The 56369-nt window shown below is 69.2% G+C and carries 52 protein-coding genes, 3 tRNA genes and 1 riboswitch (2 of these 56 running past the window's edge); of the genes, 27 read left to right on the forward strand and 28 right to left on the reverse strand.

From position 1 onward, the window contains the following. The 4 genes from trmFO to uvrA all read right to left on the reverse strand — a co-directional run. Positions 1 to 1078 carry the 5' portion of a methylenetetrahydrofolate--tRNA-(uracil(54)-C(5))-methyltransferase (FADH(2)-oxidizing) TrmFO gene (gene trmFO, locus TSO221_RS04530; protein WP_109117287.1) on the reverse strand. The gene continues 281 nt to the left of window position 1, outside the view, so 1078 of the gene's 1359 nt are visible here — the first part of the coding sequence; the start codon lies at positions 1076 to 1078; its stop codon lies off the left edge, out of view. A gap of 136 nt (positions 1079 to 1214) precedes the next feature. Beyond that, positions 1215 to 1409 carry a hypothetical protein gene (locus TSO221_RS04535; protein ID WP_109117288.1) on the reverse strand — a complete coding sequence of 65 codons (195 nt, stop codon included), beginning with the start codon at positions 1407 to 1409 and terminating at the stop codon, positions 1215 to 1217. 83 nt (positions 1410 to 1492) lie between these two features. Continuing rightward, complete coding sequence (locus tag TSO221_RS04540) at positions 1493 to 1714, reverse strand: hypothetical protein (protein WP_109117289.1); 222 nt, start codon at positions 1712 to 1714, stop codon at positions 1493 to 1495. 62 nt (positions 1715 to 1776) lie between these two features. Continuing rightward, positions 1777 to 4629 (reverse strand): excinuclease ABC subunit UvrA, encoded by a 2853-nt coding sequence (gene uvrA, locus TSO221_RS04545; RefSeq protein ID WP_109117290.1) that lies wholly within the window; start codon positions 4627 to 4629, stop codon positions 1777 to 1779. A gap of 386 nt (positions 4630 to 5015) precedes the next feature. Here uvrA and TSO221_RS04550 point away from each other — a divergent pair, with 386 nt between their 5' ends. Further along, on the forward strand, positions 5016 to 5504 hold the full coding sequence (locus TSO221_RS04550; protein ID WP_109117291.1) for a single-stranded DNA-binding protein: 489 nt from the start codon (positions 5016 to 5018) through the stop codon (positions 5502 to 5504). Between the two features lie 47 nt (positions 5505 to 5551). Here the strand turns inward: TSO221_RS04550 and TSO221_RS04555 are convergent, their stop codons facing one another. Then, complete coding sequence (locus tag TSO221_RS04555) at positions 5552 to 6094, reverse strand: phosphatase PAP2 family protein (protein ID WP_158283988.1); 543 nt, start codon at positions 6092 to 6094, stop codon at positions 5552 to 5554. A gap of 202 nt (positions 6095 to 6296) precedes the next feature. Further along, the gene (locus TSO221_RS04560; RefSeq protein WP_109117293.1) at positions 6297 to 6449 is read right to left on the reverse strand and encodes an entericidin A/B family lipoprotein; all 153 of its coding nucleotides are present in this window, start codon (positions 6447 to 6449) and stop codon (positions 6297 to 6299) included. Positions 6450 to 6606: 157 nt separating this feature from the next. Between TSO221_RS04560 and TSO221_RS04565 the strand changes: the two genes are divergently transcribed. The 5 genes from TSO221_RS04565 (at position 6607) to TSO221_RS04585 (ending at position 13641) form a co-directional block, all read left to right on the forward strand. Then, positions 6607 to 7968, forward strand: a complete 1362-nt coding sequence (locus tag TSO221_RS04565; RefSeq protein ID WP_109117294.1) for an MATE family efflux transporter — start codon at positions 6607 to 6609, stop codon at positions 7966 to 7968. A 147-nt stretch (positions 7969 to 8115) separates the two neighbouring features. Further along, the gene (gene gyrA / locus TSO221_RS04570) at positions 8116 to 10878 is read left to right on the forward strand and encodes a DNA gyrase subunit A (RefSeq protein ID WP_109117295.1); all 2763 of its coding nucleotides are present in this window, start codon (positions 8116 to 8118) and stop codon (positions 10876 to 10878) included. 36 nt (positions 10879 to 10914) lie between these two features. Then, positions 10915 to 11454, forward strand: a complete 540-nt coding sequence (gene coaD, locus TSO221_RS04575; RefSeq protein ID WP_109117296.1) for a pantetheine-phosphate adenylyltransferase — start codon at positions 10915 to 10917, stop codon at positions 11452 to 11454. 106 nt (positions 11455 to 11560) lie between these two features. Then, a tRNA-Lys gene (locus TSO221_RS04580) sits at positions 11561 to 11636 on the forward strand. 79 nt (positions 11637 to 11715) lie between these two features. Next, entirely contained in the window at positions 11716 to 13641 is a 1926-nt protein-coding gene (locus TSO221_RS04585) for a glycosyltransferase family 61 protein (protein WP_158283989.1), read from the forward strand. Between the two features lie 34 nt (positions 13642 to 13675). Here the strand turns inward: TSO221_RS04585 and TSO221_RS04590 are convergent, their stop codons facing one another. Next, a complete protein-coding gene (locus tag TSO221_RS04590; RefSeq protein ID WP_109117298.1) occupies positions 13676 to 13882 on the reverse strand; it encodes a hypothetical protein in 207 nt (68 codons plus the stop codon). A 384-nt stretch (positions 13883 to 14266) separates the two neighbouring features. On the opposite strand from TSO221_RS04590, the gene TSO221_RS04595 reads away from it, so the two are divergent. Then, positions 14267 to 16372 (forward strand): bifunctional diguanylate cyclase/phosphodiesterase, encoded by a 2106-nt coding sequence (locus TSO221_RS04595; protein WP_282187707.1) that lies wholly within the window; start codon positions 14267 to 14269, stop codon positions 16370 to 16372. On the opposite strand, the gene TSO221_RS04600 is transcribed toward TSO221_RS04595, so the two are convergent. Both TSO221_RS04600 and TSO221_RS04605 read right to left on the reverse strand, forming a co-directional pair. Then, positions 16369 to 18198 (reverse strand): potassium/proton antiporter, encoded by a 1830-nt coding sequence (locus TSO221_RS04600; protein WP_109117300.1) that lies wholly within the window; start codon positions 18196 to 18198, stop codon positions 16369 to 16371. The genes TSO221_RS04595 and TSO221_RS04600 overlap by 4 nt on opposite strands. 42 nt (positions 18199 to 18240) lie before the next feature. Then, complete coding sequence (locus TSO221_RS04605; RefSeq protein WP_109117301.1) at positions 18241 to 18723, reverse strand: RT0821/Lpp0805 family surface protein; 483 nt, start codon at positions 18721 to 18723, stop codon at positions 18241 to 18243. 171 nt (positions 18724 to 18894) lie between these two features. Between TSO221_RS04605 and TSO221_RS04610 the strand changes: the two genes are divergently transcribed. Continuing rightward, complete coding sequence (locus TSO221_RS04610; protein WP_109117302.1) at positions 18895 to 19077, forward strand: hypothetical protein; 183 nt, start codon at positions 18895 to 18897, stop codon at positions 19075 to 19077. Between the two features lie 20 nt (positions 19078 to 19097). Here the strand turns inward: TSO221_RS04610 and TSO221_RS04615 are convergent, their stop codons facing one another. Next, positions 19098 to 20069: a patatin-like phospholipase family protein gene (locus tag TSO221_RS04615; protein ID WP_109117303.1), complete on the reverse strand. Its 972-nt coding sequence runs from the start codon at positions 20067 to 20069 to the stop codon at positions 19098 to 19100. Positions 20070 to 20226: 157 nt separating this feature from the next. Between TSO221_RS04615 and TSO221_RS04620 the strand changes: the two genes are divergently transcribed. Next, positions 20227 to 22005, forward strand: coding sequence for an ABC transporter ATP-binding protein (locus TSO221_RS04620; protein WP_348770251.1), 1779 nt, complete (start codon positions 20227 to 20229; stop codon positions 22003 to 22005). Between the two features lie 6 nt (positions 22006 to 22011). Here TSO221_RS04620 and TSO221_RS04625 read toward each other — a convergent pair whose 3' ends face one another. The 10 genes from TSO221_RS04625 to TSO221_RS04670 form a co-directional block, all read right to left on the reverse strand. Further along, positions 22012 to 22734 carry a sulfur transferase domain-containing protein gene (locus tag TSO221_RS04625; RefSeq protein ID WP_247877909.1) on the reverse strand — a complete coding sequence of 241 codons (723 nt, stop codon included), beginning with the start codon at positions 22732 to 22734 and terminating at the stop codon, positions 22012 to 22014. Positions 22735 to 22808: 74 nt separating this feature from the next. After that, positions 22809 to 24317, reverse strand: a complete 1509-nt coding sequence (locus tag TSO221_RS04630; protein WP_109117304.1) for a 5'-nucleotidase C-terminal domain-containing protein — start codon at positions 24315 to 24317, stop codon at positions 22809 to 22811. Positions 24318 to 24406: 89 nt separating this feature from the next. Further along, entirely contained in the window at positions 24407 to 26056 is a 1650-nt protein-coding gene (locus TSO221_RS04635; protein WP_109117305.1) for a molybdopterin-binding/glycosyltransferase family 2 protein, read from the reverse strand. 33 nt (positions 26057 to 26089) lie between these two features. Further along, complete coding sequence (locus TSO221_RS04640; RefSeq protein ID WP_109117306.1) at positions 26090 to 26809, reverse strand: XdhC family protein; 720 nt, start codon at positions 26807 to 26809, stop codon at positions 26090 to 26092. Then, on the reverse strand, positions 26806 to 27120 hold the full coding sequence (locus TSO221_RS04645; RefSeq protein ID WP_109117307.1) for an XdhC family protein: 315 nt from the start codon (positions 27118 to 27120) through the stop codon (positions 26806 to 26808). The genes TSO221_RS04640 and TSO221_RS04645 overlap by 4 nt, the downstream gene beginning before the upstream one ends. Positions 27121 to 27145: 25 nt before the next feature. Beyond that, entirely contained in the window at positions 27146 to 28375 is a 1230-nt protein-coding gene (locus tag TSO221_RS04650) for a VWA domain-containing protein (RefSeq protein ID WP_109117308.1), read from the reverse strand. Continuing rightward, positions 28372 to 29295: a MoxR family ATPase gene (locus TSO221_RS04655; RefSeq protein WP_109117309.1), complete on the reverse strand. Its 924-nt coding sequence runs from the start codon at positions 29293 to 29295 to the stop codon at positions 28372 to 28374. Before TSO221_RS04655 ends, TSO221_RS04650 begins: the two co-directional genes overlap by 4 nt. Before the next feature lie 163 nt (positions 29296 to 29458). Then, positions 29459 to 30253 (reverse strand): xanthine dehydrogenase family protein subunit M, encoded by a 795-nt coding sequence (locus TSO221_RS04660; protein ID WP_109117310.1) that lies wholly within the window; start codon positions 30251 to 30253, stop codon positions 29459 to 29461. Between the two features lie 12 nt (positions 30254 to 30265). Continuing rightward, positions 30266 to 32656, reverse strand: a complete 2391-nt coding sequence (locus TSO221_RS04665) for a xanthine dehydrogenase family protein molybdopterin-binding subunit (RefSeq protein WP_109117311.1) — start codon at positions 32654 to 32656, stop codon at positions 30266 to 30268. A gap of 31 nt (positions 32657 to 32687) precedes the next feature. Then, positions 32688 to 33188, reverse strand: coding sequence for a (2Fe-2S)-binding protein (locus TSO221_RS04670; protein WP_109117312.1), 501 nt, complete (start codon positions 33186 to 33188; stop codon positions 32688 to 32690). A gap of 206 nt (positions 33189 to 33394) precedes the next feature. Between TSO221_RS04670 and TSO221_RS04675 the strand changes: the two genes are divergently transcribed. From TSO221_RS04675 to TSO221_RS04695, 5 genes are all read left to right on the forward strand, one after another. Continuing rightward, positions 33395 to 34336: a TAXI family TRAP transporter solute-binding subunit gene (locus TSO221_RS04675; RefSeq protein ID WP_109117313.1), complete on the forward strand. Its 942-nt coding sequence runs from the start codon at positions 33395 to 33397 to the stop codon at positions 34334 to 34336. A gap of 25 nt (positions 34337 to 34361) precedes the next feature. Continuing rightward, positions 34362 to 36458 carry a TRAP transporter permease gene (locus TSO221_RS04680; RefSeq protein ID WP_109117314.1) on the forward strand — a complete coding sequence of 699 codons (2097 nt, stop codon included), beginning with the start codon at positions 34362 to 34364 and terminating at the stop codon, positions 36456 to 36458. Continuing rightward, positions 36455 to 36832 (forward strand): DUF1850 domain-containing protein, encoded by a 378-nt coding sequence (locus TSO221_RS04685; RefSeq protein ID WP_109117315.1) that lies wholly within the window; start codon positions 36455 to 36457, stop codon positions 36830 to 36832. Before TSO221_RS04680 ends, TSO221_RS04685 begins: the two co-directional genes overlap by 4 nt. A gap of 67 nt (positions 36833 to 36899) precedes the next feature. Continuing rightward, positions 36900 to 38345: a sodium:proton antiporter gene (locus TSO221_RS04690; RefSeq protein ID WP_109117316.1), complete on the forward strand. Its 1446-nt coding sequence runs from the start codon at positions 36900 to 36902 to the stop codon at positions 38343 to 38345. Between the two features lie 94 nt (positions 38346 to 38439). After that, positions 38440 to 38850 carry a helix-hairpin-helix domain-containing protein gene (locus TSO221_RS04695; RefSeq protein WP_109117317.1) on the forward strand — a complete coding sequence of 137 codons (411 nt, stop codon included), beginning with the start codon at positions 38440 to 38442 and terminating at the stop codon, positions 38848 to 38850. A 54-nt stretch (positions 38851 to 38904) separates the two neighbouring features. Here the strand turns inward: TSO221_RS04695 and TSO221_RS04700 are convergent, their stop codons facing one another. The 5 genes from TSO221_RS04700 to TSO221_RS04720 form a co-directional block, all read right to left on the reverse strand. Further along, positions 38905 to 39723, reverse strand: a complete 819-nt coding sequence (locus TSO221_RS04700) for a universal stress protein (RefSeq protein WP_109117430.1) — start codon at positions 39721 to 39723, stop codon at positions 38905 to 38907. A gap of 76 nt (positions 39724 to 39799) precedes the next feature. After that, positions 39800 to 40741, reverse strand: a complete 942-nt coding sequence (locus TSO221_RS04705; RefSeq protein ID WP_109117318.1) for an ABC transporter substrate-binding protein — start codon at positions 40739 to 40741, stop codon at positions 39800 to 39802. A 3-nt stretch (positions 40742 to 40744) separates the two neighbouring features. Then, entirely contained in the window at positions 40745 to 41506 is a 762-nt protein-coding gene (locus TSO221_RS04710) for an ABC transporter permease (RefSeq protein ID WP_109117319.1), read from the reverse strand. 124 nt (positions 41507 to 41630) lie between these two features. Continuing rightward, complete coding sequence (locus TSO221_RS04715) at positions 41631 to 42392, reverse strand: ABC transporter ATP-binding protein (RefSeq protein ID WP_109117320.1); 762 nt, start codon at positions 42390 to 42392, stop codon at positions 41631 to 41633. Then, a riboswitch (TPP riboswitch) is annotated at positions 42385 to 42492 on the reverse strand. It overlaps the preceding gene by 8 nt. A 6-nt stretch (positions 42493 to 42498) precedes the next feature. After that, complete coding sequence (locus tag TSO221_RS04720; protein ID WP_247877910.1) at positions 42499 to 43254, reverse strand: DUF1194 domain-containing protein; 756 nt, start codon at positions 43252 to 43254, stop codon at positions 42499 to 42501. A gap of 96 nt (positions 43255 to 43350) precedes the next feature. Here TSO221_RS04720 and TSO221_RS04725 point away from each other — a divergent pair, with 96 nt between their 5' ends. From TSO221_RS04725 to TSO221_RS04770, 10 genes are all read left to right on the forward strand, one after another. Further along, positions 43351 to 44463, forward strand: coding sequence for an acetoin utilization protein AcuC (locus TSO221_RS04725; protein WP_109117322.1), 1113 nt, complete (start codon positions 43351 to 43353; stop codon positions 44461 to 44463). A 126-nt stretch (positions 44464 to 44589) separates the two neighbouring features. After that, positions 44590 to 45192 (forward strand): hypothetical protein, encoded by a 603-nt coding sequence (locus TSO221_RS04730; protein ID WP_199229384.1) that lies wholly within the window; start codon positions 44590 to 44592, stop codon positions 45190 to 45192. Further along, positions 45189 to 45749: a hypothetical protein gene (locus TSO221_RS04735; protein ID WP_109117323.1), complete on the forward strand. Its 561-nt coding sequence runs from the start codon at positions 45189 to 45191 to the stop codon at positions 45747 to 45749. The genes TSO221_RS04730 and TSO221_RS04735 overlap by 4 nt, the downstream gene beginning before the upstream one ends. Before the next feature lie 87 nt (positions 45750 to 45836). Further along, entirely contained in the window at positions 45837 to 46313 is a 477-nt protein-coding gene (locus tag TSO221_RS04740; RefSeq protein ID WP_109117324.1) for a DUF192 domain-containing protein, read from the forward strand. A 74-nt stretch (positions 46314 to 46387) separates the two neighbouring features. Beyond that, positions 46388 to 48016, forward strand: coding sequence for an efflux RND transporter periplasmic adaptor subunit (locus TSO221_RS04745; RefSeq protein ID WP_109117325.1), 1629 nt, complete (start codon positions 46388 to 46390; stop codon positions 48014 to 48016). Next, positions 48006 to 48734 carry an ABC transporter ATP-binding protein gene (locus TSO221_RS04750; protein WP_247877911.1) on the forward strand — a complete coding sequence of 243 codons (729 nt, stop codon included), beginning with the start codon at positions 48006 to 48008 and terminating at the stop codon, positions 48732 to 48734. The genes TSO221_RS04745 and TSO221_RS04750 overlap by 11 nt, the downstream gene beginning before the upstream one ends. Then, positions 48731 to 49963, forward strand: a complete 1233-nt coding sequence (locus tag TSO221_RS04755) for an ABC transporter permease (RefSeq protein WP_109117327.1) — start codon at positions 48731 to 48733, stop codon at positions 49961 to 49963. Before TSO221_RS04750 ends, TSO221_RS04755 begins: the two co-directional genes overlap by 4 nt. Before the next feature lie 63 nt (positions 49964 to 50026). Beyond that, a tRNA-Pro gene (locus TSO221_RS04760) sits at positions 50027 to 50103 on the forward strand. Positions 50104 to 50153: 50 nt separating this feature from the next. Then, positions 50154 to 50450 carry an ETC complex I subunit gene (locus TSO221_RS04765; RefSeq protein ID WP_109117328.1) on the forward strand — a complete coding sequence of 99 codons (297 nt, stop codon included), beginning with the start codon at positions 50154 to 50156 and terminating at the stop codon, positions 50448 to 50450. Positions 50451 to 50491: 41 nt separating this feature from the next. Then, positions 50492 to 50568, forward strand: a tRNA-Arg gene (locus TSO221_RS04770). A 323-nt stretch (positions 50569 to 50891) separates the two neighbouring features. Here TSO221_RS04770 and TSO221_RS04775 read toward each other — a convergent pair. The 3 genes from TSO221_RS04775 to metC form a co-directional block, all read right to left on the reverse strand. Continuing rightward, the gene (locus TSO221_RS04775) at positions 50892 to 51098 is read right to left on the reverse strand and encodes a hypothetical protein (RefSeq protein WP_109117329.1); all 207 of its coding nucleotides are present in this window, start codon (positions 51096 to 51098) and stop codon (positions 50892 to 50894) included. Positions 51099 to 51760: 662 nt separating this feature from the next. Further along, positions 51761 to 52171 (reverse strand): phosphoribosyl-AMP cyclohydrolase, encoded by a 411-nt coding sequence (hisI, locus tag TSO221_RS04780; protein WP_109117330.1) that lies wholly within the window; start codon positions 52169 to 52171, stop codon positions 51761 to 51763. Positions 52172 to 52182: 11 nt separating this feature from the next. Continuing rightward, positions 52183 to 53367: a cystathionine beta-lyase gene (gene metC, locus TSO221_RS04785; protein ID WP_109117331.1), complete on the reverse strand. Its 1185-nt coding sequence runs from the start codon at positions 53365 to 53367 to the stop codon at positions 52183 to 52185. Between the two features lie 223 nt (positions 53368 to 53590). Here metC and TSO221_RS04790 point away from each other — a divergent pair, with 223 nt between their 5' ends. The 3 genes from TSO221_RS04790 to TSO221_RS04800 form a co-directional block, all read left to right on the forward strand. Further along, positions 53591 to 54613 carry an amino acid ABC transporter substrate-binding protein gene (locus TSO221_RS04790; protein ID WP_109117332.1) on the forward strand — a complete coding sequence of 341 codons (1023 nt, stop codon included), beginning with the start codon at positions 53591 to 53593 and terminating at the stop codon, positions 54611 to 54613. A 93-nt stretch (positions 54614 to 54706) separates the two neighbouring features. Further along, positions 54707 to 55894: an amino acid ABC transporter permease gene (locus TSO221_RS04795; RefSeq protein ID WP_109117333.1), complete on the forward strand. Its 1188-nt coding sequence runs from the start codon at positions 54707 to 54709 to the stop codon at positions 55892 to 55894. Positions 55895 to 55896: 2 nt separating this feature from the next. After that, positions 55897 to 56369: the 5' end (the start) of an amino acid ABC transporter permease gene (locus TSO221_RS04800; protein WP_109117334.1), read on the forward strand. It continues 634 nt past the right edge of the window; only the first 473 of its 1107 coding nucleotides appear in the window; its start codon is at positions 55897 to 55899; its stop codon lies beyond the right edge, outside the window.

Below are 56369 nucleotides of genomic sequence, written 5' to 3' on the forward strand. Positions count from 1 at the left end.
CCACATAGCCCTCGCAACCGGTGACCTGCCCGGCGAAGCGCAGGCGCGGCTGTGCCTTCAGGCGCAGCGTCCTGTCCAGCAGGCGCGGGCTGTTCAGGAAGGTGTTGCGGTGCATGCCGCCGAGGCGGGCGAACTCCGCCTTTCCCAGGCCGGGGATCATGCGGAAGATGCGGACCTGCTCGGCGTGCTTCAGCTTGGTCTGGAAGCCGACGAGGTTGTAGAGCGTGCCCAGCGCGTTGTCCTGGCGCAACTGCACCACGGCGTAGGGGCGGCGCTCCGGCTTGTGCGGGTTGGTCAGGCCGACCGGCTTCATCGGGCCGTAGCGCAGGGTGTCGACGCCGCGCTCCGCCATCACCTCGATGGGCAGGCAGCCCTCGAAGTAGGGCGTGGTCTTCTCCCAGTCCTTGAAGTCGGCCTTCTCGCCGGTCACCAGCGCGTCGATGAAGGCGCGGTACTCGTCCTTCTCGAAGGCGCAGTTGATGTAGTCCTTGCCGGTGCCGCCGGGGCCGGGCTTGTCGTAGCGCGACTGGAACCACGCCTTGGAGAGGTCGATGCTCTCCAGGTAGACGATGGGGGCGATGGCGTCGAAGAAGGCCAGCGACTCCTCGCCGGTGAAGGCGCGCACCGCCTCGGCCAGGGCGGGGGAGGTGAGGGGGCCGGTGGCGACGATCACGCTGTCCCAATCCTCCGGCGGCAGGCCGGCGACCTCCTCGCGCACGATGGTGATGAGGGGGTGGGTAGAGAGCGCCTCGGTCACTGCGCCGGCGAAGCCGTCGCGGTCCATGGCCAGCGCACCGCCGGCCGGCACTTTGTGCGCGTCGGCGCAACGCAGGATCAGCGAGTTGCAGCGCCGCATCTCCTCGTGCAGCAGGCCGACCGCGTTGTACTCCGCGTCGTCCGAGCGAAAGGAGTTGGAACACACCAGTTCGGCGAACCTGTCGGTGTGGTGCGCCTCGGTGGCGCGGACCGGGCGCATCTCGTGCAGGACGACGGGAACGCCGGCCGAGGCGAGCTGCCACGCGGCTTCCGAACCGGCGAGGCCGCCGCCGATGACGTGGACGGGACGGGGAGTGGTCATGGGACTGGGCTCGACTGCGATGGAGCCCTGTCAGTTAGCCTCTTCGCGCCCGGACGACAAGCGTTTGGGGCTCCCGAAACGAAGGCGGCCCCTCCCGCTGGGGAGGGGCCGGCGTCGTGGATCGGTGCCGGGCCGATCAGTATGTCTTGGTCGTCGTGTTGCGCTCGATCGTCGTGCTCGGGGCCGGGGTGACCACGGTGGACGAGCCGGCGCTCGGCGCCGTCGTGGTGGTCGTGGTGGTGGTCGAGCGGGTCGTCTCGTCCGAACCGCAGGCGGCGACGAGCAGGGTGGCGCCAAGCGCCAGAGCGATGCCGGTCAGGGTGCGCTTCATCGTAGCTCCTCCTCACAAACGGAAACAACGGCTGCTCAACAGTGTGAGCAGGGGTTCGTTGCCTTTCGGGGGTGTGCGTCCGGTCAGTAGGTGCGGGTGGTCGTCGTGCTGCGCTCGATGACCGCGCCCGGAGCCGGCGTCACCGTGGTGGTGGAGGAGCCGGCGAGCGGCGCCGTGGTCGTGGTGGTGGTCTGGCTGGTGGCCGGGGCGGGCACGGCCACGGTGGTCGGTTCGCGCTCAACATAGGTGCAGGCGGAGGCGAGCAGGGCGATGCCGGCGGCAAGCGCCAGGGACACGGTCTTCATGGGGTATACCCTCGTTCCGTTGCAGACACTACGAGAACGCGGGATAGCGCCTGTTTGTTTCCTTACGCCCTCTTTCGGGTCTTCGCCCGCTGCTTGAGGTATGGCGCGAGATATTGGCCGGTGTAGCTGCGCTCGACCTGCGCCACCTCCTCCGGCGTACCGGCCGCGACGATCTCGCCGCCGCCAGTGCCGCCCTCGGGGCCGAGGTCGATGATCCAGTCGGCGGTCTTGATGACTTCCAGGTTGTGCTCGATCACCAGCACGGTGTTGCCCTGGTCGACCAGCGCATGCAGCACCTCCAGCAGCTTCTCGACGTCGGCGAAGTGCAGGCCGGTCGTCGGCTCGTCGAGGATGTAGAGGGTGCGGCCGGTGGCGCGGCGGCTCAGCTCCTTCGACAGTTTGACGCGCTGCGCCTCGCCGCCGGACAGCGTCGTCGCCGGCTGGCCGATGTGGATGTAGCCCAAGCCGACGCGCTGCAGCGTGTCCATCTTGTCGCGGATCGACGGCACCGCCTTGAAGAACTCCGCGCCCTCCTCGACCGTCATGTCCAGCACGTCGGCGATGGACTTGTCGCGGTACAGGACCTCCAGCGTTTCGCGGTTGTAGCGCTTGCCGTGGCAGACGTCGCAGGTGACGTAGACGTCCGGCAGGAAGTGCATCTCGATCTTGATGACGCCATCGCCCTGGCAGGCCTCGCAGCGCCCGCCCTTGACGTTGAACGAGAAGCGGCCGGGGCCGTAGCCGCGCGCCTTGGCCTCCGGCAGCCCGGCGAACCAGTCGCGGATCGGCGTGAAGGCGCCGGTGTAGGTGGCGGGGTTGGAGCGCGGCGTGCGGCCGATGGGCGACTGGTCGATGTCGATGACCTTGTCCAGATGCTCCAGTCCGCGCACGTCGTCGTGCTCGGCCGGGTGCTCGCGCGCACCCATCAGACGGCGGGCGACGGCCTTGTACAGCGTCTCGATGACCAGGGTGGACTTGCCGCCGCCGGACACCCCGGTGACGCAGGTGAAGGTGCCCAGCGGGACCTTCGCCGAGACGTCCTGCAGGTTGTTGGCGCGGGCGCCGATCACCTCCAGGAACTGGCCCTTGTGGCCGGGCCGGCGGCGGTCCGGCACGGGGATGGCGCGGGTGCCGTTGAGGTAGGCGGCGGTGATGCTCTCCGGGTTCTTCTGCACTTCGGCCGGCGTGCCGTGGGCGATCACCTGGCCGCCGTGCGAGCCGGCGCCCGGGCCCATGTCCACCAGGTAGTCGGCGGTGCGGATGGCGTCCTCGTCGTGCTCGACGACGATCACCGTGTTGCCGATGTCTCGCAGGCGCTTGAGCGTCCCCAGCAGCCGGTCGTTGTCGCGCTGGTGCAGGCCGATGGAGGGCTCGTCCAGCACGTACAGCACGCCGGTCAGGCCCGAGCCGATCTGCGAGGCGAGGCGGATGCGCTGGCTCTCGCCGCCGGACAGCGAGCCGGAACCGCGGCTCAGGGTCAGGTACTCCAGGCCCACCGCGTTGAGGAAGCCCAGGCGCTCGTTGATCTCCTTGAGGATGCGGACGGCGATCTCGCGGTCCTTGGGGCGCAGGTGCTCGTTCAGGCCGGCGAACCAGCGGCCGGCGTCGGCGATGGACAGCTCGGCGGCCTCGGAGACGTGCTTGCCGGCGACCTTCACCGCCAGCGCCTCGGGCTTCAGGCGGGCTCCCTTGCAGGTGTCGCAGGGCTGGGCGCTCTGGTACTTCGACAGCTCCTCGCGCATCCAGGCGCTGTCGGTCTCCTTGTAGCGGCGCTCCAGGTTGTTGACAATGCCCTCGAACGCCTTGTGCGTCTGGTAGCTGCGCAGGCCGTCGTCGTAGGTCATGGTGATGGCCTGCCCCTTGGAGCCGAACAGGATCAGGTCGCGGACCGTCTCCGGCAGGTCGGACCAGGGCGTCGTCATGCTGACGCCGAAATGCTGGCAGATGCTGAGCAGCGTCTGGTCGTAGTACTTCGACGACGAGCCGGCCCACGGCGCGATGGCGCCCTTGCCCAGGCTGAGGCGCTCGTCCGGCACCACCAGCATCGGGTCGAAGTAGATCTTGGAGCCCAGGCCGTCGCACGCCGGGCAGGCGCCGAACGGGTTGTTGAAGGAGAACAGCCGCGGCTCGATCTCCGGGATGGTGAAGCCGGAGACCGGGCAGGCGAACTTCTGCGAGAACACCGTCTGCTCGTGGGTGTCGGCGTTCTCCACGAACACGATGCCATCGGCGAGGTTCAGCGCCGTCTCCAGCGAATCGGCCAGCCGGCTGCCGAGCCCCTCGCGCACGACGATGCGGTCGACCACCACCTCGATGTCGTGCTTCAGCTTCTTGTTGAGTGCCGGGACCGAGTCGATCTCGTGCATCTCGCCATCGACGCGCACGCGCTGGAAGCCGCGCTTGCGGAGGTCCTGGATCTCCTTCTTGTACTCGCCCTTACGGCCGCGCACGAAGGGGGCAAGCAGCAGCAGGCGGGTGCCTTCCGGCATCTCCAGAATGCGGTCGACCATCTGGCTGACCGTCTGGCTCTCGATGGGCAGGCCGGTGGCGGGCGAGTAGGGGATGCCGACGCGCGCCCACAGCAGGCGCATGTAGTCGTAGATCTCCGTCACCGTGCCGACGGTGGAGCGCGGGTTCTTCGAGGTGGTCTTCTGCTCGATGGAGATGGCCGGCGACAGCCCCTCGATGGACTCGACGTCGGGCTTCTGCATCAACTCCAGAAACTGGCGCGCGTAGGCGGACAGGCTCTCGACGTAGCGGCGCTGGCCCTCGGCGTAGATGGTGTCGAACGCCAGCGACGACTTGCCCGAGCCGGACAGGCCGGTGATCACGACCAGTTGATCGCGCGGCAGATCCACGTCGATGTTCTTCAGGTTGTGCTCGCGGGCGCCGCGGACGCTGATGTATTTGTTCATGGAGTGTTCTTAGCCGAAAGCCGTAGGGAATGCCACCCCGAATGGAGCCGCACAGATATGTGCGGGGGAGGGTGAGATTACCACCCGGAGCGCGGCCGTCGAGTCGGCGCAAGAAGCCATTTCCAAACCCGACCCGCTCTGCTATATTTGTTCCCTGAACGTTCTCTCCGGCAGCGCGGGTGCGTGGCGCGGCCGGGTGGGTGGGGACGAGCCAAGGCGGTGATTGACCGCATGGCTCCGCTCGTGCTTGGTTGGCGCGACGCGGGGCGTGCGGACACACAACATATCCGGCCCTGCGAACAGGAACCCTCGACATCTGGACGCCCCGCCGCCGGGCGGCCGATCGGGCCGGAAGGTGTCGAGCATGCGCGTCGGAGGATCTGGCAATGAATGTGTGGACGTTTACGGGGCGGCTCGGTGCGGATGCGGAACTGCGCACCACGCAGAGCGGCGAGAAGGTGCTGGGCTTCCGCGTCGCCAACGACGTGGGCTTCGGCGAGCGCAAGACGACGCAGTGGGTGGACTGCTCGATCTGGGGCCGCCGCGCGGAGTCGCTGGCCCCGCACCTGACCAAGGGCAAGGGCGTGGTGGTCTCCGGCGAGGTGACCCTGCGCGAGTACGAGAAGCGCGACGGCACCCGCGGCGCGCAGATGTCGGTGCGCGTCGCCGAGATCGACTTCATGGGCGGCGACCGCGGCGCTGAAGGCGGCGGTGGCGGCTACGGCGGCGGTGGCGGCGGGTACGAGTCGCGCGGCGGCAGCGGTGGTGGAGGCGGCTACGGCGGGGGTGGTGGCGGTGGCCGCGGTCCCGGCGGTGGCAGTGGCGGTGGCGCTCCGCCCCGGCACGACGACCTGGACGACGAGATCCCGTTCTAAGGAACGGTGGTTCGTACGGAATGCGGGGCCTCGCGGCCCCGCATTTTTTATGGCCGCCTCACGGTGAGGGGCACTGTCAGCTTGGTGCAGGCATAGCCCAGCAGCAGGCCGGCGACTCCGTCGGACGCCCAATGCCGGTTCACCGCGACGCGGCTCGCGGCGGTGAGCACGGCCAGCAGCATGCCCGTCGCCAGCACCACGTCGCTGTCCGTCGCGGCGGCGAGCGCGGTGGCCGCCGCCGCGACGTTGGCGGTGTGGCCGGACGGCATGGAGCGGTTGTTGGGAGGCCGGCCGGAACGCGGCGGGCGTCGTCGGCGGGCGATCATCTTGACGGCCGTGGTGGCGACCGCCTCGGCCGCCAGGGCCGCCACCACGGCCCGTCCCGCGACGGCCACGTGATGGCGGCCGGACGCATGGCCCAACTGCCACGCGGCGAGCGCCGCCGGCGCCAGCGCATAGCGCGACGTCAGGACGGCAAGCACTCGCGCCGCGGCAACGGTGCCCGGTCCGCAGGCCAGCAGAAGTCGGTCGCGCAGAGCTTCGTCGAACGCGACGATCGCTCTGATTGCGGGAAGTTCGGTTGCCTCCACGGGCTGTTTACGCGGTGAACGGCCGCGGGGTGCCCGGCATCGGATCGCCCTCGGGCGGCGTGATCTCCGGCGGGATTTCCGGATTCGGCGGCACTCGCGGCTCGGGCGACGGCGCGGGGCGGTCGGGTGTCGGCGGGGTTGGGCCACCCGGTGGCGGCACCTCGGGAGTCTGCGGAGTCGGATCGGCCATGGTGGGGCTCCGTCACTCGGCGGCGCGTTCGACGGCGCGGCCGCCGGCTTGCACATCCTGACCCAGCCCTGCGGCGGTGTTGCAGCCGCTGAGCAGCGCGGCCGACGACAGAAGGATGCCCAGCAGGAGGATCTGCGTGAACGGAAGGTGGATGCTGCGCGACATGGTCCCTCACTCTTCCAGGGAAAAGACGGTCCCTGGAGAACGGGCCGGTGGCGCGCTTGGTTCCGCGTTCCGCGCAAGGGTGCCCTGTGCGGCGGCGGTGGCGCTTGACCGGGCTTTCCGCAGCCACAAGATGTGTCCGCCCAACAAATGTGCAGCCATGACCGCCGACGCCATCGAGAGACCCGCCACCCTGACCGGACGCCTGCGCGGCCACACCGCGGAGCTGCTGCGCCTTGCCGGGCCGGTGATCGTCTCGCGCGCCGGGCTGATGGTGATGATGGCCGTGGACACCGCCATCGTCGGCCGCTTCAGCGCCGAGCAGCTGGCGTTCTTCGGGCTCGCCCACCTGCCCAGCAACATGATGATCGGCGTCGGCGTCGGCCTGCTGATGGGCACCGTGGCGATGGTGGCGCACGCGCTCGGCGCCGACCGGCAGGAGGAGTGCGGGCTGGTCTGGCGCCGCTCGGTGCCGTACGCGCTGCTGATGGGCGGGTTGATGGCGCTGGCGGCGGCGCTGCTCGGCGGGCCGCTGTTCCGCATGACCGGGCAGGAGCCGCACGTCGCCGAGGGCGGCGCCCGGGTGCTGGCCGTGCTCGGCCTCGGCATGCCGGGGATGATGCTCTACACCACGACCGGCTTCTTCCTGGAGGGACTGAAGCGGCCGGTGCCGGTGATGCTCGCCATGGTGGCCGGCAACCTGGTGAACCTCGGGCTGGCCTACGGGCTGGTGTGGGGGGCCTGGGGGCTGCCGTCGCTGGGGGCGCTCGGCTCGGCGTGGGCGACGACGCTGATCCGCTGGGCCATGGGCCTGGGGCTGGTCGCCTATGTCTGGTGGATGCGCGACCACGCCCGCTGGGGCGTGCGCGGCGGCTGGGCCGGCTGGTGGAGCGGCGCGGTCAGGCAGCGCGCCCTGGGCTACGCCGCCGGCCTGAGCATCGGCGTGGAGAGCGCGTCCTTCGCCGCGCTCGGGCTGCTGGCCGGACTGATCTCGCCGCTGGCGCTCGGCGCCTACACGGTGGCGCTGAACCTGATCGCGCTGCCCTTCATGGCGGCGGTCGGGCTGGCTTCGGCCACAGCGGTGCGCGTCGCCGTGGCGCTCGGGCGCGGCGACCGGCTGGACATGGCGCTGGCCGGCTGGAGCGGGTTGGCCGTCACCTCGGTGTTCCTGACGCTGGTCGGTGTGGTGTACGCGGTGATCCCGGGGCCGGTGGCGGGCATCTACAGCAACGACCCGGCCCTGCTGGAGCGCGTCGTGCCGCTGATCGCCTTCAGCGCCTGGATCCTGGTGGCGGATGGCGGGCAGGTGGTGATGGCCAACGCGCTGCGCGGCAGGCACGACGCGTGGGTGCCCACCATGCTGCACTTCGTGTCCTATGCCGTGGTGATGCTGCCGGCCGCCGCGCTGTCGGCGTTCGCGCTGGGACGGGAGGAACAGGGGCTGTTCGACGGCATCCTGATCGCCAGCGTGGTGTCGGTGTCGATCCTGTCCTTGCGCTTCGCGAATCTCAGCCGCCGCTGACCCGTTTTCGGGTGGGGTACGGTTGTGTGCACGTGCGAAACCTGCTAGGAAATACCATATATATGGTCCGGTCCGCCGGGCGTTTTGCCTAGGCCGTCCGGCGCGTGTTATGCACGCGTTTCCCAGACCCCGAGTCATGAGTTCCGCTTGAGCACGACCCCGCTTCCCCCCGCCTCCGACATCGCGCCGATCAATCTCGAAGACGAGATGCGCCGCTCGTACCTCGATTACGCGATGAGCGTGATCGTGAGCCGCGCGCTGCCCGACGTGCGCGACGGGCTGAAGCCCGTGCACCGCCGCATCCTCTACGCGATGAAGGAAGGCGGCTACGATTCGAGCAAGCCCTACAAGAAGTCGGCGCGCATCGTCGGCGACGTGATGGGTAAGTATCACCCGCACGGCGATTCGGCGATCTACGACGCCATGGTCCGCATGGCGCAGGATTTCTCCATGCGCCTGCCGCTGATCGACGGGCAGGGCAACTTCGGTTCGATGGACGGCGACCCGCCGGCGGCCATGCGCTACACCGAGGCGCGGCTGGCCAAGGCGGCCGAATCGCTGCTCGACGACATCGACAAGGACACCGTCGACTTCGGGCCGAACTACGACGATTCCGGCCGCGAGCCGCTGGTGGTGCCGGCGCGCTTCCCGAACCTGCTGGTGAACGGCGCCGGCGGCATCGCCGTGGGCATGGCGACCAACATCCCGACCCACAATCTGGGCGAGGTGATCGACGCCTGCTGCGCCTACATCGACAACAACGAGATCACGCTCGACGAACTGATGGAGTTCGTCCCCGGTCCGGACTTCCCGACGGGCGGCGTCATCCTCGGCCGTTCGGGCAGCCGTTCGGCGCTGCAGACCGGCCGCGGCTCGATCATCCTGCGCGCCAAGACCGAGATCGAGGAGATCCGCAAGGACCGCCTCGCCATCGTCGCCACCGAGATCCCGTACCAGGTCAACAAGTCCAAGCTGATGGAGCGCATCGGCGAGGTGGTCAACGACAAGACCATCGAGGGCATCTCTGACCTGCGCGACGAGTCCGACCGCGACGGTGTGCGCGTGGTGGTCGAGCTGAAGCGCGACGCCGTGCCCGACGTGGTGCTGGCCCAGCTGTTCCGCCACACCCAACTGCAGACCTCGTTCGGCGTGAACATGCTGGCGCTGAATGGCGGCCGGCCGGAGTTGCTGAACCTCAAGAAGGTCATCGAGGCGTTCGTCGCCTTCCGCGAGCAGGTCATCACCCGGCGCACCGAGTTCCTGCTGGGCAAGGCGCGCGAGCGCGCCCACACCTTGGTGGGCCTGGCGGTCGCCGTGGCGAACCTGGACGAGATGATCGCGCTGATCCGCCGCGCCCCCGACCCGGCCTCGGCCCGCGAGGAGATGGTGGCCCGCGAGTGGCCGGCGCTGGACGTCGCCCCGCTGATCGAACTGATCGACGAGCCGGGCCGCGGCGTGTCGGAGGCCGGCACCTACCGCCTTTCCGAGGATCAGGCCAAGGCCATCCTGGAACTGCGCCTGCACCGGCTGACCGGCCTGGAACGCGATAAAATCGGCGGTGAGCTGAAGGAGGTCACCGACCAGATCGCCGACTACCTGGAGACGCTGGCCAACCGCGGGAAGCTGCTGGGCATCCTGCGCGACGAACTGGTGGAGATGAAGGTGCGGTTCGGCACGCCGCGCCGCACCGAGATGCTGGACCTGGAGTTCGAGTCCGACATCGAGGACCTGATCCAGCGCGAGGACATGGTCGTCACCGTCAGCCAGTCCGGCTACGTCAAGCGCACGCCGCTCAGCACCTACCGCGCGCAGAAGCGCGGCGGCAAGGGCCGCTCGGGCATGAGCACGAAGGCGGAGGACGCGGTCGCCGACCTGTTCGTGCTCAACACGCACACGCCGCTGCTGCTGTTCTCTACCAAGGGGGTGGTCTACAAGCTGAAGGTCTACCGCCTGCCGCTCGGCAACCCGCAGAGCCGCGGCAAGGCGTTCGTCAACCTGCTGCCGCTGGAGGACGGGGAGACCATCTCCACCGTCATGCCGATGCCGGAGGACGAGGCGACCTGGAGCGAACTGCACGTGATGTTCGCCACCTCGAAGGGCAACGTGCGCCGCAACAAGCTGTCGGACTTCCAGAACATCCGCTCCAACGGCCTGATCGCCATGAAGCTGGAGGAGGAGGGCGAGCGGCTGATCGCCGTGCGCACCTGCTCGGAGGACGACGACGTCCTGCTGGCGACGCAGGGCGGCAAGTGCATCCGCTTCGCCATGTCGGACGTGCGCGTCTTCGCCGGCCGCACCTCGACCGGCGTGCGCGGCATTCGGCTGGCCGACGGCGACGAGGTCATCTCGATGTCGATCCTGCGCCACGTCGAGGCGAGCCCCGAGGATCGCGCCGCCTACCTCAAGCGCAAGCGCGAGGAGGGGCTCGACATGGAGGGCGAGGCGGCGCCGGAGGCGGAGGACGTGCCGGCCGAGGCGGTCACGCTGACCCAGGAGCGCTACGAGGAGCTGAAGCGGCTGGAGCAGTACGTGCTCACCGTGTCGGAGCGCGGCTTCGGCAAGCGCACCTCGTCGTACGAGTACCGCATCACCAACCGCGGCGGCCAGGGCATCTGGAACATGGAGATGGCGGAGCGCAACGGCGCCGTCGTCGCCGCGTTCCCGGTGGAGGAGTCGCACCAGGTGATGATGGTCACCAACGGCGGCCAGGTCATCCGCATGCCGATCCACGACGTGCGCGTCGCCGGCCGCAAGACGCTGGGTGTCACGCTGTTCCGCGTCGGCGCGGACGAGCGGGTGGTGTCGGTGGCCTCGATCGCGGAGGAGGAGAACGGCAACGGCGGGGACAACGCCGGCACGGCAAGTGACGAGGGTGGGGAGGACAACGGCCCGGAAGCCACGACGGACTGAGTGTGGCGGACTGACCCAGGCTAGAGGAATCATCCCATGTCCAAGCGGCGCATCGGCGTCTACCCCGGCACTTTCGACCCGATCACCAACGGGCACCTGGACATCATCCAGCGTGCCTCGCGGATGCTCGATACGCTGGTCGTGGGCGTCGCCCGCAACGCCGGCAAGGGCCCGCTGTTCTCCACCGACGAACGGCTGCAGATGGTCCGCGAGGAGGTGGCGGCGCTGGACAAGAACGGCTGCACCGTCGAGGTGCGGGCGTTCGACACGCTGCTGATGCACTTCGCCATCGAGAACAACGCCTCGGTCATCATCCGCGGTCTGCGGGCGGTATCCGACTTCGAGTACGAGTTCCAGATGGCGGGCATGAACGCCCGCCTGAACCCGAAGATCGAGACGATGTTCCTGATGGCGTCGGAGCGGCACCAGTTCATCTCCTCGCGTTTCGTGAAGGAGATCGGCCGGCTGGGCGGCGACATCACGCAGTTCGTCAGCCCGCGGGTGAACAAGCATCTGGCCGAACGCTTCGCGCTGGACGACGACACCTCGACTCGGGTGCAGACGCTGAAACAGTGAGGCCGCGGACCTGGGAACGCGTCGGGGCGGTTGACCGGACCGCCCCGTCCCCCTATGGTGCCGCCCGCCCCGCCGCCCCATCTCATCAAGAGGCGGCCACAGAGCTGATCCGGTAGCTCAGTCGGTAGAGCACGTGACTTTTAATCATGTGGTCGTGGGTTCGAGTCCCACCCGGATCACCATTTTCCGCCGCACCTTTGCATGGCACCGATCGGTGTGTGCGTGTAGAGATTCGCTCTCCTTGCAGTGGGGAGAAAATCCTTGGCCGACTTCCTCAAGTCACTGATTGACCAGACCTTCGCCCGGGCGCTGGCCTACTACAAGGCAGGTGACGCGGCTACCGCAGAAGGGGTGTTCCGTACGGTTCTGGACATCGCCCCCGACCATGCCGAAGCCGCGGAATGGCTGCTGCTCACCCGGCTCGACCAGGGAGACCTGGAGGCAGGGAAGGACTATCGGGCTTGGTTGGCGACCAACCCGAGCGACAGCGCCGGCCCTTACCTTCTGCTGGGCTACGTCGCGGAGATGACGGCGCAGACTGGGCTCGCCCGATTTGACTACCGTCGGGCCGCCGTGCTGGAGCCGTACAACGCGGTGGTGTGGCTGCGCGCCGGGCGCGCCGCCGCCGCCGACAACGCCGTGCCTGAGGGCGTCGCCCTGATGATCCGGGCCACGCTCATCGATCCCACCGACGCGGCAGCATGGCGTGCGCTCGGGGACGTTCACATGAAGCCGGGTGCCGAGGAGGCTGCGCTGCACTACTTCCTCCAGGCGCTCGCCCTTGCGGATACTGCCGACCTCCGGGCCTGCGCGGGCCGGGCGCTGCTGACACTTGGCGACATGGCCGGCGCGCTGCATCACTTCGAGGTGGCGATCCGCCAGGACCCCGACCGGCGCGACGGTTGGCTGGGCAGCGTCCAAGCGCTGGTTGCGCTGGAGCGCGCCGACGAGGCGGCCGAACGCCTTGCCGGTGCGGCCGCGCGCTTCCAGGGGCGCGGCGAAGACCTCAGGGAGATCGCCTTCCGTTTCCTCGACATCGGCCGCCGGGACGAGGCCGCTCGCGCCTACGCGGCGGCGATGGCGGGCGACCCGAACCGGCCGAAAGGCGCGGAGCCGCGCATCCTGCGCCGCCGCCGCGCTGCGGACCTGTGCGCCGAACGGGGCTGGCCTTACACGGAGGTGCAGCCGGAGCGTGCGGTCACCTGTGTCGACGACACCGGCCGACGCCACGACGTTGTGTTCCCGGAAGTCTTCCTTGCGCGCGTGGATGGTGCACGCATTGTCACCGCGACCTGGGCGGTGACATGCGGCGATACGGTTCTGCTGGACGGCCTGCTGCATTACGATCCGGACAGCCTCGGTGGCCCGGAATTCCCGAAGCAGAGCCGGAGCGGCGACGTCCTTTCGGACTTGCCGCCGCCGGCCGCCCGGATCGAGGGGGAGGCGATCCTGATCGGCGGCGTCGCCAACTGGTCGCATCTGGTGCAGGAGTGGCTGTCGCGCCTCACCGTGCTGGAACGCTTCCCCGAACTCGACCGGCTGCCGTTGCTGGTCACGCCGCACATGATGCGGTCGGTGCGGGACCTGATGGCACTCTTGGGCGTCGATCCGGCGCGTATCGTCACCCTGCCGGACGTCCCGGTAATCGAGGCCGACCGGCTGTGGATTCCGTCGCTGACCCATCGGCACAAGTTCGCGTCGCCGCTGCACATCGACTTCCTGCGCCGCCGTCTCGCGCCCCGCATCGCCGAGGGCATGCGGCGTTCGCGTCGGCGTCTCTTCATGCTGCGGCGTTCGGCCAACTACCGGACGCTGGTTAACGAGCAGGAGCTGCTCGACGCCCTCGCCCCGCTGGGCGTGGAGGCGGTGGCCCCCGAGGACTATTCCATGGCTGAGCAGATCGCCCTCTTTGCCTCGGCCGAATTGGTGGTGGGGGCGCTTGGCGGCGGAACGGCAGCGATCCTGTTCTGCCCGCCCGGCGCGGCGTTCGTCGAGCTGACGCACCGACAGTTCACCATCGCGCAATACGGCGTGCTGACAGCGACTCTGCATCAGCGCTATCGCCGCGTGGTCGGTCCGACACTGGAGAACCGCGGCAGCACTACCTACGATTTCGACTTCTCCGTCCGGCCCGAGGAGGTGGTCGCCGCTTGCCGCTCGGTGCTGGGCATGGACGCCGGCTCGTGAGCATTTGCGATGCTGGGCCGGTCCCCGCCGTGCGTCACGCCCCCGTCGGGCGGTTGTGGTCGCGCGTGCGATCCTCGATCGCGCGGGCGGAATCCTCGGCCATTGCCTGGACCTTGGCGGCGATCAGCTCCTCGAAGACGCGGCGCACCATCTCCGGATAGGGCACAAGGCCGGACAGCGCCTGCTCCAACGTATGGCGGGCGGCGTCGAGGCGGGTGGTGGTGGGATCGGGCGTTGGCATGGCTCTCTCCTTGTCGCCTGCATATGGGATGGATGCGCACGGCAAACAGGTTCGGTCCCCCCTGACATACACGTCCGGCGATCCGAGGTGCGGCATTTTTGATCGTACGCATTGGAATTGGTTGCCCCGCCGCGGCACCCTCCTTATACCGGAGAGCATACTCCGTTCGTGCGAGCCTCAGCGGTGCGCGTGCGGGCGAGCCAGCATCATTCTTTCGTGTGCGAGCATCGAAACCAGCAGCCGCAACCGTCGAGTTGTTGGAAATCGATGCGGGAACCGTCATAATTGCCGCCCGGCTTCTGGCCGGGCTCGCCTTTCTGGGAAGCAGGTACGGTCTTGTCAGTTGGCTCCACGGCTGAACTCAAGGAACTGGACGGCCCTGCGGTGGCCGGGCTTCCGCGTGGAACCGAGTTCCTGGCCTCGTTGGCGGCGAGCCTGCTTGATCATTCGGCGTTCCCCCTGGTCTATGTCGGTGCCGATGGGAGCTGTTATCATGTGGCTCCCGGATTCGCCGCCCTTCTTGATGCAACGCCGAAGGCCCTGATCGGCCGCCACTTGAGCGAATTCGATCATCCGGTCGCCCGCAGCGTCGCCGTGGCGCTGGCCGGCGTGGCCGCGACGGGCGTGGCGGCGCCGGTGGATTGCGTCGCCACGCGCGGCGACGGGCGGCGCCTCATGCTCACCGGCTGCGTCATCCCGCACCAGGGGCCGGACGGCGGGGCGCCGGGATTCCTCGGCGTGCTGCACGACATCGCCGACGAGGAGCGCATCGCCGACTTCGTGATGCGCCGCGACCCGTTCGTAGCGACCCTGCTCGACGCGGCGGTGGACGGCATCGTCATCACCGATCGGCGGGGCGCCATCCGCTCGATCAACCGCGCCTGTTGCCAGCAGTTCGGCTACGAGGAGGCGGAACTGCTGGGCCAGAACGTGACGGCGTTGATGCCGCCGCCGTTCTCGCGCGACCACGACCGCTTCATCCAGACCTACCTGCAGACCGATCGCGCCAAGATCATCGGCATCGGCCGCGAGTCGCTGGGCAGGCGCAAGGACGGCACCGTCTTCCCTATCCACCTAAGCGTCGGTCAGGCGCGGTTGGGCGAGGAGATCACCTTCGTCGCCATGATCCGCGACATTTCCGACCGGCTGGCGGCGGAGCAGCGCGCCTCCTATCTGGCGCGGCACGATGCGCTGACCGGCGTGCTGACCCGCACCGCCTTCCTGGAGGAATGCGAGGCGGTGCTGGCGCGCGGCAGCGTTGACGGCGGCGGGGATACCACCCCGTGCTTCGCGCTCTACTCGCTCGACGTCGACCAGTTCAGCGACATCAACGAGGCGTTCGGCTTCCACGTCGGCGACGCGGCGCTGAAGGCATTGGTCAGCCGCGTCATCGAGGTTCTGCCGAAGGAGACCTACATCTGCCGCATCGCCGCCGACGAGTTCGCGGCGCTGTCGCGGGTGGACGACCTGGACCAGGCGCGCACGCTGGCCGACGTGCTGCACGACCGGCTGACCGCCTCCATCTACGCCGACCGGCACTGGGTGCGGCTGCGCGTCTCCATCGGCGCCGCGGTGTTCGACCCGTCGGTGCAGCGCGTGGAGGAGTTGAACGCCAAGGCTAAACTGGCGCTGCAATCGGTCCAGCACAACGGCGGCAACGCGGTGTGCTTCTACACGCCGGAGATGGCGGCGGCGGCGACGCGGCGCATGCTGTTGACCATGCACCTCGCCCACGCCATCGAGCGCAACGAGCTGCACCTCGTCTACCAGCCGATCGTCGAGGCGAAGACCGGCGAGGTGACCAGCGCCGAGGCGCTGCTGCGCTGGACGCACCACACGCTTGGCGCCATCTCGCCGGGCGAGTTCATCCCGGTGGCCGAGGAGAGCGGGCTGATCGTCCCGATCACTGACTGGGTGCTGGCCACCGTGGTGCGGCAGATGGCCGAGTGGGACAGCCGGGGCGTGCTGCCGAAGCGGGTGTTTCTGAACATCTCCGGCCAGCAGTTCCTGCGAGGCAACCTGACCCACCGTCTGGTCGAGCTGCTGGAGGACCAGCCGCACCTGCGCGGCCACCTCGGCCTGGAAATCACCGAACAGGCGGCGGTGCGCGACCTCAAGGTCGCGGTGCGGACGCTGAGCGATCTGGCAGACATCGGCGTGCAGGTGGCGATCGACGACTTCGGCTCGGGCTATTCCAGCTTGAGCTACGTGCAGCAGCTGCCGGTGGCGAAGCTGAAGATCGACCGCGCCTTCATCGTCGACGTGCCGGAGAACAGCCGCAACGCCGCGCTGGTGCGCGCCGCGGTCGGCATGGCGCACGGCCTCGGCCTCGTCACCGTCGCCGAAGGCGTGGAGACGGTGGAGCAGCAGGAGTTCCTGGCCTCCACCGGCTGCGACCAACTCCAGGGCTACCTGTTCGGCCGGCCGATGATGCCCGACGCGCTGGCGGAGATGGTCCGCGAGCAGCGCGCGGCCAAGGCGGCCCGCTAACTCCGGCCGCGCCGCTGCCGTTCCTGCCAGCGGCGGAACGCTGTGCGGCCCCACCACGTCTCGATGCGCTCGCGGATCTGGCCGGGGCGCAGCAGCAGCGGCAGCCGGGTCTGGTTCGGCGTCGGCGGATCAAGGTCGAGGCCGACCGAGGTGATCTCGCCGTCCTCGTCCAGGTCGCGCACGATCAGTTCCACGCTGCCCATGCGGACGCGGTCGCCCAGCTCGAACCCCTTCGGAAACTCGTGATGGAACAGCGCGCGCAGCGTGCGGCTGGCGTTCTGCAGGGCGAGCGGCAGGCCGTACATCTCGGCGATCTGCTCCACGGTGGCGTCGGGACTGAGCACGAGGTCGCCGTAGAACTCACGGTCGCTCTGGTCGAGTGGGCGGGTGCCGCCCATCAGCTTGTCGAGGAGCGGCAGGCGGCTCGGCGCCATGAACATATAGACGCGGTCGCCGGAGCGGATCGGCCGCGCCTTGTGCAGCGGCACCACCCGTTCGTCGCGCACCACCAGCGACGGTCGGGCCCAGCGCGGCAGCGGCTGGCCGCGGGCGACGGCGCTCTTGGGGTGGACGGTGTAGGCGACCAGTTCGTGCCCGATGTCGCCGGGCAGTTCCAGCTCGACGCGCTCAACCGGGCCGGTGCGCGGCGGCACGATCAGGCGCAGCCAGCGCGCCATCGGCCCGATCGTCCAGCCCTGCACCAGCAGCGAGACGATCACCACGATGAACGCGGTGTTGAAGATGATCTGCCCGTTAGGCAGCTCGCCCAGGATCGGCACCAGCGCCAGCAGCATCGACACGGCGCCGCGCAGCCCCACCCAGCCGACGAAGGTCGTCTCGTTGGCGGTGAAGCGGAAGGGCAGCAGGCACAACCACACCGCCAGCGGCCGCGCCACCAGGATCAGCAGGAAGGCCAGCGTCCCTGCCGGGATGGCGATGGCGCGGAAGTCGCTGGGCGTGGCGAGCAGGCCCAGCATCACGAACATCACGATCTGGCTGAGCCACGTCAGGCCGCTGTGGAAACGCCGCAGGTTCTGCGAACCCTGGAGGTGCACGTTGCCGGCCACCAGACCGGCGACGTAGGCGGCCAGGAAGCCGCTGCCGCCCAGCGCGGCGGTGCCGGCGAAGACGAACAGCGCGATCGCCAGCGAGACGACCAGGTTCAGCCCGGATTCGAGCTTGGCGCCGTTGATCAGCGTCACCAGCAGCACACCGCCGACCAGCCCGCCGAGGATGCCGCCGCCCATCTCCCAGAGGAATTCCAGCGCCGCGTGCGCCGGGTCGAAGTGGCCCATGTGCGCGGCTTCGACCAGCACGATGGTCAGCAGGATCGCCATCGGGTCGTTGCTGCCCGATTCGATCTCCAGCGTCGAGCGGACGCGGTCACGGATGGTGATGCCGCCGACGCGCAGCAGCAGGAACACGGCCGCCGCGTCGGTCGAGCTGACCACCGCGCCGATCAGCAGCGCCTCGATCCACGGCAGCGCCAGCAGGACGTGTGCCGCCACGCCGATGACGCCCGTGGTGATCGCCACGCCGAACGTCGCCAGCGTCAGCGCCGGCCACGCGGCGGTGCGGTAGCTCTGGATTCGGGTGTCGAACCCGCTCTCGAACAGGATGACGGCCAGCGCCACCGAACCGATCAGAAAGGTGCCCGGCGCGTCGTTGAACCAGATGCCGCCGATGCCGTCCTGCCCCGCCGCCAGCCCGACGCCGAGGAAGATCAGCAGCAGCGGCGTGCCGAAGCGCAGCGCCACGACGCTGGTCAGGATGCTGGCGATCAGCAGGGACGAACCGATCAGGATGATGGTGCTGGTTTCTTCCATGGCGCCGATCCTGCCGGTTCGGCGCCATGGGCGCAACCGGCGTCAGCTCACCAGTTTCCAGGTCCCGTCCGGCTGGCGGCAGGCGGTGCCGTGCGCCTGCTCCGCCTTGCCGCCGACGTAGATGGTGTGGGTGTACTCGCGGCAGGTCTGGCCGGCCGGGCTCTGGTAGGTGCGTTGCGGCACGATCTCGCCGCGGTTGCCGGTCTCCGGGTTGTTCCAGGTGATCGGCGCATTGCTGGCCATTGCGCGCTCCTCCGCGTCGGCGGCGCGGCGGCTGTCGTTGCCGGTGATGTAGCGGGCCGCCTCGCGGCCGGCGAGCGCGCCCAGCACCGTACCGACGCCGATGGTCGCCACCTTGCCGGCGCCGCCGCCAAAGCGCGAGCCGATCAGCGCGCCGCCCAGGGCGCCGCCGACGGTGCCGACGGTCTCGCCGGTGTTCATGTCCTCGAACCCGCCGCCCGGCGGCTGGCAGGCGGCCAGCGACAGCGCCAGCGCGGCGCAGGTCAGAGTCTTGCGGATGGTCATGCTGCCTCTCCCTTGTGCTGCCCGGAAAACCCTGGGCTGCGGGGTTGGTTCCCGGTGCGAACCGGCAAGTCATGTTGCCGGTTCGGCACCTTTCTCGAAAGGGCTGTGGAAGCAAAACTGCGCCTCGCGCGTTAGTCCAGCATGACGTTGTTTGACAGGAGGGTTTTCGTGATGAAACGGATGCGCCTGATTGCGGCGGCGCTTGCCATGACGACGCTGCTGGCGGCCTGCAACACGGGCACTGTGCTTGGCGGCGGCGCCGGGGCGGCGGGCGGTTACGCGCTCGGCGGCAAGCGCGGCGCCATCATCGGCGGCCTGGGCGGCGCGGCTGTCGGCACGGCGCTCGGCAACTGACGACGGACGGCGGTGTGGGGTCAGACCCGCGCCGCCTCCCGCGCGCTGGCGCTGAACACGGCCAGCGCGTCGTGCAGTTCCGGTAGCACGCGTTCGACCGCTAGTTCGCCCTCGCGGATGCAGTCGTCGGCGCGGTCGAACTCCAACAGGCCGATCTGGCCGAGGCGGGGCGCCACGTGCACGTCCGGCGGCTCGCCGGCGAGGCGCGAGCGCGTGATGCGGTCGGTGATGATGCCGAGCGAGGAGACCATCACGCCGAACACGCTCGGCCCCTCGTAGTCGCGGCGGAAGATGCGGCGCGCCAGCGCGCCGATGGAGGACAGGCGCGGCGCCTCTGCCTTGTTCTCCTCGATCAGCCCCAGCAGGTCGAAGCCGGCGGCGGTGGGGATCGCGGCGCCCGGCTTGCGCGCCTTGCCCAGGATGTCGGCCGACAGGTTGACGGCGATGATCATCTGCGCGCCGAGCGCCCGGCAGCACGACACCGGCACCGGGTTGACCAGAGCCCCGTCCACTAGCCAGCGCCCGTCCATCGGCACGGGCGGGAAGACGCCGGGCAGCGAGAAGGAGGCGCGCAGCGCGTCCACCAGTTCGCCCTTCTGCAGCCAGACCTCGTGTCCGGTGACGAGATCCGTTGCCGTGGCCGTGAAGGGGACGGGCAGATCCTCGATGCGGGCGGAGCCGAGGTGCCGGCGCATCTCCGCCACCAGCTTGTCGCCGCCGATCAGACCGCCGCCCTGGCGCAATCTCAGGTCCAGGTAGCCGGCGATCTTCAGCCGGGTGAGGCCGCGCGCCCAGTCCTCCAGCGCGTCCAGCTTGCCGGCCAGCGCCACGCCGCCGACCAGCGCCCCCACCGACGAGCCGCAGACGACGTCCGGCTCGATCCCGTAGCGCTTCAGCGCGCGCAGCACGCCGATGTGCGCCCATCCCCGCGCCACGCCGCCGCCCAGGGCCAAGCCGATGCGGGGTTTCGTCCGTACGACGCCGCCGTCCATGGGCCACCTCCATAGGGGTAATCCTAAAGGAGTGTCGCATGTCCGACTCTAATGAGTGGTTAAGGCACGCCGGTGGACAGGGCGGGCGGTTGTCCGGTATGGCATCCGCGTATTGCATGTATGGCGTTTTGCCATACGGACAGCGAAGGATCCTGCGGTGAGCGGCAAGAACACCATCGGCCTCGACGGCGGCACGCAGGCGCTGATGTGGCGCGTCTGGCGGGAGTGGGTGCGGCCCTACCGGGGGCGCCTGATGGTCGCGTTCGCGCTGATGGCCGTGCTGGCGGCGGCGACCGGCGCGTACCCGCTGCTGATCGACCGCTCCTACGCCATGTTCGAGGCGCAGGACCGCACGCAGATGGTGCTGGTGCCGCTGGCGATCATCGTGGTGTCGCTGGTCAAGGCGGCGTCCATGTACGCGCAGACCGTGGTGACGACGGACATCGTGCAGCGCATCCTCACCGACGTGCGCATGGCCATGTTCGGCCACCTGCTGGCCGCCGACATGGCGAGCCTGCACGCAGCCCCCACCGGCAGCCTGACCTCGCGCTTCATCAACGACGTGGACGTGGTGCGCAACGCGCTGTCGCGCACGGTCACCAATCTGGTGCGCGACATCCTGACGGTGATCGCGCTGGTCGGCTCCATGTTCTATCTGGACTGGGTGCTGTCGCTGATCACCTTCCTGGTCTACCCGCTGGCCGCCATGCCGATCGTCAACATCGGCAAGCGCCTGCGCCGCCTGTCGCGCCAGACCCAGGCGCAGATGGGCGACATGACCGCGCTGCTGACCGAGAGCCTGTCCGGCGCGCGTATGGTCAAGACCTACAACCTCGAAGACTACGAGCGGCGTCGGGCCGGCGCGGCGTTCGAGGACAACTACCGCCTGACCATGAAGGCGACGCAGCAGCGCTCCGCCGTCGACCCGATGATGGAGGTGCTGGGCGGCGTCGCGGTGGCCGGGGTGATCGGCTTCGCCGGCTGGCGCATCGCCGGCGGCAGCGGCACGGTGGGCGAGTTCACCGGCTTCATCGGCGCGCTGCTGATCGCCGCGCCGTCGGTGCGGGCGCTCGGCACGCTGAACACCGCGGTGCAGGAGGGCCTCGCCGCCGCGCAGCGCATCTTCGAGCTGATCGACCAGCGCCCGACCATCGTCGAGAAGCCCGGCGCCAAGCCGCTGACCGTGGCCAAGGGCGCCGTCCGGCTGGAGGACGTGCGCTTCGCCTACGAGGCGGAAGGCAGCACGCTGAAGACCCTGGACATCGACGTGGCGCCGGGCACCACGGTGGCGCTGGTCGGACGCAGCGGGGCCGGCAAGTCCACCGTGTTCAACCTGATCCCGCGGCTCTACGACGTCACCGGCGGCCGGGTGCTGATCGACGGGCAGGACGTGCGCAACGTGACGCTGACCAGCTTGCGCGGCGCGGTGGCGCTGGTCAGCCAGGACGCCGTGCTGTTCAACGACACGGTGCGCGCCAACATCGCCTTCGGCCGGCCGGGCGCCTCGCTGGACGACATCGTCGCTGCGGCGAAGGCGGCGGCGGCGCATGCCTTCATCGAGAAGCTGCCGGACGGCTACGACACGGTGATCGGCGACCGCGGCACCAAGCTGTCCGGCGGCGAGCGCCAGCGCGTGGCGCTGGCCCGCGCTTTCCTGAAGGACGCGCCGATCCTGCTGCTGGACGAGGCGACCAGCGCGCTCGATTCCGAATCCGAACGGCTGGTGCAGGAGGCGCTGGAGCGCCTGACCGAGGGGCGCACCACGCTGGTCATCGCCCACCGTCTGGCGACGGTGCGCACCGCGCACCTGATCTGCGTGATGGAGGACGGCCGCGTGGTCGAGCGCGGCACGCACGAGGAGCTTCTGGCCGCCGGCGGCACCTACGCGCGGCTGTGCGCCCTGCAGTTCGGCGAGGACGCGCCGGCGTCGGCGTGAGCTGAGCTACTCCCGCGCCAGCAGCTTGTCGACCACCGTGTTCGCCCACTCCTTGGTGCGGAAGCTCTCCTTGGCGGCGATCGGGTCGTACACGCTGTCCACCCATTCCCAAAAATCGATGGGGTGGCGCTCGTCGTAGGCGCGGTACAGCTCGAAGAAGTAGTCGAGGATGCCGGTCTTCGCCTGCTTGAAGTGGCCGTACTTCCAGTGCAGCTGCTGCACCGCCTCGTCCAGCGGCGCCTTCTCGTGCACGAACATGTAGAAGGCGGACATGAAGCCGGCGCGGTCGGCACCCGACTTGCAGTGCATCAGCGCCGGGTACTCGATGCTCTCGAACATGCGCCGGGCGGCGTGCAGCCGGTCCTTGCGCGGCATATCGCGGGAGTTGATCGGGAAGTCCACCAGCGCGATGCCGGCCTCGCGGCAGGCCTCGGCCTCCAGGATGTAGGAGGCGCAGTCGCGCGAGCCGCGCAGGTTGACGATGGTCTTCACGCCCTCCGCCGCCCAGCGCCGGATGTGCGAGGGCGAGGGCTGCGCCGCGCGCTGCATGTTGCGCGACATGTGGTAGCGGTTCGCGTAGATCAGGCGGAAGCAGGCGTGGTCGATGAACACGCTCTCGACATGGCCGAGCGTACGCTGCCACGGCGTCTGCATCGTCGCACGACTGCGCTTGATCTGGTCGGCCAGACCGGCGGCGTACCGGCGCAACAGCCACTTCTTCGCCAACACACACCTCACACCTGCAAGGCCGCCAACATAGGGAGCCGGCGGCCCGCGTCAAGACTTCCGACGTCGCAGGGCGGTCACGGTTTCGCGACGATGCGCCCCTCCACCTTCGGATCCACCGCGCCCCTGGCCGCCACGTACTCCATGGTGATGGTGGCGATCAGCACCGCGCCGGAGGGATCGATGACCACCTTCGCCCGGGTGAAGGCCTGATAGCCGTCGCCGCCGCGCAGCATGTAGTCGTTGGTGGCGACCCTGTACGTCGCCCCGGGGTCGAGCGGCCTGCCGCCCACCTGCGCCTCGACGACGCGGGTGCCGGACGGCAGCTTCGGATCGTAGGTGAAGCGGACGCCGGAGACCTGGGCGAAGCGCCCGGCCTTGTCCTCGACCTTGGAGACGCCGTTCTCCAGCACCGACAGCAGGTCGGCGCCGCTCATCTCCACCAGCACGCCGACGTTGCCGAAGGGGTTCTCGGCGAAGAAGTCGCGGCGGCGCAGGTCCGAGCCGGCGGGGTACAGCGCGTCGCCGCGCAGGCCGCCGCCGTTGGTGATCGCCACGTCCGCCTTCAGCGTCTCGCGGAGCGCATCGGTGATCAGGTTGCCCATGGTCGCCTCGCGGGTGCGCACGGATTCCTTGCGGCTGTCGAGGTCGGTCAGCGTCTTGCCGATGACGACGTTGAGGTCGTTGTCCAAGCGGGAGGTGTAGCCCCTCACCCGGGCCGCGACCTCCGCGTCCGGCGCCACGCCGGCGGTGGTGACGAGGCGCCACTCCGTCGGCTCGACCGTGGTGGCCGGGCCCTTGTCGGTCGTCCGGGTGGAGACCTTCAGGTCGGCCACGCCCAGGAAATGGGCGTCGTATCCGGCCTTGAGGATCAGCGTGTGGCCTTCGTAGAAGCTGATCGGGTCGTGGTCGTGGCCGCCGAGGATCAGGTCGATGCCCTTCACGTCGTAGGCCAGCTGCCGGTCCTCGGCGATGTCCAGGTGGGTGAGGGCGACGATGACGTGCGCCCCCTCCGCCTTGAGCTGCTTGATGGCCGCCTCGGCGGCGGGCTTCACGTCGGTGAAGGCGACACTGTCGCCGGGGCTGGACAGCTTGGCGGTCAGCGGCGTCAGCACGCCGAAGAAGCCGACCTTCAGCTCGCCTGCCTGCCTGGTCCAGGTGGCGACCGAGCCGCCGAACGGCTTGCCGTCGGTTCCCAGCACGTTGGTGCCGAGCCAGACGAAGCGGGACTCGCCGATGCGCTCGCGCGCCACCTCGGCGCCGAAGTCGAACTCGTGGTTGCCGAACACCGCCGCGTCGGTGCCGATGGCGTTGAACATATCGACCATCTGCGCGCCCTTGGTCGTGCCCGACATCAGCGACGGCGACAGGAAATCGCCGCCCAGCGTGGTGATGGCCGCCGGGTTGCGGGCGCGCTCGCGCTTCAGCAGGGTCATCAGCTCGGCCATGCCGCCACGGCCCTTCACCGGGGCGATCTCGTACACGTCGTTGACGTGCAGGAACGTCAGCGTGCCGTTCTGCGCCCACGCCAGGGCGGGCAGCAGGGCGGTGACGGCGGCGAGGGCGTGGACGAGGGGGCGGAGCATGCGGGCGGTGTCCTCGGTTGACGGTCGCGCCGGACGGCGGGCCGGCGGGCCATCATGCGCAACCCCGTGCCGCTGCACAACCTCAGCGGTCAGGCTCCAGTTTTCGGCGTGGGCCCGGCTGACCGGCTGCTTTCCATGAGACGCGCCAGCCCGTCCGGCGTGTCGACGTCGGCCAGTACGCCGTCGCCCTCCACCTGGATTTCGCAGACCTGTTCCGCGTTCTCGCCGATCAGGTGCCTGGCGCCCGTGTCGCCGCTGACGCGGGCCATGTCGGCGAAGAAGCGGCGGTCCCACAGCACCGGGTTGCCGCGCCGGCCGTGCGCGACCGGTACGCAGATCGCGCGCCCCTCGGTCGGGTTGTACGCGGCGATCAACCGGTCGAGCACGCCGGAGGCCACCGCCGGCATGTCGCCCAGGCAGACCAGCACGCCGTCCACGTCGGCCGGCAGCGCCGCCAGACCGACGCGCAGCGAGGTGCTGAGCCCCTCGGCGAAGTCTGGGTTGTGCACGACCGTCACCGGCCGGCCGCCGAGCGCGGCGCGCACCGCGTCGGCCTGATGCCCGGTGACCACCACCACCGGCCGCGCCGCGGAGGCAAGCACGGCGTCCACCGTGCGGGCGAGCAGCGGCGTGCCGTGCACGTCGGCGAGCAGCTTGTTGGGGCCGCCCATGCGGCTGGAGCGTCCGGCCGCCAGCACCACCGCGGCGATGCGGGGTGCCCGCGGCGCCTCCGGCACGCCGGCGCGGGGCAGGCCGCGGCTGGGGATCTCCGCCAGCAGGCCGCCGACGCCCATGCGCATGACGTCCTCCCGCGAGACCGGCACGCCGGCCGCCAGCCGTTGCAGCACCCAGTCGAAGCCGTTCAGCTTCGGCGAGCGCGCGCAGCCCGGCAGGCCGAGCACGGGAATGCCGTCCAGATTCGCCAGCAGCAGCAGGTTGCCCGGGTCCACCGGCATGCCGAAATGCTCCACCACGCCACCGGCCCTTTCAATGGCGCCGGGCAGCACGTCGCGGCGGTCGGTGATGGCCGAGGCGCCGGCGATCAGCAGCAGGTCGAGGCCAAGCGGTCGCGCTGCCTCGATCAGTGCGGCCAGAGCGGCTTCATCGTGCGGGCAGCGCGCCTCGTGCATCAGGGTGCCGCCCAGGGACTCCAGGCGCTCGCGGGTGACCGCCACCGTCTTGTCGAGCATCGGCCCCTTGGTGCCGGCCAGCTCGGTCTGCAGCAGCCCGGCGCGCATGGGGCGATAGGGGGCGACGCGCAGCGCTGCACCGCCTTCGGCCAACGCGGCCTCGCCCCGCTCGACCGCGGCGCGCGGGGCGGCGAAGGGGATGATCTTGACGGTCGCCACCATCTGGCCCGGCACGACCTGAGCGAAGGCGGGGAGGGTGGCGATGGTGACGGATTCGTCGGCGAGGTTCACCGCCTCCAGCCGCGCGCGGTCCAGCACCACGAGGCCGGCGGCCTCGGCGAACAGGTTGACGCGGCCGGTGAAGGCGGCGGCGACGCTCAGGTTTCCGCCGCGCAGCGCCGCGGCGACGCGGGTGGCGGCCTCGTCCTCACCGACGTCGGAAGCGTCCGGGCGGGCGACGGTGACGGTGGCGAAGCCCGCAGCCTCCAGCGCCGCAACGTCCTCGGCGCTCAGCACCCGGCCCTTTTTCAGGATCAGGCAGCTCTTGCGCACCGAGTGCACGAGGATCGTGCCGGCCGCTTCAGCGACCGGGACCGGGCCGAAATACATGCGCTCCCTCCCGAAACGGCGCTCCCCTGATATTTAGAGCGCGTTGCGGCGGGCCGCCACCACCTGGGCGATGATGGAGACCGCGATCTCGGCCGGCGTCTCGGCGCCGATATCGAGGCCGACGGGGGCGTGGATGCGCTTCAGCTCCGTCTCGCTCAGGCCCTGTTCGCACAGGCGGTCGAGGCGCTTGGCGTGGGTGCGGTTGCTGCCCAGCGAGCCGACGTAGAAGGCGGGCGAGCGCAGTGCCACCATCAGCGCGGGATCGTCCAGCTTCGCGTCGTGGGTCAGCGTCACCACCGCCGTACGCGCGTCGATGACAAGCGCGTCCAACGCCTCGTCGGGCCAGGAATGAACCAGTTCCACGCCGGGGAAGCGCGCCTCGCTGGCAAAGGCGGCGCGCGGATCGACCACGGTCACCGCGTAGCCGGCGAGATCGGCCATGCGCGTCAGCAACTGCGCGATGTGGACGGCGCCGACGACGATCAGGCGCAGCGGCGGGTTGTGGGCATGCACGAACAGGCGCGGCCCCTCGTCCTCGTAGCCCTCGACGTCGGGAAACTCAACCAGCCCGCTGTGGTCCTGGCGCAAGCGGGCGCGGATCTCGGCGAGGTGGTGGTCCTCCAGGCCGAAGCCGCCGTGCACCGCGTCATGGAAGACGAGGCTCTGCATGCCGGAGGACAGGTCGGTGACCAGCGCCACCGGCACCTTGTCAGTGCGCGCCTTCAGCAGGCGCTCCAGGATATCGCGCTTCATTCCACCGCCTCGACGTAGACCTGCACCTTGCCGCCGCAGGCCAGCCCGACCTCCCACGCCATCTCGTCGGTGACGCCGAAGGAGAGCAGGCGGGGTTCGCTGTCCTCCATGGTCTTCTGCGCCTCGTGGACGACGGCGCCCTCGATGCAGCCGCCGGACACCGAGCCGGCCATCGCGCCGGCCTCGTCCACCGCCATCGTGCTGCCCACCGGCCGCGGCGATGAGCCCCAGGTCGCCACCACCGTGGCCAGCGCCACCCGGCGCCCTTCGCCGCGCCAGCGCGCCGCCTGTTCGAGGATGTCGTCGCTCATGCCCGTTTCCTCAGCCCACTCTTTCTCAGGTCATTCCCTTCAACCACGCCCGCATGCCCTCGTGCCGGCGCGGGCCGGTGTGCTCCAGCGCTCCGGCGAGGTCCGCTAGGCTGTTCAGGTTGTGCACCGGGCGGAAATCGTCGACGTGCGGCAACAGCGCCCGCACGCCGGAGGACTTCGGCGCGAAGCCTTCCCAGCGCAGCAGCGGGTTCAGCCAGATCAGGCGGCGGCAGCTCTTGTGCAGCCGCTCCGCCTCCCGGCCCAGCCCCTCGCCGGCGTCGCGGTCGAGCCCGTCGGTGATCAGCAGCACCACCGCCCCCTGGCCGAGCACGCGGCGCGCCCAGACGCGGTTGAACTCGTGCAGCGTGGCGCCGATCCGGGTTCCGCCGGACCAATCCTGGACGGCTCCCGCCACGGCGTCCAATGCCACGTCCACATCCCTGTGCCGCAGGTGGCGCGTGACGTGGGTGAGGCGCGTGCCGAAGACGAAGCTGTAGACCCGGTCGCGGTCGTTGGACAGTGCGTGCAGGAAGTGCAGCAGCATACGCGAATAGCGGCTCATCGAGCCGGAGATGTCGCACAGCACCACCAGCGGCGGCGGCCGGGTGCGGCGGCGGGAGCGGACCAAGTCGGCCACGTCGCCGCCCTGGCGCAGCATGCGACGCAGCGTGGCGCGCGGGTCGATGCGCGGGCCGGTGGGGTCCAGGCTGTAGCGGCGGGTCGCCGCCTCGGCGACGGGCAGCGCGATGCGGACCATCAGGCGCTTGGCCTCGGCCAGCTCGTCGGCCGACATCTTCTCGAAGTCCTTAGCCTGCAACAGCTCGCGGTCGGAGACGGTGAAGGCGGCGTCGACCTGGATCTCGGTCTTTTCGGGTTCTGGTTCCTTTTCCGGGCCGCCGGGGCCGCGCAGGGCGTCGGCGACGCGGCGCGACAGCTCCTTCTGGTCGGGGGAGGGTGGTGCCCGCATGCCCGGCAGCATCATGCCGATCATGCGCTTCAGCAGGTCGGGGTTGCGCCAGAAGACGTGGAAGGCCTGATCGAACACCGGCCGCTGGTCGCGCCGGTTCACGAACACCGAATGCAGCGCCCAGTAGAAGTCCCGCCGGTTGCCGAGGCCCACCGCCTCGACCGCTTCCAGGGCTTGCAGCACCTTGCCCGGTCCGACCGGCAGGCCGGCGGCGCGCAGCGCGCGGGCGAAGTGCATGAGGTTGGCGGCGAGCCGCGCGTCGCCGACCGGGGAGGTGGGGAAGGTCATGGCGCGCGGGTGGCGGCCAGCTCGGTCTTCACCTGGGCGAGCAGCCGGGCCGCCTCGCTGCCCTGGATGCGGGCGATGTCGTCCTGGTACTTCAGCAGCGTGCCGAGCGTGTCGTTGATGACCGAGGGTTCCAGCTCCAGCTGGTTCAGCTCCACCAGCGCCTGCGCCCAGTCCAGCGTCTCGGCCACGCCCGGCGCCTTGTAGAGGTCCATGGCGCGCAGGCGTTGGACAAAACCGACGACCTGCGCCGCCAGCCGCGCGTCGGCGTTGGGCGCCTTGACGCGCAGGATCTCCCGCTCGCGCTCGGCCGAAGGGTAGTCGACCCAGTGGTAGAAGCAGCGCCGCTTCAACGCGTCGTGGATCTCGCGCGTGCGGTTGGAGGTGAGGATGACAATGGGCGGCTCCGGCGCCCTGATGGTGCCGAACTCCGGGATCGTCACCTGGAAATCGGAGAGCACCTCCAGCAGGTACGCCTCGAACGGCTCGTCGGTGCGGTCCAGCTCGTCGATCAGCAGGACGGGAGGGCCGGCGAGATCGGGCTCCAGCGCCTGGAGCAGTGGGCGCTTGACGAGGAACGCGTCGGAGAACAGGTCGGAGGCCAGCGCGTCGCGGTCCCGGTCGCCGGCGGCTTCGGCCAGCCGGATCTCCATCATCTGGCGGGCGTAGTTCCACTCGTAGACGGCGGACGCCACGTCCAGCCCCTCGTAGCATTGCAGCCGCACCAGACGGCGGCCGAGGGTGCGGGAGAGCACCTTGGCGATCTCGGTCTTGCCGGTGCCGGCCTCGCCCTCCAGGAACAGCGGGCGCCGGAGCTTGAGCGCGAGGTACAGCGCCGTGGACAGCGCCCGGTCGGCGACGTAGTCGCCGCGGCCCAGCAGATCGAGGGTGGCGTCGACGGAGGCGGGGAGGGGAGTCGGCATAGGGGGAAGGTAACCGGTGGCGTGAGGAAAACAACCCTCTCCCGCCCCGGGAGAGGGTGGCCGCGCAGCGGCCGGGTGAGGGTACGGTCAAGGATCCTCGGACGCACCCTCACCCTCCCGCTCTACGAGCGGGCCCCTCCCTCTCCCGGGGCGGGAGAGGGAATTAGGCGCACGCCTCCACCGCGCGCTTCGCCATCACGGTGACGAGGTGCGCGCGGTACTCCGGGCTAGCGTGGATGTCGCCGTTGAGGCCGTTGGCGCTCACCGCCACGCCGCTCAGCGCGTCGGCGCGGAAGTCCTTGGCGAGCGCGGCTTCCATGTCCGTCACGCAGAAGACGCTCGGCCCGGCCCCGGTCACCGCGACGCGAACCTCGTTCCCGAACCGCGCCACGAAGACGCCGACGATGGCGTAGCGGCTGGCCGGGTTGCGGAACTTGGCGTACGCCGCCTTGTCCGGCGCCTGGAAGCGCACGCCGGTGATCACCTCGCCGGGGTTCAGCGCCGTCTCGAACATGCCAGTGAAGAAGTCGTCGCCGGCGATCTCGCGCAGGTCGGTCTTCACCGTGCCCTTCAGCGCCACCACCGCGGCAGGGTAGTCGGCCGCCGGGTCGGCGTTGGCGATGGAGCCGCCGAGCGTGCCCAGCGCCCGCACCTGCCGGTCTCCGATGTGCACGGCGAGGTCGGCGAGCGCCGGGATGCGGCGCTTCACCAGATCGCTGGCCCCCACCTCGGCGTGGCAAGCGAAGGCGCCGATGACCAGGGCGCCGCCATCCTCGCGGATGCCCTTCAGCTCCGGCACCTTGGACAGGTCGATCAGCTCGGTCGGTCGGGCGAGGCGCTGCTTGAGCGTCGGCAGCAGCGTCTGTCCGCCGGCAAGGATCTTGCCCTCCTCGGCTTGGCTCAGCAGGGACACCGCTTCCGCCAGCGAGGCCGGGCGGCGGTATTCGAAGGCGTACATGGTTTCTCCTCCTTATTCCGCCGCCATGGCCGGGCGGGACTGGTTGAGCGCGCGCCAGACCTTCTCGGGCGTGGCCGGCATGTCGAGGTGGGTGACGCCGTGCTCGGCCAGCGCGTCGATGACGGCGTTCATCACCGCCGCCGCGGCGCCGATGGTGCCAGCCTCGCCGCAGCCCTTCACGCCCAGCGGGTTGTGCGTGCAGGGCTGGTCCTCGTGCCAGCTCACCGCGAACGACGGCACGTCGTGGGCGCGCGGCATGCAGTAGTCCATGTAGGAGCCGGTGATCAGCTGCCCGGTGTCCTCGTCGTAGACGCAGTTCTCGAACAGTGCCTGACCGATGCCCTGGACGATGCCGCCGTGCACCTGCCCCTCGACGATCAGCGGGTTGATGACCCGGCCGAAGTCGTCCACCGCGCTGAAGCTCTCCACGCTCACCACGCCGGTGTCGGGGTCGATCTCCACCTCGCAGACGTGGCAGCCGTTGGGGTAGGTGAAGTTCTTCGGGTCGTAGAACGCCTGCTCGTCCAGCCCCGGCTCCAGCTCGTCGAGCGGGAAGTTGTGCGGGACGTAGGCAGCCAGCGCGATGTCGCCGATGCCGACGCTCTTGTCGGTGCCGGCGACGGTGAAGCGGCCGTCCTTCACCTCGATGTCGGTCTCGGCGGCCTCCATCAGGTGCGCGGCGATCTTGCGGGCCTTGCGCTCGACCTTGTCCATCGCCTTGACCAGCGCCGAGCCGCCCACCGCCAGCGAACGCGAGCCGTAGGTGCCCATGCCGAACGGCACCTTGGCGGTGTCGCCGTGCACGATCTCGACGTTCTCGATGGGGATGCCGAAGCGCTCGGCGACGATCTGCGCGAAGGTCGTCTCGTGGCCCTGGCCGTGGCTGTGCGAGCCAGTGAACACCGTCACCGACCCGGTGGGGTGGAAGCGCACTTCCGCGGATTCGTACAGGCCCGCGCGGGCTCCCAGAGCGCCCGCCACGTTGGAGGGCGCGATGCCGCAGGCCTCGATGTAGGTGGCGAAGCCGATGCCGCGCAGCCTGCCGCGTTTGGCGGCCTCGGCCTTACGCTGGGCGAAGCCGGCGTAGTCCACCGCCGGCAGCGCCATATCGAGGTTCTTGGCGAAGTCACCGGTGTCGTACTGCAGCGCCACCGGCGTCTGGTAGGGCATGGCCTCGGCCGGCACGAAGTTGCGGCGGCGTATCTCCGTCTTGTCGATGCCCATCTCGCGCGCCGCGATCTCGACCAGACGCTCGATCAGGTAGCACGCCTCGGGACGCCCGGCGCCGCGGTAGGCATCGACGGGGGCGGTGTTGGTGAACAGCGCCTTCACCTCGGCGTAGATCGCCGGGGTCTTGTACTGGCCGGCCAGCAGCGTGGCGTACAGGTAGGTCGGGATCGAGGTCGAGAAGGTGGAGAGGTACGCCCCCATGTTCGCCAGGGTCGAGACCTTCAGCGCCAGGAAGTTCCCGTCCTTATCCAGCGCCAGCTCGGCATGGGTGAGGTGGTCGCGCCCGTGCGCGTCGGACAGGAAGCTCTCCGAGCGCTCGGCGGTCCACTTCACCGGGCGGCCGACCTTCTTCGCCGCCCAGGTGACGATGGCCTCTTCGCCGTAGTGGAAGATCTTCGATCCGAAGCCGCCGCCGACGTCCGGCGCGACGACGCGCAGCTTGTGCTCGGGGATGCCCAGCACGAAGGCGCCCATCAGCAGGCGGATGACGTGCGGGTTCTGCGAGGTGGTAGTCAGTGTGTGCTCGCCGGTCGCCGGGTCGTACTCGCCGAGTGCCGCGCGCGGCTCCATGGCGTTGGGGACGAGGCGGTTGTTGACGAGGTCCAGCTTGGTGACGTGCGCGGCTCCCGCGAACGCGGCGTCCACCGCCGCGGCGTCGCCCAGGTGCCAGTCGTAGCAGAGATTGCCCGCCACCTCGTCGTGCACCTGTGCGGCGCTTCCGTCGACGGCCTGCCGCAGCGAGACGACGGCCGGCAGGTCCTCGTAACCGACGTCGATCAGTTCGGCGGCGTCCTTGGCCTGCTCGCGGGTCTCGGCGATGACGACCGCGACGATGTCGCCGACGTAGCGCGCCTTGTCGCGGGCGATGGGGAAGTGCGGCGGCTCCTTCATCGGCGAGCCGTCCTTGGAATGGATCAGCCAGCCGCAGGGCAGGGAGTTCACGTTGTCGGCGGCCATATCGGCGCCGGTGAACACGGCCACCACGCCCGGCGCCTTCAGCGCATCCGCCGCGTTGACGCCGCGGATGCGGGCGTGCGCATAGGGCGAGCGCAGCATGTGGACGTGGGTCTGGTTCGGCCGCTTGATGTCCTCGGTGTAGGTGCCGCGCCCGGTCAGGAAGCGCTGGTCCTCGCGGCGGCGCACGGACGCGCCGATCCCGGTGGGGTTCGCCATCGCACAAGTCCTCCCATGAAGCCGTTTGTCGTTATTCGGCCGCGGCCGCCGCGGGTTCGCCGGCGCGCATCGCCTCGGCCCCCGCCAGCACCGCCTTGACGATGTTGTGGTAGCCGGTGCAGCGGCAGATGTTGCCTTCCAGCCCTTCGCGGACCTCCGACTCGGTCGGGGTGGGGTTGTCCTTCACCAGGTCCACGGCGCTCATCACCATGCCGGGCGTACAGAAGCCGCATTGCAGGCCGTGGTGCTCGCGGAAGGCCGCCTGCATCGGGTGCAGCGTGCCGTCGGCCGCCGCCAGCCCCTCGATGGTGGTGACGCTGGCACCCTCGGCCTGGACCGCCAGCATGGTGCAGGACTTGACCGACCGCCCGTCGACGTGGACGACGCAGGCGCCGCACTGGCTGGTGTCGCAGCCGACGTGTGTGCCGGTGAGGGCGAGGTGTTCGCGCAGGAAGTGGACGAGCAGGGTGCGCTCCTCGACCTCGCGCGTGACCGCCTTGCCGTTGACGGTCATGGTGACGGTGCAGGACATGCGTGGACTCCCTCCCTTGTGCCTTCTGGCCTTTGTGCAAGGATAGGGTGCCGGCCCCGATCAAGGTCAAGCCACCGTACGGAATATACCGTCCCCCCGACTTGTGGTCTTCCCCACTGGCGGAGCGCGTTCGGGCGGGGTACATTCGGGTCCGAACAATCACCGTCGCGAACGACGCGTGCAAAAAATCGGAGGGAGATACCGCGATGAAGCGTTTCGCTGCCGCGCTCGGAGCCTGTCTGGCCGTCGCCGCCCCGGCGCACGCCGATGAGTTCATCACCGTCCTGACCGGCGGCACCAGCGGCGTCTACTACCCTCTGGGCGTGGCCTTGAACGGCATCTATTCCAAGGCGATCCCGAGCGCCAAGGTCACCGTGCAGGCGACCAAGGCGTCGGTGGAGAACCTGAACCTGCTGCAGGCCGGCCGCGGCGAGATCGCGTTCACGCTGGGCGACTCGCTGTCCGACGCGTGGAAGGGCAACGAGGAGGCCGGGTTCAAGAGCAAGCTCGGCAAGCTGCGCAACGTCGCCGGCATCTACCCGAACTACATCCAGATCGTGGCGACCAAGGAATCCGGCATCAAGACGCTGGCCGACCTGAAGGGCAAGAGCGTGTCGGTCGGCGCGCCGAAGTCCGGCACCGAGCTGAACGCGCGCGCCATCTTCGGCGCCGCCGGGCTGAGCTACAAGGACTTCGCAAAGACCGAGTACCTGCCCTTCGCCGAGTCCGTCGACCTGATGAAGAACCGCCAACTCGACGCGACGCTGATTTCCGCCGGTCTCGGCGTGGCGGCGGTGAAGGACCTGTCCACCTCGCAGGACATCACCGTGGTCGCCGTGCCGGTCGACATCGTGCAGAAGGTCGGCGACCCCGCCTATGTGGCGGAAACGGTGCCGGCCAACACCTACACCGGCCAGACCGAGGCGGTGCCGACCGCGGCGGTGCGCAACTTCCTCGTCACCCATTCGGGCGTGCCGGACGCCGCCGTCTACGCCATGACCAAGGCGATGTACGAGAACCTCGACCAGCTCACCGCCGCGCACGTCGCCGCCAAGCAGATCAAGCTGGACGCCGACGCCGTCGCCTCGCCGGTGCCGCTGCATCCGGGTGCCGAGAAATTCTACAAGGAAAAGGGGTTGCTGAAGTAGGCGCGCCGGGTACGGGGCCTGAGACATGACCGAGACGCACGGCGAACCGGACGCCAAACTCCGCCAGATCCTCGACCGCGAGAATCCCTCCACCGTCGTCGCCTTCGAGGGCGGCACCGGCAAGGTGGTGTTCGCCATCGCGGTGCTGTTCTCGATCTTCCAGATCTGGACGGCGGCCTTCAACCCGCTGTCCAGCCTCGTGGTCCGTTCGATCCATGTCGGCTTCCTGCTGCTGATGACCTACGCGCTGTTCGGTTTCCGGCAGGAGGAGCGGCGCACCGTTCCCTGGTACGACTGGGCGCTGGGCCTGACGGGCTTCGTGCTGGGCCTGTATCATTGGTGGTTCGAGGTCGACCTGATCCAGCGCGCCGGCGATCCGAGCACGCTCGACCTCGCGGTCGGCGCGATCAAGGTTGCGCTGGTCGTAGAGGCGTCGCGGCGCATCATGGGGCTGACGCTGCCCATCATGTGCGTGGTGTTCATCCCCTACGCGCTGTACGGCCGCTACCTGCCGTTCGGCCTGGGGCACCGCGGCTACGACATCGACCAGGTGATCGACAACCTGTTCCTGTCCACCGAGGGCATCTACGGCACGCCGACCTTCGTGTCGGCCACCTACATCTTCCTGTTCATCCTGTTCGGCTCGTTCCTGGAGCGGGCCGGCATGGTGCAACTGTTCAACGACGTCTCGCTCGGCCTCGTCGGCCACAGCAAGGGCGGGCCGGCCAAGGTGGCGGTGATCTCCTCCGGCTTCATGGGGATGATCAACGGTTCGGGCATCGCCAACGTGCTGACGACGGGGCAGTTCACCATCCCGCTGATGATGCGCTTCGGCTACCGCCCGGCCTTTGCCGGCGCCGTCGAGGCGACGGCCAGCATGGGCGGTCAGATCATGCCGCCGGTGATGGGTGCGGCCGCCTTCATCATGGCCGAGACCATCGGCGTGCCCTACAGCGAGATCGCCCTGGCCGCCGCCATCCCGGCGGTCCTGTACTTCGCCAGCGCCTTCTGGATGGTCCATCTGGAAGCCGGCATGTACAACCTCGTCGGCATGCCGCGCGCGCAGCTGCCGAACGTCTGGCGCGCGCTGGTCGAGGGCTGGTACCTGATCCTGCCGTTGGCGGCGCTGGTCTATCTGCTGTTCGCCGGCTTCACGCCGCTGTTCGCCGGCGTCATCGGCATTGCCGCAACGACCGCCCTGATCCTCGGCATGCGGCTGGTCGGGCCGATGCGCTCCATGGCGCTGCGTGTGCTGTTCTGGGTGGTGGTCGGGCTGGTGGCGGCCGGGCTGTGGAACCTCGGCTGGCGGACCGAGCACATGGCGTTCGCCGTGGTGGCACTGATGGCCGTCGGGTGTCTGACCTTCCGCAGCGGGCGCGAGACGCTGGCCCTGCTGGTGCAGAGCATGGCCGACGGCGCCAAGAACGCCATCGGCGTCGGCATCGCCTGCGCGCTGGTCGGCGTGATGATCGGCATGCTCCAACTCACCGGACTGGCGTCCAGCGTCGCCGGCGCGGTGGTGGAGATGTCGCAGGGCAGCCTGCTGCTGGCGCTGGTGCTGACCATGATCGCCTGCATCGTGCTGGGCACCGGCTTGCCGACCACCGCGACGTACATCGTCATGGCGGCGATCACCGCGCCGGGCCTGAAGCTGATGGGCGTGCCGCTGATCGTTTCGCACATGTTCGTCTTCTACTTCGGCATCATGGCCGATCTGACGCCGCCGGTGGCGCTGGCGGCGCTGGCAGCCTCGTCGATCTGCCGGGCCGACCACATGGAGATCGGCTGGATCGCGACGCGCATCGCCATCGCCGGCTACGTCGTGCCGTTCATGGCGGTGTACGATCCGGCGCTGATGCTGCAGACCGACAGCGTGCTGGCGGTGATCTACATCGTCGTCAAGGCGTGCCTTGCCATCGGGCTGTGGGGCGGGGCGACCATCGGCTTCTTCCTGACTCCGCTCAACTGGGGGGAACGGACGACCGCGGCGCTCGCCGCCTTCCTGTTCGTCATCGCCGCGCCCTGGACCGACGAGGCAGCCTTCGTCATCACGGTTGCCTTCATCGTCTGGCAGCGCTGGCGGCAAAGGGCGGCGGGACCGGCCACACACCCGGCACAATGACCAGTCTGTGTCTGGCGCTGGCCGGGGCCGCGACGGTCCTGGCCAGCGTTCCGGCCGATCGCTTCACCCTGTCCTGGACCCATTCGGTCGAGCGGACGGAGTGGCGCGAGGAGTGGCGGATCGCCGATGGCGGGCTGGTTTTAGAAACGGCGTGGGTGAAGGGGGGCGGCGCCGGAGTCGAACCTCCACCGGATGCTCGCGTCGAGGACGGCTGGATCGTTTGGCATCCGGCGGTGCCGCCACAGCCGCGGGTGGTCCTCGCCGCCTCTCCGCACACCGCCGACCACGGGTTGTGCATTGCCGGCCGATGTCGGGCGCTGCACGCGTGGACCGGCGCCGCCGACGGGCCGATCGAAATGCGGCCGTGCCCGTAGTTTCCGGCTTGGCGCGCGCTATCCCGGGTTCCATACTCGCACACCAACGGATTACCCCGATTTCCCAATGACCGCCGCCCTCCGACGCCGCGCCGTTCGTCCCCGCCTGCTGCCGGGACTCGCCTTCCTCGCCACGCTCGCCCTTCCGGCACTGGCTCTTGCAGCCGAGGTTCCGCACCTCGACGGCCGCGAACTGGGCCCGTTGTGGGTGGTGCCGTTCGTCGGCGTGCTGCTGTCCATCGCCGTCCTTCCGCTGGCGGCGCCGGTCATCTGGCACCACCATTTCGGCAAGATCACCGCCGGCTGGACGCTCGCCTTCCTGATCCCGTTCGCCATGCGCTACGGCCTCGACATGACGGCGGGCGAGGTTCTGCACACGGCGCTGCTGGAGTACATCCCGTTCATCATCCTGCTGACGGCGCTGTTCACGGTGGCCGGCGGCGTGCGGCTCAAGGGCGCGCTGGTCGGCACACCGCTCGCCAACACGGTTGGGCTGGCGCTGGGCACGGCGCTGGCGAGCGTCATGGGCACCACAGGCGCCTCGATGCTGCTGATCCGGCCGCTGCTGCGCGCCAACGACCAGCGGCGCTACAAGGTGCACACCGTCGTCTTCTTCATCTTCCTGGTCGCCAACATCGGCGGCTCGCTGACGCCGCTCGGTGACCCGCCGCTGTTCCTGGGCTTCCTGAAGGGCGTCAGCTTCTTCTGGCCGACCACGCACCTGATCGGGCCGGCAGCGTTCGCCGCTGCGATCCTGCTGGTGGTCTACTTCGTCACCGATTGGGTCCTCTACGCCCGCGAGGGCGGCAAGGAGCCGCTGACCGAGGAGTTCAAGGAGCCCCTGGCCATCGAGGGCAAGGTGAACTTCCTGCTGCTCGGCGCCATCGTCGGCGCGGTGCTGCTCAGCGGCGTCTGGCACCCGGGCGGCGGGCTCAACGTGATGGGCGTCGTGCTGCCGTGGGAGAGCATCGCCAGCCAAGCGTTGCTGCTGCTCATCACCGGCCTGTCGCTGCACCTGACCGAGGCCGAGAGCCGGCGGATGAACGCCTTCACCTGGGGGCCGATGCTCGAGGTGGCGAAGCTGTTCGCCGGCATCTTCCTGACGATGATTCCGGCGCTCGCCATCCTGCGTGCCGGCACCGAGGGCTCGCTGGGCGCCATCATCGCCGCAGTAAACCATGACGGCCAGCCGGTACCGGCAGCGTATTTTTGGGCTTCCGGCATCCTGTCGAGCTTCCTCGACAACGCGCCGACCTACCTGGTGTTCTTCAACACCGCGGGTGGCGATGCCGCGCACCTGATGGGCGAGTGGGCGCTGACGCTGACCGCCATCTCGGCCGGGTCGGTGTTCATGGGCGCCAACAGCTACATCGGCAACGCACCCAACTTCATGGTCAAGGCCATCGCCGAGGAGCGCGGCGTCAAGATGCCCAGCTTCTTCGGCTACATGGCGTGGTCGTGCGGCATTCTGGTGCCGTTGTTCGGGCTGATCACCGTGGTGTTCTTCCGGTAGAGCGCAACCGCCTGAAGGGATCCTTGAGAGGAGGCGCCGCGTTCAGAGAAACGGCGGAAACCGTCCGTCTCGATCGATTTTGAGGAGGTCTGCGATGCGCGTGCTACGCTATGCAGCCGTTGCGGCGTTGGGAGTGGTCCTGGCGCTCCCCGTCCTGGCCCAGTCGCCCTCGACCAGCCCGCCGCCCGGCAAGGGTACGACCACAACGGCGCCCCCACCCGGCAACCCGCCCGCCGCAAAGTCGGGAAGCACCGCTGGCGGCGGCGCTGGAAGTGCTGCAACCGGCAGTTCGGCAAGCACGACCAGGAGTTCGCTCGTCGACTTGAATTTGGCCTCCAAGGATGAGTTGGACACGCTGCCGGGCGTCGGCGAGGCGCGCGCGGATGCCATCATCAAGAACCGGCCCTACAAGAACAAGGACGAGCTTCTTAGCAAGAAGGTCGTTCCCCAGAACGTCTACAACGACATCAAGGACAAGGTGGTCGCGTCGCAGATGAAGAAATGACGACCACCGTCCCGGTGACGCCTACGCACTGAGCCCGCCGGACAGGCGGCGGGCTCAGTGCGCCATCAGCGCCGGCACGTGCATGTGCTGGAGCACCGTGCGTGTGGCGCCGCCCAGCACCATCTCGCGGAAGCGGGAGTGTCCATAGGCACCCATCACCAGCAGGTCGGCGCCGACGTCCTGCACGCAGGTCAGGACCACTTCGCCGACGTCGCCGCTGGCGATGTTGGACTGGTGCCACGTGCGCACGCCGTGCCGTTCCAGGTACACCATCACGTCGCGCGCGGTGTCGGTGGTGTGGTGCGGCGGGTCCACCGTCAGCACCGTCACCTTTTCGGCGGCCTGCAGGAACGGCATTGATTCGCGCACCGCGCGGACCGCCTCGCGGGTGTTCTTCCAGGCTAGCATGACGTGGCGACCGAAGGTCTCCGGCATGCCGTCGTAGGGCAGCACCAGGGTGGGGCAGGCGGCCTCCAGCGGAAGGCGGTCCGGGACGTGCAGCAGCACGCGGTCTTCGATGTGCGCCGGGTGCGACTGGGTGACGATGGCGAGGTCGGCGTAGGCGGCGCGCCTGGCCAGCAGTTCGACGTGGTCGCCCTCGTCCACTGCCCAGGAATAGGAGCAGTCCTTGAGCGCCTGCCGCACCTCGTGCTCGACCTCGCCGGCCTTCTCCTGTGCGATCGCCGTCGATTCGGCGATGAAGCCGTAAGAGGCGACGCGTCCGGTGGCCGCTGCCGGCATCGTCACCGGCGTGGCGATGTACAGCACCTCCACGAAGGCGTCGAAACGCTTGGCCAGCGAGACCGCCGCTTGCAGACGGGCGGAGTGGCGGTCGTCGTTCGCCATGTGCAACAGGATGGTCTTGATCGGCATGGTCTCGCTCGCGATGGACGGCCCCGGCGGGGCCACCACACGGTAACGCCCGCCGGAGCACCTTGGCAACGGAGCCCTACTTCAGCGTGACGGCGTAGGCGTCCACCGGCAGCGCCTCCTTGATCAGGCCGCGAGCCTTCAGGAAGGTGGCGAAACGCGCGTAGCGCGCGGCGTCCAGCGCCGCCGGGCTGTGCGAGAAGCGCGGCAGCGTGTCGGCCCAGGCGCGGCGGTTCAACTCGTCGTTCAGCTCGGGCCGGCCCTTGGTGAAGGCGGCGTGCGCCTCCTCCGGGTGGTTGAGGATGTAGAGGACGGCGCGCTCGACCGCCGCCAGGAACTTCGGCAGGCGCGGGTCGTTGGTCTGCGCCTTGTTGGCGACCAGGATCAACTCGTCATAGGCCGGCACGCCCTCTTCCTCGGGATAGAAGGCGCGGCCCGGGTGCTTCTCGATGGCCATCTGGTTGAGCTCGAAGTTGCGGAAGGCGCCGATCACCGCGTCCACCTGCCCGGACAGGATCGACGGCGACAGCGAGAAGTTGACGTTGACCAGCGTCACGTCCTTCAGGCTCAGGCCCGCCTTCTCCAGCATGGCGCCGAGCAGCGCGTCCTCGAAGCCGCCAACCGAGAATCCGACCTTGCGGCCCTTCAGGTCCTTCACTGACTTCACCGGCCCGTCGGCCAGCACCACCAGCGAGTTGAGCGGCGTCGACACCAGCGTGCCGACGCGCACCAGCGGCAGCCCCTCGCCGACCTGCACCTGGAGTTGCGGCTGGTAGGACACCGCTAACTCCGCCTTGCCGGCGGCGACCAGCTTCGGCGGGTCGTTGGGGTCGGCGGGGGCGACCAGCTCGACGTCGAGGCCGGCGTCCTTGAAGAAGCCCATTTCCTTCGCCACCACCAACGGCGCGTGGTCGGGGTTGACGAACCAGTCGAGCAGAACGGTCAGCTTGTCCTGCGCGCACGCGGGCAGGGCGGTCAGCAGCCCGGCAGCGAGCGCCGCGGCGGCGAACGGGAACTTCATCGGTCAATCCTTCTCATCGAACGCATGGGAATCGGGAAGCCACGGCAGCGCGCGCCGCAGCAGCGCGTCCGTGGCGGCATAGAGCGCCACCGCGAACGCGCCGAGCACGAACAGGGCGGCGAAGAGCAGGTCCACCTGCATGCGCGCGTTGGCGTGCAGCATCAGGTAGCCGAGGCCGGAGGAGGAGCCCACCCACTCGCCGATCACCGCGCCGATCGGCGCCACCGCGGCGGCGACGCGGATGCCGGAGGCGAGCGCGGGCAGGGCGGCCGGCAACCGGATGTGCCACAGCGTCGAGGCGCCGGATGCCCCCATGGTGCGGGCGAGGTCGAGCCAGCCCGGCTCGGTGCGGCGCAATCCGTCGAACAGCGCTGTGGTGACCGGGAAGTAGATGACCAGCGTCGCCATGGCGATCTTCGACGCCATGCCGTAGCCGAGCCACAGCACCAGCAGTGGCGCCAGCGCGAACACCGGGATCGCCTGGCTGACCACCAGCAGTGGCATCAGCCAGCGCCGCGCACCGCGAACGCTGGCAAGCAGGATGGCGCTTGCCGTGCCGAGGAGGACGCCGAGCGCCAAGCCGACCAGGATCTCGGACAGCGTGGTGGCGGCGTGCTGCGCCAGCAGGCCGGCGTTGCGTTGCAAGGCATCGGCGACCGCCAGCGGGCCGGGCAGGATGAAGCGGGGCAGGCCGGTGGCCCAGACCAGCGCGTGCCACGCCGTCAGGAGCACGGCAAGGGTGACGAGAGCGCGCATCAGGCGCATCGCATTGCCCCCACCCTACCCCTCCCCCGCTGCGCAGGGGAGGGAACTCCGCCGTCAGCCCTGAAAGCCCTCCCCTGCGAAACGGGAGAGGGTTGGGTGGGGGCAAGTGTCGCCATGCCGAGTCTCATCCCGCCAGCCTCCGCAGCAGCTCGCCCTGCATGGCCAGCACGGCCGCGTCGTCCGGCGCGCGGGGCGGCACGCCGGGCGGCTCCAGCGCCGCCCCCACCACCGCCGGCCCCCCGCTCATCACATGCACGAAGTGGCCGATGCGCAGCGCCTCCAGCGGATCGTGGGTGACCAGCAGCACCGTCCGCCCGGCAAGCAGTTCCGCCGCCAACTCTTGCAGGCGCAGCCGGGTGATCGCGTCGAGCGCCGAGAACGGCTCGTCCATCAGCACCACCGGCCGCCGTTCCACCAGCGTGCGGGCGAGGGCCACGCGCTGGCGCTGCCCGCCGGACAACGCGGCGGGACGATCGCCGGCGCGGCCGGGCAACCCGACGCGCTCCAGCAGGCCGTGCGCCTCATCCACAAGGGCCGGCGAACGCCGCTCGCCGCGCAGCTTGGCGCCGAGCAGCACGTTGTCCAGCACGCTCAGCCACGGCAGCAGCAGGTCCTGCTGCGCCATGTAGGCGACGCGCCCGGCCAACGGCAGCCCGTCGCCCGCGGTCACGGTGGTCGGCGGCTCCAGGTCGGTGAGCCCGGCGATCAGGCGCAGCAGGGTGGTCTTGCCCACGCCGCTCGGGCCGAGCAGGCAAGTCACCGCCGCCGGCTCCAGGCGCAGGCTGAGATCCTCGAACAGCGGCGCGCCGCCGTAGGTCAGACGGGCGGAGGCGATGGTGACGGAAACCGGTGCCGGCACCCCGGCCGGCAGAACGCGCGCGTGCATGGCTCACTGGTCCCTACGCCGGTACGAACCGGATCAGGTTCCAGGGGTCGTCCCGCTCATGGGACCTCTCAGCCGACCGCCGGCTCCCCCCAGTGACAGGCAGGGACTATGGCAACTCGGAACAGCGCGGGCAAGCGGCGTGGTCGCTCGACGGCGGCAGGTTGGAGATTTCCAGCAGCAGCTTGGTCAGGATCGCCTGTGCAAAGGCATCGAATCCATCGGCCACCACCAGGAAGGCGCCGGGCCCGCCGATCACGTTGGTACGGTAGTAGCCGTCAAGGTCGCGCGGCGGCTCGCCGCCCCAGGGGTTGGGACGGTCGTTGACGATGGGCAGGCCGTTGATGGTGATGCCCTTCTCCACCACCGCGTCGCGGATGAAGGTTACCGGCGGGCCGCTGTTGTTGGGGCCGTCGCCGGACACGTCGATGACCTTCCGCGTGCCTTCGAAACCGTTGTTCTCGAACAGCGCGGCGGCGTAGGCGAGGGCGGCGCTGATCGAGGTCCAGCGCTCGCGCCCGATGCCGCTCTCCCCCAGCCGGTCGGCGAAGGCGGTGATCGCCTCGCGGCGGTCGAGCAGGGTCCAGCCGATGACCGTCTGCTGGTAATGGTCGCCCGCCCATTCCACGTAGGTCACCGCGATGCGGCCGTAGGGCCCGGAGCGGATGGCGTTGATGACCTTGGGGTTGAGGAAGGCCTGGACGTAGCCGCGGCGCTGCAGTTCCGCTTCGTCCGCGTCGATGCTGCCGGACACGTCGATGGCCAGCACCAGTTCGAGGTCCACCGGCACCCGGCCGCCGGCCGCATGGCCCGGTCCCGTCAGGGCCAGCAGGATCGGCAGCGCGGCGATGAGGCGGATCGGCATCGGCATCCCCCATCAAGAAAGGGCGCACCGGCGTTACGGCAAGGCCCCCGGTGCGTCGTTGACGGAGCACCGGCGCCGGCCCACCTTGACGGGGTCATGGCACGCCGTCCGCTCTTCCTGGGCAGCGAAGTGTACCGCGGGTCGAGCTACGGCCCCAAACACCCGCTCGCCATCCCGCGCGTCTCCACCACCATCGACCTCTGCCGGGCGATGGGCTGGCTGGACGATAGTGTTTACATCGACACACCCGCGGCGACGGTGGACGAGATCGCGCGCTTCCACCACCGCGACTACATCGTGGCGCTCGCCCGTGCCGAAGCCGAGCAGCGCGTCGATGCTGCGACCGCGGTGCGCTACAACCTCGGCAAGCTGGAGAACCCGGTGTTTCCGGAGATGTACCGGCGCCCGGCGATCAGCGCCGGGGCGGGCATCCAGGCGGCGCGTCTGCTGCTGGAGGAGCCGGGCATCGTCTACAGCCCGGCCAGCGGCACCCACCACGCCCGGCCGAGCCGCGCCAGCGGCTTCTGCTACCTCAACGCGCCGGTGCTGGCGATCCTGGAGCTGCTCGACACCGGGGTGGAGCGCGTCTACTACGTCGACCTCGACGCCCACCACGGCGACGGCGTGGAGGAGGCGTTCGCCGTCGACGACCGGGTGCTGACGCTGTCGGTGCATGAGGACGGCCGTTGGCCCTTCACCGGCACGGCGGAGACGCGCGCCGGCCGCATGGTGCGGAATCTGCCGGTTCCGCCGGGCTTCAACGACAGCGAGATGGACCACCTCGTCGAGGCGGTGATCCTGCCGCTCGGCCACTGGTTCGCGCCGGATGTCGTGGTGATGCAGACCGGCGCCGACGCGCTGGCCGAAGATCCCCTGAGCAAGCTGGAACTGTCGAATGGCGCGCTGTGGCGGGCGGTGGCGGCGCTGGTCGATCTGGCGCCGCGGGTGCTGGTGGTCGGTGGCGGTGGCTACAACCCGTGGTCCGTCGGGCGCTGCTGGGCCGGCGTCTGGGCGACGCTGAACGGGTTCGACCTCGTTCGCGGGCCGACGCACGCCGCTGAGGCGGTGCTGCGCGGGCTGACCTGGAGCCGCAGCGCCGGACGCAACCCGCCGGAGCATTGGTTCACCACGCTGGCCGACGCGCCACGTCCGGGGCCGGTGAGCGAGGCGGTGCGGCGAGTGGCGGCGCTGGCCCTGGAGGGGCTGTAACGGAAGTTGCTGTCTCCGATCCGCAACAGTTCATGATGCCGCGGTGCAACGCGTTGACGCGCAATAAAAAATCGGCGACTGTCCACAGGTTGCGCGTGCGCACGGAAGGAACGCGAAGTCCGGGACATGTCGAACACGACTCTGCTTCTGATCGCCATCGGCGCGATCATGCTGGCGGCGCTCCCGGTGGCCGCGCTGATGAAGGATTTCCTGCCCGGGTTCCTGGAGCGGTCGGCCGGCCTGGACCAGCTCGAGAACCGCATCTACGTGCTCCACTCGGAAGCGCAGGACCTACAGGACCGCGTCAACGGCGCGGTATCGCGCCGCAACCAGCAGAGTTCCGAAAAGCACCGGCTGGAAAGCGACATCCGCAGGATGGAGAAGGCCATCGCCGATCTTGCCGAACAGCCGCCGCTGTTCGTGCACGAGGTCGGCGAGCCCTCGGCGGGCACCAGCAAGTACACGGTGAACGTCAGCCGCGAGGCGGCGGCGGCGGCGGCGCGCGCCAACGGCGAGCGGGCGCAAGCCAACCCGATCTGGCGCTACACCAACATCGCCGAGGTGTGGGCGGGCAGCTTCGAGGATGCCAAGCAGCAGGTCGAGACGGCGTTCCCGTTCAAGCTGGGCTATCAGAAGAGCTTCCAGAAGGCCGGCGGCACCGCGGCCGAGAAGATGGTTGCCGAGGCGCAGGCGCGCGCGCTCGCGGAAGCCAAGGCGGCCATGCAATGACGCTCAACTTCCTCATCATCCTGGTGATCATTGCGCTGGCGGCGTGGCTCGGCAACGTGCTGCTGTCGCTGGAGGCGATCGTCGGCCAGTCGCGCACCCGGGTGAAGGCGGCGCGGGAGTCCGTCGCGAAGCTGGAAGCGAGTATGAAGCGCTTCCAGCGCGACGAGGAGAGCGCCAACAAGGAAACCGACGACCTGCTGAACGAGATGATCGCGCTGCGCAAGAAGCAGGCCGAGGTGCAGCAGAAGCTGGCCGAGGAGCAGGCCAAGCGCAAGCCGCGCCTGCTGATCCTCAGCGACCGCCGCAACCCCTCGGACAAGGAGTGGCTGGTCATCGTCGCCAACACGCAGATCGGCGAGGTCGATGCCAGCCACCCGCTGGCCCAGGAATGGGCGCGCGGGCGCGAATATCTGGTGTGGGCGGAGACCGACCGCGACGCGGCGGAGCGCGCGGTGCGGCGCTTCAGCGCCCGGCCGGGCTACACGGTGCGCAGCGTGCAGCCGGTGAAGGAGGACCTCTACCCCAGCGGCCGGCCCGCGGCGGCCCTTAAGCCCTGATGGCCAAGACCTCCTGACGCTGGACAGCGGGGCGGCGTGCGGGCAAGGTCCGCGGACGACTGGACTTCCCGCGGATGGTTTCCAACGATGATCGGACGCATTTTGAGCCGCTTCGTCCTGTGCTTTTCGGTGTTCCTGGCCGCTGCGCCCGGCGCGGTGTCGGCGTTGGAGCAGTTCCAGCGCTCCTCGCTGACGGTCGAGACGGCGGCCGGCCAGCGCTTCCGCTTCAACATCGAGGTGGCGCTGTCCCCGGCGCAGCAGGCGCAGGGCCTGATGTTCCGCGAGAAGATGGAGGCCGACGCCGGCATGCTGTTCGTCTATGATCAGGTGCAGCCGGCGGCGTTCTGGATGAAGAACACGCTGATCCCCCTGGACATGCTGTTCGTCGCCGCCGACGGCCGCATCGTGAACATCCACGAGCGCGCGGTGCCGCACTCCACCGACTCCATCCGCTCGGCGGCGCCGGTGAAGGCGATCCTGGAGATCAACGGCGGCATGAGCGCGCGCCTGGGCATCCGCGCCGGCGACCGGGTTGTGCACCCGCTGATCGCTGGGGCGAAGTAACGGCGGGGCGTCGCCGCCGGTTTGCCGCAATGCCGGCCTAAACCGTTGCGGTGGCTGGATATGTGTGGGTGCTGATGAGACGGCGGTTCGTTACGGTTCTGGCGCTCCTGGTTCTGGTGCCGGCGGGAACGGCGGCCTACGCGTGGTTCGGCGCGGCCGAGCCGCCGCCGGCCTACCGTTTCGCCAAGGTGGAGCGCGGGCTGCTGATCAGCGCCATCACCGCCACCGGCAAGATGAGCGCGGTGGTGACCGTGGAGGTCAGCTCGCAGCTGTCCGGCCAGATCGCCGAGCTGAACGCCGACTTCAACAGCAAGGTCGTCACCGGCCAACTCCTCGCCCAACTGAACACCGCACAGTTGGTGGCGCGGCTGAAGTCGGCGCAGGCCGACCTGGACGCTGCGGCGGCGACGCTGAGCGTCAGCCGCGCCCAGCGCGACAAGGCGCAGGCCGACACCGCCAACGCCCGCGCCGCCCTGGCCAGCGCGGCCGCGCAGATCGCGCGCGCCGAGTTGGCGGTGCTGGACGCCGACCGCGACCTCGTCCGCCGCGAGGAGCTGCGCAGCCGCGGCGTCGCCACCACCGCCGACTTCGAGAAGGCGCAGACCGCCGCCCGTTCGGCGCGCGCCGCGCTCACCTCCGCCGTGGCGCAGCGCCAGCAGGCCGAGGCCGGCGTGCAGTCCGCCGAGGCGTCGCACGCCGTCGCCGCCGCCCAGGTGCAGGTGGCCGAGGCCAACGTGGCGCAGCGGCAGGCGGCCTTGCAACTGGTGCAGGTGGACATCGACCGCTCGGAGATCCGCTCGCCCATCGACGGCGTGGTGGTCGACCGCAAGGTGAACGTCGGGCAGACCGTGGCGGCCAGCCTCTCCGCGCCGACGCTGTTCACCATCGCCCAGGACCTGCGGCACATGCAGGTGCTCGCCAACATCGACGAGGCCGACATCGGCCGGGTGCGCGAGGGGCTGCCGGTCACCTTCACGCTGAACACCTTCCCGGGCGAGACCTTCCACGGCACGGTCAGCCAGGTACGGCTGGCGCCGGCCGAGGAGCAGAACGTCGTCAGCTACATCGTCGCCATCACGGTTCAGAACCAGGACATGCGGCTGCTGCCCGGCCTGACCGCCAACCTGCGCATCGTCGTGGAGGAGCGCGGCAATACGGTGAAGGTGCCCAACGCCGCGCTGCGCTTCCGTCCGGCGGACGCCTCCCGCACCGATGCCGCGCCGACGCCGACGACTGGCGGCCCCTCCGGCGGGCGGGGCGCCGCGGCGCTGGAGGAGATGGCGGGCAGGCTGGTCGCCGACCTTGGCCTCGACGCCAAGCAACGTGCCGCGCTCGACGCGGTGGTTGTGGAGGCGCGTGACCGCTTCGCCGCCCTCGGCGGACCGGGCGATCCGGAACGGCAGCGTAGCGAGGCACGCGCCATCCGCCAGCGCGCCGATGAGCAGATCGCCGCCCTGCTGACGCCGGAGCAGCGCGAGAAGTTCGAGGACCTGCGGGCCGGCAGCGGCCGGGATGGGACGGCGCGCAGCGTGTGGGTGGCCGGCGTCGCGGGCACGCCGGTGGCGGTACCGGTGCGCGTCGGCATCACCGACGGCAGCTTCACCGAGGTGACCGGCGGTGGCCTGGAAGCCGGGCAGGAGGTCATCACCGGCATCCTGCCGCCGGAGCAGAACGCCAAGAGAGGGCCCCGCCTTGCCTTCTGATGCCGGACCTTCCGACGGGCCGCTCATCAAGGTGCAGGACCTGCGGCGGACCTATCTCATGGGGGCCGAGCGGGTGGCGGCGCTGGGCGGCGTCAGCATGTCGGTGCAGCGGGGCGAGTTCATTGCCGTGATGGGGCCGTCCGGCTCCGGCAAGTCCACCTTCATGAACATGCTCGGTTGCCTCGACCAGCCCGATTCCGGCAGCTACTGCCTGGAGGGGGAGGAGGTCAGCCGGCTCGGCTCGGATGAGCTGGCGGCGATCCGCAACCGGCTCATCGGCTTCGTCTTCCAGTCATTCAACCTGCTGCCGCGCCTCGACGCCGTCGCTAACGTGGCGCTGCCGATGATCTACGCCGGTGTCGACCGTGCCACCCGCATGAGCCGCGCCACCGAAGCGCTTGCGCAGATCGGGTTGGCCGGACGCACGCACCACCGCCCCTCACAACTGTCGGGCGGCCAGCAGCAGCGCGTCGCCATCGCCCGCGCACTGGTCAACCGGCCGTCGCTGCTGCTCGCCGACGAGCCGACCGGCGCGCTCGACACTCGCACGACCGCCGAGATCATGGGGCTGTTTCAGCAACTCAACCGGCAGGGCATCACCGTGGTGCTGGTAACGCACGAGCCGGACGTCGCGGCTTACGCCGGCCGGGTGCTGACCTTCCGCGACGGGCACCTGATCGACGACCACCGGCAGCGGCCGCTGGAGGCGGTGGCATGAACACCTTCGACGCCGTCCGCTCGGCGCTGGAGACGTTGCGCGCCAGCCCGCTGCGCAGCGCGCTGACCATGCTGGGAATCGTCATCGGCGTGGCGGCGGTGATCGCCATGGTGGCGGTGGGCTCCGGCGCCCGCGACCAGGTGCTGCGGCAGATCGCCAGCCTGGGCACCAACCTGGTGCTGGTCGGGCAGGGCAGCATCCAGCGCGGCGGCGTGCGCCTCGGTGCCGGCACCGCGGCCTCGATGACCGAGGACGACGCCGTCGCCATCGTCCGTGAGATCCCGGAGGCCCGCATCGCCGCGCCCTATGTCCGCTGGGGCCTGCAGGTGGTGGCCGGGAATCAGAACTGGCAGACCACGTTGTACGGCATCACGCCGGATTTCGTTGAGGCGCGAGACTGGAACATCCCCGCCGGCCGCTCCCTGTCGGATGAAGACGTGGCGCAGGCCAACAAGGTGATCCTGCTCGGCCAGACGGTGGTCAACAGCCTGTTCGGCGGCGGCGACCCGGTGGGCGAGACGGTGCGCATCGGCAGCAGCCCCTTCACGGTCATCGGCGTGCTGGGGGGGAAGGGCCAGAACACCAGCGGGCAGGACCAGGACGACGTGGTTTTCGTGCCCTTGTCCACCGCCAAGCGCAACATCCCGAAGATGGCGAAGTCCAACCCGCGCTTCGTCCACGCCATGGTCATCAAGATGGCGGAGGGGGCCGACATGGACGAGGCGCAACGGCAGCTCAAGGAGCTGCTGCGCCAGCGCCACCGCTTGGCGCCGACGCAGGAGGACGATTTCTGGATGCGCAACCTGTCGGAGGTGGCGGCGACCCGCGACGCCTCGGCCCGCGCGCTGTCCTTTCTGCTGGCGGCGGTGGCGGCGGTGTCGCTGCTGGTGGGCGGTATCGGCATCATGAACATCATGCTGGTCTCGGTGACCGAGCGCACGCGGGAGATCGGCCTGCGGCTGGCAGTGGGAGCGCGGCAGCGCGACATCCTGATGCAGTTCCTCATCGAGTCCACGACATTGTCGGTGATCGGCGCCGCAGTAGGGGTGCTGGTCGGCGTGGCGGCGGCGATCCTGGTGGCGCGGCTGGCCGGCTGGCCGACGCTAATCGAGCCGGATTCGATCGTTCTGGCGGTGGGCGTGAGCGGCGTGGTGGGAGTGTTCTTCGGGTTGTACCCGGCGCGTCGAGCGTCCACCCTTAACCCCATCGAGGCGTTGCGGCACGAGTGACGCCCGAGCCTGTCCGGCGTCCTTGCCGTGGGCTTTGCGTTCGTGTATTCCACACGGCGGCGACGGGGCGTAGCGCAGTCTGGTAGCGCGCCAGTTTTGGGTACTGGAGGCCCCCGGTTCGAATCCGGGCGTCCCGACCACCGCCGTCCGCCGTGTGGAACACACGAAGCAAGAAGAAGGAGCGTCGTCCATGAAAGTCCGGATTTCCCAGCCGAGCAAGGCGGCCACGCAGTCCGGGCGGGCGAAGACGCATTTCTGGCTGCTGGAGTACGAGATTGAGACTCCCCGCCGGCCGGAGCCGCTGATGGGTTGGATCAGCTCGGGCGACACGCTGAACCAGGTGAAGCTGCGTTTCGAGACTAAGGAAGACGCCATCGCCTTCGCCGAGCGCAAGGGCTGGGAGTACACCGTGCAGGACGCCGCCGTCCGCCGCGTGCGCCCGCGCAACTACGCCGACAACTTCCGCATGGACCGGCCGCGCTTCTGACCGCGCCCGGTCCCGCCGTTCCGCCCGCCGCGCCGGACAACGGCCCCATAGCTCAGCTGGATAGAGCAGCCGCCTTCTAAGCGGCAGGTCGCAGGTTCGAGCCCTGCTGGGGTCGCCATCCCTTTGGGGGGCGGCGCCCTTTCGTTACGTACAAAAGGAAGTTATCCCCCGCCCGGAAGAGTGGGTCGTGTGTTACGGATGTGCGACGAAAGCTGATACCACGCCTGAAGAAGCGTGCGGAACCCTTATGGAAAAAGGAATTTCGCACTTGCCTATAATTTGGGCATCTGCCCGTGGACGCTGCGGCCACGGGTTCCCCCCGACCTCTTCCACAGAGTTATCCACCGATTCTGGGGATAAGGGGGTAGGGATCGCCTCCTCCGGGCATCGTTCTCGCGCATTGCATGAGAAAATCCGCGCAAGTGTCTGCAATAATGCGCTTCAGTCGGCGTCGCCGTGCGGAGCGTGGTTGGATGCGGTGCGCTTGCCGTGCAGCGCGCCGGCCACGTCGTTCCAGATGGCGTGCGCGTCATCATCGCCGTCGCGTTCCGCCTGACGGGCGTAGGCCTCGGCCTGGGCTGGGGCGGCACCCCCGTAGCGGCCGACCAGCAGGCCGGCGACCGCCCAGAGATGATGGCGCTTTCTCATGCCGCTCTCCCTGGCGTTGCTGCTTTCTCACGCCGAGGGAGGGCATCGTGTTGCGGAACCGTGTCCGTGACCGCGGCATGAACGGCGTCGCCTCCCCCCGACAACGCAAAGGAGGTGGGCCGTTGGGTTGGATCGTCAAGATCATCGTGCTGTGTTTCGTCGTTGGTTTCGCCCTGTCAGTCTTTGACATCGACCCGGCCGCCATCCTCACCAACACCTGGATCCAGGCAAAAAAACGGAGGCTCCGGTTCTCACCGGGGCCTCCGAGATGCAAATACAGGGAGGGTTAGAGACCTTTCCATTCTATGCGCGGCTGATCGTCGGCTCATTGATTCATATCAAGATCCGGCCGGAAAACGAACGAAAAAAACCGGAGCGTCACGAGGATGCTCCGGTCAAAGTCGATATAGGGAGGGTTAGAGACGAACGTTATATAGCCGTTCGGCCTAAGTCCGTCCATTGATCTGGATCAAATGTTTCTAAAGAGATGAATTTCGCGGCAGAGCCGTACCGTGTGCGCAAAAAAATGGCCGGAGGTTCCGTTTGGAACCCCCGGCAAAGGCGATTACAGGGAGGGTTAGAGACAACCAAGGTTTTATCCCTTTGGTCGATTCGGCTCGTTGACATAGATCAATTTGCCCGTGCAGTGCAGCAAAGGCACCCTATTCGGACGTTTTGTTGCCGCCGTACAACACGGACGGGTCGGTTTCGACATCCATCACGGTGACCAGCGCGCCGTCGCGCACCGCGCGGAAAAAGCAGGCACGCCTGCCCGTATGGCAGGCAACGCCATCCTGGTGGACGAGCAGCAGCAGAGTGTCGCCGTCGCAGTCCACGCGAAACTCCTTGAGGTGCTGCGTCTGGCCGGACGTCTCGCCCTTGCGCCACAGCCCCTGGCGCGAGCGCGACCAGTAGCAGACGCGGCCGGTGGTCAGCGTCTCCACCACCGCTTCGCGGTTCATCCAGGCCATCATCAACACCTCGCCGCTGCCGACCTGCTGGGCGATGGCGGGCACCAGCCCGTCCTCGTTGAAGCGGATGGCGGCGAGCACCTTGGAAAAAGCTTCGGTCATGGCGCGGTTCCTCAAAGTGCGGCGTTCAGCCGGGTGAAGCCGCAGTCGAGGTCGCGGATCAGGTCGTCCGCGTCCTCCAAGCCGGCGTGGAATCGGATCAGCGGCCCCTCGGCCTTCCACGTCGTGGCGGTGCGGATGGAGGTCGGGTGCACCGGCAGGATCAGGCTCTCGAACCCGCCCCAGGAATAGCCCATGCCGAACAGTTCCAAGCCGTCGAGCATAGCGGCCAGCGCCGGCTTCGGCACCGCCTTGAACTCCGCGGCAAACAGGCCGCAGGCGCCGGTGAAGTCGCGCTTCCACAGCGCGTGGCCGGCGTCGCCGGGACGGGCGGGATGGAGGACGCGCGTCACCTCCGGCCGCGCAGCCAGCCAGTCGGCCAGCGCGAGCGACGTCTCCTGGTGGCGCTTCAGGCGCACACCCATGGTGCGCAGGCCGCGCAGGCCCAGGTACAGGTCGTCCGGCCCGGCGCAGGTGCCAAAGCGGACGGCAGTCTTCTTGACGGTCGGCCAAGCGTCCTCGCTGCACACCATCAGGCCGAGCATGGCGTCGGCGTGGCCGACGATGTACTTGGTGGCAGCGTGGATGGAGACGTCCACCCCGTGCTCGAACGGCTTGAAGTACAACGGCGTCGCCCAGGTGTTGTCGAGCAGCACGGTGGTGCCCGCCGCCTTGGCGGCCTCGGCGATGGCTGGCACGTCCTGCACCTCGAAGGTGAGCGAGCCCGGCGATTCGAGGTAGACGACCGACGTGTTGGGCCGGATCAGCGCGGAAATGCCGGCACCGACCAGCGGATCATAGTATTCGACCTCCACGCCGTAGCGCGTCAGCACGTCGTTGCAGAAGCGCCGGGTCGGCCCGTAGGCGCTGTCGGTCATCAGCACATGGTCGCCGGCCTTGGTGAAGGCGCTGAGCGCGGTGGCGATGGCGGCGAGGCCGGAGGCCGCGGTCACCGCCCGGTAGCCGCCCTCCACCGCCGCCACCGCCTCCTCGAAGGCGTGGCTGGTCGGCGTGCCGACGCGGCCGTAGTTGATGATCTCGAACGGGTTGCGGTCGCTGGCCTCCAGCGCCTCGAGCGTTGGGAACAGCACCGTCGAGGCATGGTATACCGGCGGGTTGATGATCCCAAAGTTGGCCTGTGGAGTCCGGCCGGCGTGGGAGAGCAGGGTGTCGGGCTTGGCGTCCCTGGCGTTCTTCATCGGGCAACCTTGGTTCGGCGAAGCGGAAAGGGCGGGCATCTTGGCACCGCGGGCGAGCGCGAGCCACTGGGATTCGTGCGCTTTTGCCACGACGGAAGATTCGACAACGCCCGCGGTCTTGCTACACTCCTGTTAAGCGCCGGCCGTCTCCCGCCTGGGCAGTGGATCGGCGCGCAGAAGAGACCGAATGAAAAGCTTTACGGACAGGGTGGAGCAATCAATCATGAAAGCGGGAATTCTCGCCGCGGCTGCGGCCGCCTTCACGTTCGCCGTCGCCGGCGGCGCCCAGGCCGGCGCCACGCTCGACGCGATCAAGGCCAAGGGTTTCGTGCAGTGCGGCGTCAACGCCGGCCTGCCCGGATTCGCCAGCCCCGACAGCGCCGGCAACTGGACCGGCCTCGACGTCGACTACTGCCGCGCGGTCGCCGTGGCGCTGTTCAACGATCCGCAGAAGGTCAAGTTCACGCCGCTGTCCGCGCAGCAGCGCTTCCCGGCCATCCAGTCGGGCGAAGTGGACCTGCTGTCGCGCAACACCACCTGGACTCTGACCCGCGATACTTCGGTGGGCCTGAACTTCGCTCCGGTCACCTACTACGACGGCCAGGGCTTCATGGTCGCCAAGAAGCTCGGCGTGAAGAGCGCCAAGGAGCTGAATGGCGCCACCGTCTGCGTGCAGTCCGGCACCACGACCGAGCTGAATCTGGCGGACTACTTCCGTTCCAACAACATGAGCTACAACCCCGTCGTCATCGAGAACAACGACGAGGTGAACGCGGCCTTCTTCGCCGGCCGCTGCGACGTGCTGACCACCGATGCCTCGCAGCTGGCGTCGACCCGCGCGTCGGTGGCGCCGAAGCCCGACGACTACGTCATCCTGCCGGAGATCATCTCCAAGGAGCCGCTGGCCCCCGCCGTCCGTCACGGCGACGACGCCTGGTACGACATCGTCAAGTGGGTGGTGTACGCCACCATCCAGGCCGAGGAATCCGGCATCACGTCGAAGAACGTCGATGAGCACCTGAACTCCAAGAACCCCGAGATCCAGCGCCTGCTGGGCGTCTCGGCGGGCATGGGCAAGGCGCTCGGCGTCGATGAGAAGTGGGCCTACAACATCGTCAAGAAGGTCGGCAACTACAGCGAGATCTTCGAGCGCAACGTTGGCATGAGCACGCCGCTGAAGCTCGAGCGTGGTCTCAATGGGCTGTGGACCAAGGGCGGCCTGCAGTACGCTATGCCGGTCCGGTAACGCGCGACGGCCGGCCTGCCGTCGTTCCCCAGGGAGCGCGGCGGGCCGGCGGTTCCGCCCCCGGTTCGTGCCCTCAGCGCAACGGAGCGTACGTTGGCCACCCACACGCAGGACAGCGGGCGGGCGCCCTCGCGTCTGTCCTTGAACGACCCGACCGTACGCGCGATCTTCTTCCAGGTCCTGGTGATCGGCGGGGTGCTGGCGCTCGCCTTCTTCCTCGTTTCGAACACCCTGGACAACCTGGAACGCCGCGCCATCGCCACGGGCTTCCATTTCCTCGATCGCGAGGCCTCCTTCGGCATCGGCGAGAGCATCATCGATTATTCGCCGAAGGACACCTATGGCAAGGCGTTCGTCGTCGGCATTCTGAACACGCTGAAGGTGTCGGTGATCGGCATCGTGCTGGCGACCGTCATTGGAACGCTGATCGGTATCGCGCGCCTGTCCAGCAACTGGCTGCTGGCCAGGCTGGCGACGGGGTACGTGGAGATCATCCGCAACATCCCGCCGTTGCTGCAGTTGTTCGTCTGGTATCAGGTGATCACCGAGAGCATGCCGCCGGTGCGTCTGGCGCTCAACCCGCTGCCCGGCGTGTTCCTCAGCCAGCGCGGCATCACGGTGCCGGTCCCGGCGGCCGACCCGGTGTGGACCTGGGTGTTCATCGCCGTCCTGTTGGGCTTCATCGCCTCGGTCATCATGGGCAAATGGGCGAAGATCCGGCAGGCGGCCACCGGGCAGCCGTTCCCGGTGCTCGGCATGTCGCTGGTGCTGATCCTCGGCCTGCCGCTGATCGCCTACGTCGCCGGCGGCGCGCCATCGGTGATGGATGTGCCGCAGCTGCAGGGCTTCAACTTCCGTGGCGGCCTCGTGCTGTCGCCGGAGTTCGCGGCGATCCTGTTCGGCCTGTCGATCTACACCGCGGCCTTCATCGCCGAGATCGTGCGCGGCGGCATCCTCGCGGTCAGTTATGGCCAGAGCGAGGCGGCGGCGGCGCTCGGGCTGAAGCGGGGAGTGGCGCTGCGTCTGGTGATCCTGCCGCAGGCGCTGCGCGTCATCGTGCCGCCGACAACCAGCCAGTTCCTGAACCTGACCAAGAACAGCTCGCTGGCGCTCGCCATCGGCTACCCGGACCTGGTGTCGATCCTCAACACGACGATCAACCAGACCGGTCAGGCGATCGAGGGCGTGGCGATGATCATGGGCAGCTATCTGGCGATCAGCCTGAGCATCTCGCTGTTCATGAACTGGTACAACAAGCGCATTGCGCTGGTGGAGCGCTAGCCATGGCCGGACACGTGGATACTGCGTCCAGCACCGCCGCCGAACGGCCGCCGGCGCTGTCGCTCGGCCCCATTGGCTGGATGCGCGCGAACCTGTTCAACACCTGGTACAACGCCATCCTGACGGTGCTGATCGGCTGGGCGATCCTGATGATCGTGCCGCCGCTGTTCCGCTGGGCGATCGTCAACGCCGCGGGATTCGATGCCACCTCGCCGCAGTGCCGGCAGGCGACCGGCGCCTGCTGGGCGTTCGTCAACGAGAAGATGCGCTTCATCCTGTTCGGCACCTTCCCGTACGCCGAACAGTGGCGCCCGCTGCTCGCCACGGCGATCATCGTCGCCACCCTTGCCGCCGCCGCCAACCGCCGCTTCTGGAAGCCGTGGTTCGTCGCGGTGTCGCTGGGCGCGTTGGCGCTGTTCGGCGTGCTGATGTGGGGCGGCGTGCTCGGCATGACCTACGTCGAGAACTCGCTGTG

Source organism: Azospirillum sp. TSO22-1 (assembly GCF_003116015.1).
Classification (GTDB): domain Bacteria; phylum Pseudomonadota; class Alphaproteobacteria; order Azospirillales; family Azospirillaceae; genus Azospirillum.

Bases quoted from the DNA above. Each gene is read 5' to 3' on its own strand.
- TSO221_RS04680 (WP_109117314.1), top strand. From the start codon at position 34,362: ATGACCGAGACGCACGGCGAACCGGACGCCAAACTCCGCCAGATCCTC.
- TSO221_RS04685 (WP_109117315.1), top strand. From the start codon at position 36,455: ATGACCAGTCTGTGTCTGGCGCTGGCCGGGGCCGCGACGGTCCTGGCC.
- TSO221_RS04730 (WP_199229384.1), top strand. From the start codon at position 44,590: ATGTCGAACACGACTCTGCTTCTGATCGCCATCGGCGCGATCATGCTG.
- TSO221_RS04550 (WP_109117291.1), top strand. From the start codon at position 5,016: ATGAATGTGTGGACGTTTACGGGGCGGCTCGGTGCGGATGCGGAACTG.
- TSO221_RS04635 (WP_109117305.1), bottom strand. From the start codon at position 26,056: ATGTATTTCGGCCCGGTCCCGGTCGCTGAAGCGGCCGGCACGATCCTC.
- TSO221_RS04690 (WP_109117316.1), top strand. From the start codon at position 36,900: ATGACCGCCGCCCTCCGACGCCGCGCCGTTCGTCCCCGCCTGCTGCCG.
- TSO221_RS04650 (WP_109117308.1), bottom strand. From the start codon at position 28,375: ATGACCTTCCCCACCTCCCCGGTCGGCGACGCGCGGCTCGCCGCCAAC.
- TSO221_RS04640 (WP_109117306.1), bottom strand. From the start codon at position 26,809: ATGAAGCGCGATATCCTGGAGCGCCTGCTGAAGGCGCGCACTGACAAG.
- TSO221_RS04775 (WP_109117329.1), bottom strand. From the start codon at position 51,098: ATGAGAAAGCGCCATCATCTCTGGGCGGTCGCCGGCCTGCTGGTCGGC.
- TSO221_RS04590 (WP_109117298.1), bottom strand. From the start codon at position 13,882: ATGCCAACGCCCGATCCCACCACCACCCGCCTCGACGCCGCCCGCCAT.
- TSO221_RS04740 (WP_109117324.1), top strand. From the start codon at position 45,837: ATGATCGGACGCATTTTGAGCCGCTTCGTCCTGTGCTTTTCGGTGTTC.
- metC (WP_109117331.1), bottom strand. From the start codon at position 53,367: ATGAAGAACGCCAGGGACGCCAAGCCCGACACCCTGCTCTCCCACGCC.
- coaD (WP_109117296.1), top strand. From the start codon at position 10,915: ATGTCCAAGCGGCGCATCGGCGTCTACCCCGGCACTTTCGACCCGATC.
- TSO221_RS04745 (WP_109117325.1), top strand. From the start codon at position 46,388: ATGAGACGGCGGTTCGTTACGGTTCTGGCGCTCCTGGTTCTGGTGCCG.
- TSO221_RS04675 (WP_109117313.1), top strand. From the start codon at position 33,395: ATGAAGCGTTTCGCTGCCGCGCTCGGAGCCTGTCTGGCCGTCGCCGCC.
- TSO221_RS04670 (WP_109117312.1), bottom strand. From the start codon at position 33,188: ATGTCCTGCACCGTCACCATGACCGTCAACGGCAAGGCGGTCACGCGC.
- TSO221_RS04610 (WP_109117302.1), top strand. From the start codon at position 18,895: ATGAAACGGATGCGCCTGATTGCGGCGGCGCTTGCCATGACGACGCTG.
- TSO221_RS04700 (WP_109117430.1), bottom strand. From the start codon at position 39,723: ATGCCGATCAAGACCATCCTGTTGCACATGGCGAACGACGACCGCCAC.
- TSO221_RS04630 (WP_109117304.1), bottom strand. From the start codon at position 24,317: ATGCTCCGCCCCCTCGTCCACGCCCTCGCCGCCGTCACCGCCCTGCTG.
- TSO221_RS04715 (WP_109117320.1), bottom strand. From the start codon at position 42,392: ATGCACGCGCGCGTTCTGCCGGCCGGGGTGCCGGCACCGGTTTCCGTC.
- TSO221_RS04615 (WP_109117303.1), bottom strand. From the start codon at position 20,069: ATGGACGGCGGCGTCGTACGGACGAAACCCCGCATCGGCTTGGCCCTG.
- TSO221_RS04710 (WP_109117319.1), bottom strand. From the start codon at position 41,506: ATGCGCCTGATGCGCGCTCTCGTCACCCTTGCCGTGCTCCTGACGGCG.
- TSO221_RS04605 (WP_109117301.1), bottom strand. From the start codon at position 18,723: ATGACCATCCGCAAGACTCTGACCTGCGCCGCGCTGGCGCTGTCGCTG.
- TSO221_RS04600 (WP_109117300.1), bottom strand. From the start codon at position 18,198: ATGGAAGAAACCAGCACCATCATCCTGATCGGTTCGTCCCTGCTGATC.
- TSO221_RS04725 (WP_109117322.1), top strand. From the start codon at position 43,351: ATGGCACGCCGTCCGCTCTTCCTGGGCAGCGAAGTGTACCGCGGGTCG.
- TSO221_RS04660 (WP_109117310.1), bottom strand. From the start codon at position 30,253: ATGTACGCCTTCGAATACCGCCGCCCGGCCTCGCTGGCGGAAGCGGTG.
- TSO221_RS04705 (WP_109117318.1), bottom strand. From the start codon at position 40,741: ATGAAGTTCCCGTTCGCCGCCGCGGCGCTCGCTGCCGGGCTGCTGACC.
- TSO221_RS04720 (WP_247877910.1), bottom strand. From the start codon at position 43,254: ATGCCGATCCGCCTCATCGCCGCGCTGCCGATCCTGCTGGCCCTGACG.
- TSO221_RS04755 (WP_109117327.1), top strand. From the start codon at position 48,731: ATGAACACCTTCGACGCCGTCCGCTCGGCGCTGGAGACGTTGCGCGCC.
- TSO221_RS04655 (WP_109117309.1), bottom strand. From the start codon at position 29,295: ATGCCGACTCCCCTCCCCGCCTCCGTCGACGCCACCCTCGATCTGCTG.
- TSO221_RS04790 (WP_109117332.1), top strand. From the start codon at position 53,591: ATGAAAGCGGGAATTCTCGCCGCGGCTGCGGCCGCCTTCACGTTCGCC.
- TSO221_RS04665 (WP_109117311.1), bottom strand. From the start codon at position 32,656: ATGGCGAACCCCACCGGGATCGGCGCGTCCGTGCGCCGCCGCGAGGAC.
- TSO221_RS04560 (WP_109117293.1), bottom strand. From the start codon at position 6,449: ATGTCGCGCAGCATCCACCTTCCGTTCACGCAGATCCTCCTGCTGGGC.
- TSO221_RS04765 (WP_109117328.1), top strand. From the start codon at position 50,154: ATGAAAGTCCGGATTTCCCAGCCGAGCAAGGCGGCCACGCAGTCCGGG.
- TSO221_RS04645 (WP_109117307.1), bottom strand. From the start codon at position 27,120: ATGAGCGACGACATCCTCGAACAGGCGGCGCGCTGGCGCGGCGAAGGG.
- hisI (WP_109117330.1), bottom strand. From the start codon at position 52,171: ATGACCGAAGCTTTTTCCAAGGTGCTCGCCGCCATCCGCTTCAACGAG.
- TSO221_RS04565 (WP_109117294.1), top strand. From the start codon at position 6,607: ATGACCGCCGACGCCATCGAGAGACCCGCCACCCTGACCGGACGCCTG.
- TSO221_RS04540 (WP_109117289.1), bottom strand. From the start codon at position 1,714: ATGAAGACCGTGTCCCTGGCGCTTGCCGCCGGCATCGCCCTGCTCGCC.
- TSO221_RS04535 (WP_109117288.1), bottom strand. From the start codon at position 1,409: ATGAAGCGCACCCTGACCGGCATCGCTCTGGCGCTTGGCGCCACCCTG.
- TSO221_RS04735 (WP_109117323.1), top strand. From the start codon at position 45,189: ATGACGCTCAACTTCCTCATCATCCTGGTGATCATTGCGCTGGCGGCG.
- uvrA (WP_109117290.1), bottom strand. From the start codon at position 4,629: ATGAACAAATACATCAGCGTCCGCGGCGCCCGCGAGCACAACCTGAAG.
- TSO221_RS04695 (WP_109117317.1), top strand. From the start codon at position 38,440: ATGCGCGTGCTACGCTATGCAGCCGTTGCGGCGTTGGGAGTGGTCCTG.